Raw genomic sequence first — 57,671 nt, 5'->3', positions numbered from 1 at the left:
TTTGAGTTTTTACCTAAAGTTCGCAGCATTGCTAAGCAGCCTATCCTGTGTAAAGACTTCATGGTTGATACCTACCAAGTGTATCTAGCTCGTCATTACTCAGCTGATGCTATCTTGCTAATGCTATCGGTATTAGATGACGAAGAGTACAAAGCGCTGGCGGAAGTCGCTCACTCACTCAACATGGGTGTATTGACCGAAGTCAGCAACGAAGAAGAGCTTCACCGTGCAGTCGCTCTAAACGCTAAGGTGATCGGCATTAACAACCGTAATCTTCGTGACCTTTCGACTGATTTGAACCGTACTAAAGAGTTGGCGCCGCTGATTCGCGAACTGGCTCCAAACGCAGTTGTGATTTCAGAGTCTGGCATCTACACACATCAACAAGTTCGTGACCTTTCAACGTTTGCAGATGGCTTCCTAATCGGTAGCTCTCTAATGGCAGAGAAGAACCTCGAGCTTGCGGTACGCAAAGTAACACTGGGTGAAAACAAGGTGTGTGGTTTAACTCACTCTGACGATGCAGCAAAGGCTTATCAAGCTGGTGCGGTATTCGGTGGTCTGATATTCGTTGAAGCATCTAAGCGTCATGTGGATATCGAAGCGGCTCGTTTGACTATGAGCGGCGCACCTTTGAACTACGTGGGTGTGTTCCAAAACCACAGCGTTACTGACGTTGCGAAAACGGTTTCTGAGCTAGGCCTGTTCGCTGTGCAATTGCACGGTGATGAGTCTCAAGCGTTTGTCGATGAGCTAAAACAGTCACTACCTGAAAGCGTTGAGATTTGGAAAGCTTACGGTGTTGCTCCCGATGCTGAGAGCTCGCTACCAGAATTACTGGAAAGCAACGTGACTCGTCACCTGCTAGATACTAAAGTGGGTTCTCAAACTGGTGGCACAGGCCAAGTGTTCGATTGGAACCTAATCAACAACCAAAGCGCAATCATGTTGGCGGGTGGCCTAAACCCAGAAAATGCTAACCAAGCCGCTAAGTTGGGTTGCTTAGGATTAGACCTAAACTCTGGCGTTGAATCCGCTCCAGGAAAAAAAGACGCAGACAAACTGCAACGTGCTTTTGCAGCGATTCGCAATTACTAGTCCAAACTCGGCGCTAGAAATTAGAAAGCAGAAACTAAAAACATATTTGTGAGCTTTGCCTTTTGCGAAGCTCAAACAAGATTAAATGACTTGGTGTGAATACACATCAGTAGAATTGAAGGAATAACACAATGGCTAAACTCGATGCCTACTTTGGTGAATACGGTGGTCAATACGTACCGCAGATCCTAGTGCCAGCACTAGACCAACTTGAACAAGCATTTATCGATGCACAAGCCGATCCTGAGTTCCGCAGCGAATTCATGACGCTTCTTCAAGAGTACGCTGGTCGTCCAACGGCACTAACGTTGACTCGTAACCTAACTAAAGGCACAAAAACCAAACTGTACCTTAAGCGTGAAGATCTACTTCACGGTGGCGCCCACAAGACAAACCAAGTACTTGGTCAAGCATTGCTAGCAAAACGTATGGGTAAGCAGGAAATCATCGCTGAAACTGGGGCAGGCCAACACGGTGTGGCAACGGCTCTAGCGTGTGCTCTACTAGGTCTTAAGTGTCGTGTATACATGGGTGCAAAAGACGTTGAACGTCAAAGCCCGAACGTGTTCCGTATGAAGCTAATGGGCGCAGAGGTTATCCCTGTTCATTCTGGCTCTTCAACGCTAAAAGATGCATGTAACGAAGCGCTACGTGACTGGTCGGCAACTTATGAAGACGCGCACTACCTATTGGGTACTGCAGCGGGCCCTCACCCATTCCCAACGATTGTTCGTGATTTCCAACGCATGATTGGTGAAGAAACGAAGAACCAAATTCTAGCTCGTGAAGGTCGCCTTCCTGATGCAGTTATCGCGTGTGTCGGCGGTGGTTCAAACGCTATCGGTATGTTCGCGGATTTCATTGAAGAAGAGTCTGTACGCCTAATCGGTGTAGAGCCTGCTGGTAAAGGTATTGATACCGACCAACACGGCGCGCCGCTTAAACACGGTAAAACTGGTATCTTCTTCGGTATGAAAGCACCACTGATGCAAGATGAGAATGGTCAAGTAGAAGAGTCTTACTCTGTATCTGCGGGTCTAGACTTCCCATCAGTTGGTCCTCAACACGCGCACCTAAATGCTATTGGCCGAGCTGAATACGACAACGTGACCGACGACGAAGCGCTAGAAGCGTTCCAATTGATTGCACGTAAAGAAGGTATTATCGCAGCGCTAGAGTCATCTCATGCTTTGGCTCATGCTGTTAAAATGGCTCACGATGACCCAGAGAAAGAACAGCTATTAGTGGTTAATCTATCTGGTCGTGGTGATAAAGACATCTTCTCTGTACACGACATTCTTAAAGAGAAAGGAGCATTATAATGGATCGCTATCAATCACTCTTCACTCGCTTAGCTGAAAAGAATCAGGGCGCATTTGTACCATTCGTAACGGTTGGCGATCCTAACCCTCAGCAGTCTCTTAAGATCATGGAAACACTCGTTGAAGCGGGTGCTGATGCACTTGAACTTGGTATTCCATTCTCAGATCCGCTTGCAGATGGCCCGACAATCCAAGGTGCAAACATTCGTGCGTTAGATTCTAAAGTCACGCCAGATGTGTGTTTTGATCTTATTGGTCAAATTCGTGCTAAATACCCAGAGCTACCAATCGGCCTACTGATGTACGCAAACTTGGTGTACGCACGTGGTATCGAGAACTTCTACGAGCGTTGTGCTAATGCAGGTATCGATTCAGTATTGATTGCTGATGTACCAACCAACGAGAGTGGCGAGTTTGTTGCTGCAGCTAAGAAGTTTGGCGTTCACCCAATCTTTATTGCTCCACCAACAGCAAGTGATGAGACGCTTCAATCGGTTTCTGAGCTAGGTGGTGGTTACACTTACCTACTTTCTCGTGCTGGCGTAACGGGTGCAGAAACCAAAGCAAACATGCCTGTGACAGCCCTACTTGACCGTTTGAACAAGTTTGATGCGCCACCAGCACTGCTTGGTTTCGGTATCTCTGCTCCTGAGCAAGTAAAAGAAGCCATCGAAGCTGGCGCTGCTGGTGCTATCTCTGGCTCTGCGGTTGTGAAAATCATTGAAAACAACGTTGAACAACCAGAAGCAATGCTTAAAGCACTTGCTGAGTTTGTTACGCCAATGAAAGCGGCAACGCAAAAATAATAAATAGGCTCCCACTAGTGCGATAATTAGCGCTGTGGGAGTTTTTCTCCGAGAACACGCCCAAACCCTCTCAATTGTTAAATTTCTGATAAAAACAACACCTCATACAAACCTGTAGCACACCTATAATACCCCACCAAAACATCACCACCATTTATAAAAATAATGACAAATCAAAAAAGCAAACGTTTGCTTTAGTGTGAAAAATCATCAAATGACATTTGATTACTGCTTTTTGGTGTTCTTTCATCTCTGCTCATATTGATAAATGTAAAAGATACGTGTAAAACTTCTCGCGAAATATTAATCCAATGGTACATCGTACATTGGTGAGTAGTTCTGGGATTTTTATATTTAGTAGCACAGAGGTTATGGAAGTGTTAAAAGAAAAGAGTTTACTAAGCAACATCGGCGTTCAAGTCGTTATTGCAATGATCATCGGTACCCTAGTCGGTGCGATGATGGGTGACAGCGCAACTATGTTCGCTCCACTGGGTGCTATCTTCATCAATTTGATCAAGATGCTGGTTATCCCTCTAGTCGCGGTTGCCCTAATTTCAGGTGCTGCTGGTCTAGGCAACAGCTCATCAGCAGGTAAAGTGGGCGTGACCACTCTAGGTTACTTTGCACTAACGTCTGCACTTGCTGTAGCACTAGCGCTAGTAATGGGTGAAATATTCGAACCAGGTCGTGGTATCGATGTTTCTGGCGTTGAAGGCATGTTCTCTTCTGAATACGCTGCGAAAGGTGAACTTCCAACGTTCTGGGCAACCATCACAGGCATGATCCCGACCAACGTTTTCCAATCACTGAATGAAGCAAACATTCTGCAAATTCTAGTTTTCTGCTTATTCTTCGGTATTGCGATTTCTAAACAAGCGAAAGAGAAACGTGACCCTATCATCAATGGCGTAAACGCGATTGTTGACGCTATGGTTTGGATGATCAACAAGGTTATGATCATTGCACCACTTGGCGTATTCGGCCTAATGGCAGAAGCTGTGGGTACATTCGGCTTTGGCGCACTTATGGTTGTGTTCAAACTGTTCGTTGTCTACATCGCTGCGATTCTGATCTTCGGCTTTGTTGCTTACCCGCTAATGATTCAAATCTTCACTAAGACTTCTGCGAAGAAGTTCCTAGTGGCGATGAAGAAGCCTCAAGCGGTTGCACTATCAACAGCATCTTCAATGGCGACACTGCCAGTAACAATGGAAACGGTAGAGAAAGAACTTGGCGTTCGTAACTCTACGGCTTCATTCGTTCTGCCTCTTGGTGCGACGATCAACATGTCTGGTAACGCAATTTACTACGGCCTAGTTGCTATCTTCTTCGCACAGCTGTTCAACATCGACCTTTCTATGGGTGCTTACGTTGCTATCATCGTAACGTCGACTCTAGGCGCAGTTGGTCAAGCAGGTGTTCCAGGTCCTTCTTTCCTAGTGGTTGCGGTTCTTCTAGCAGCTGGTATCCCTATTGAAGGTCTACCTCTGTTGTTCGCTCTAGACCGTATCTTCGACATGATCCGTACTGCTCTAAACATCACTGGTGATGCAGCATGTGCAGTCATCGTTGATTCTCTAATCGAAGACGAAGCGAAAGAAGCTGAGCTACAAAAACAGCAAGCGTAATATTAAGCTTCAGTTTGATTGATAAATAAAACCGCCTTCATGAGGCGGTTTTTTTATTAGGTAATGATCGATATTGATTCGGTAAATCTTACCCTTGTCAGGCTAATTGATGAGTCCAAACGCACGAGGCAGAGCCAAACTAATTTCAGGAATAAAAGTAATGGCCAACAGTGTGACGATCAATACGGCACAAAACGGCATGATACTTCTTATAACGTTTTCAATCTTAGAGCCACTGACACTACAACCCACAAATAGCGCCGTACCAACGGGTGGCGTTGCAATGCCAATACATAAGTTGAAGATAATCATCATCGCGAAGTGAATTGGATGCATGCCTAAATGCTCAGCAATCGGCATAAAGATAGGGGTAAAGATCAATACGGCTGGCGTAAGGTCCATAAACATACCCACAATCAGTAGAATCAGGTTCATCAGAATAAAGATGATAATTGGATTGTCTGAAATAGAGAGCATCCAATCACTGATCATGGTTGGTAGACCGGTAAACGCCATTGCCCATGACATAATGGTAGAAGCACCAATCAAGAACAGCATAATGCCAGTAACCTGAACCGTTTCTCTACAAATTATCGGAAAGTGTGCCCATTTGAGGGTTCGGTAACAGAGTGACAGTATAAAAGAGTATAGAACCGCTATACATGCCCCTTCTGTTGCAGTGAATATACCACCAATAATACCGCCAATAACAACAACAATAAGCCCTAAGCTTGGTGTTGCTTGCCAAACAATATTCAGCACATCTTTCGTTGTGAAGCCGTCATTCGCACTTGTTTTGTAGCCCTTCTTTTTAGCGATGAAATAGGCGACGACCATACAACTTAAGCCCATTAGAATACCTGGGACATACCCTGCGATAAACAACGCCGCAACGGATGTTCCACCCGATACCACTGAAAATACGATCAGTGAATTACTCGGCGGTATTAATAAGCCTGCCGGGCAAGATGCAACGTTTACTGCTGTTGCTAAGTTTTTATCATAACCATCTTTTTCTAATTCTGGGCCTAAGGTTTTACCAACCGCAGCTGCTGCTGCAACGGCTGATCCTGAAACGGCGCCAAACATCATATTGGCGAAGATGTTCACGTGAAAAAGTGAGCCCGGGATCCAACCAACCAAGAGCTTTGCAAGGTTGATGAGTCGACTCGCGATGCCACCCACATTCATTATATTCCCAGCGAGGATAAAGAAAGGGATGGCTAATAAACTGAAACTATCGATACCGGTAATGATTTTTTGACCCGCAGTAATACTCGCGACTTCAAACGGTAAGATGAAATACATGATGGTTAAAGATGACATGGCAATTGCAATCGCAATCGGCATGCTTATCGCGATCATGAATAAGAATAGGCCTAGCAGCCAAACACCAATGGACAAATCCATAATATAGAGTCCTTTTAAAACTTACTTTTTGTTGGGTTCACAAAAAAGATCAAACGTATTCATGACCAAATAGATGAGGATAATAACGGCTGAAATCGGCAAGATTGAATACACCGTCGACATCGGTAATTGCAGTGCTGGAGAGAGTTGTTGTGTGGTTCTTCCCATTAAGGCGATGCCACCTTGAAGCATTGCTAGAAATACAAATGCGCCAGAAATGAAATTGATGAGCACATGTAATGCGATATGTGCTTTACCCTTAAGATAACCATCCAATAACGTTATTGCTAAGTGTCCTTTGATACCGAATAAGTAGCTTGCTCCTAATAAGCCAAGCCATACCATCGCATAACGAGCAAGTTCATCAGTCCAGTTACTTGGATCATTCAAAACATAGCGACTAAAGACCTGCCAAGTGACAGTAACGACAAGTAACATTAATGCAAAAGAAGAGACAAAAAGAATCAACCTATCAAGTAGGTTTCTGAAAGTTGCTAACATGGTGTGATACCTCAAAAAATTTTGCCTTAGCAAAGCCAAGGCAAAATTATATTTTCACTAAGACTGATTAAAGAGCTTCAATTTTTTCAATGAATGGAGCTAGTTTTGGATCTTTTTTCGCCTCATCAATCATAGGTTTAACAGCTGCACGGAAAGGGGCTTTATCAACTTCAACAAACGTGACACCTTCTTTCATTCCTTTCTCTTTGTTCATGTCATCTGTTGCATCCCAGATTTTGATCTGCTCTTCAAGAGACTCAGCAGCAGCTTCTTTTAAGATCTTTTGCTCTTCTGCCGTTAATGAACCCCATTTGTATTCTGAAATGATGATCACGTCAGGTGTCATCATGTGCTGGTCCATAGAGTAAAATTTGGCAACTTCGCTGTGTTTCATTTCAACTAAGCTAGAAATATTATTTTCAGCACCGTCAATTACGCCTTGTTGCAGCGCCGTGTATACCTCATTGAAAGGTACAGGCGTTGCTTTACCACCTAATAGGTTAACCATTTCCATCATGGTTGGAGAACCCGGAACTCGAACTTTCATACCAGCGAGATCAGCCGGTGAGTTAATGGCTTTTTTAGCGTAGAAGCTACGTGTGCCTGAGTCATAGAATGTAAGACCGATGAAGCCTTTACCTTCACTTGAAAGCAACATCTCTTGTGCAGCTTCACTTCGCATGAAGGTTCTCATATGTGGAACGTCACGGAATAAGAAAGGCAGTGCATTAACCTTAAACGTTGGTTCAAAAGATTCGGCTAACCCACCATTGATTTTGGCCATATCAATCGCGCCAGTAACAACTTGCTCCGCTTGGTCACGTTCAGAGCCTAATTGACCGTTTGGAAAGATCTTAATCGTAAGTTCACCATTCGATTTTTCTTTCACTTTATCAGCCATGATCACCATGCCTTGGTGAGCTGCGCTTTCTAATGACATTGCATGCCCTAACGTCAAAGTTTTTGCTTGAGCGCCAAATGCCATCAGAATTGAAGCCGCTGCAATCGTCAGTAGGTGTTTTTTCATGTTCTTCTCCAGAATCCATTTTGTAAGAGGTACAGTTTTATATGCAACGCTATAGCTAAGTTTGAAATCTAACGTTCAATTGCACATCGCTCATAGCAGTAACGTTTCATTACAATATTCTTACCTTCATATATTTTGTATTACAATAATATGTGTATATTTTGTGAGCTAAGGTTCATCTATTTGCCAGAGAGCTGAATTGATTGTGATACCAATCATATTTGGCACCAATTAGACCATTAAGCAGTCTAACTTCGGATTTTTGGGGAATTCCGAGCGCTTTCAACTGCTTTTAGAACAGTCTATTAGCAAAAATCACGCGCAAATTTGTGTTATTTTAAGATCTTAAAATCAGTAATTAAGCACGGACAAAGAAGGTCTCCTCGCTCGAAAACGCGAGTCGTGAACAGTGCTTTGTGAGGTGATGAAGGCAAGGTTTTCGGTTGGATTTAGGTAACAAGAATAGATAAAGGCAATAGAGAGAAGCTTGAGAGGATGAATTATTTGTAACAAAAATCCGAGAGCCTTACAGCCCTAGGATTTTTGTTTTTGGTGTTCTAATTTTTAGGCGTTAGACGAGTTACAAATCAGCGCCATAGATATCAAACGTGAAGTACTTAGCGGCGATCTTGTCGTAAGTACCGTTTGCTCTGATCTCTTCAATCGCAGCATTGAATTGTTTCGCCAATTTTGAATCCTGCTTTCTTAGTGCTAACGCCGTACCTTCGCCAATGTAGGCTTTATCGGTTACTGCTTTACCTTTGAACTCAAAGCCCTCGCCTTCTTTCTTATCTAAGAAAGCCAATGAAAGTTGATCTGAGTTGCCGAAGGTTAGATCTAGACGGCCGTTTTGCAGATCCAGATAAACTTCATCTTGGCCGGTATAACGCTTAATGTTTGCCACATCGCCAAACTTGTCGGTTACGTAGCGATCGTGAATCGTACCTTGTTGAACACCTATAGTTTTGCCCGCTAAGCCTGCCTCATCAACGCTGAATTCTGCGCTTTTAGCAGCAACAAATACGGCTGGTGTTTGGTAGTACTTATCAGTAAACAAGATCTTACGCTTACGCTCTTCGGTGATACGCATCGACGCCATAATCACATCCGACTTTCTTGCCAATAAGCTTGGAATTAGCGAGTCCCAGCTTTGTGAAACCCAAGTACAATCGAGTTTGGCTTGCTCACACAAGGCATCAGCTATCTCAATATCAAACCCGACAGGCACACCGTCGCTGTTTTTGTAGTTGAATGGCGGATACGTAAAGTCCGACGCCAAACGGATTTCTTTCGCCTGTACCGTTGTACCAAGTAAAGCGGCCGCACAAGCGAGTCCTAGTATTATCTTTTTCATCATTGCCATCCTAGATATGATCTTTATCGAGTTGAGATTGAATTTCTTTATGTTGAGCTTGTTGAATGTGTTTGCCTTGTTGACTCTGTTCTAATTCGGTTTGGTAACGTGTTAGTGACGTTATCACTTCTAGCATGCTCTCTTGGCTACCAATACTGATTCGAACACAGTTACGCAAAGCCGGTTCATGGTTTTGGTTCCTTGTCACAATGCCGTCCTTCGCCAAGACACTGAACACTTGATGCCCAGCTTTTTGACGCAGCAAAATGAAGTTTGTCGATGAAGGGTAAACAGACTCGATGAAATCAAACTGCGTTAACTCACAAGCAAACCAGTTACGCAGCTCAACCAGATTCTGCGTCGCATCTTGCATCACTGAGACTCGTTCATCAGACAACGCGTCTAATACAATTTGAGATGAGCAATCTGGCATCGGATAAGGTGGAATCAGCTTCGCGACATACTGCATCACATTTTGACTCGCTAAGATAAAACCACAACGAACTGCAGCCAGTCCAAATGCCTTAGACAAAGTGCGAATCACAACCAAGTGCGGATAACGCTCAATAAGGCTAACGGCTGACGTTTGTGGTTCAAATTCGATATACGCTTCATCGACGACCACTAGAGATTTTCCAGTCGTGCCTTCCAGTACCTGAATCAAATCCGATTTAGGAATCACATTGCCCGTTGGATTGTTTGGTGAGCAAAGAAACACGATATTCGCCAGTTTTGCCTTATTCACAATATCAGCGACGTTCAGGCTAAAGTCTTCCTGCAATGGAGAGTCCAAGGTATTAATCGCCAATGCATCAGCGCAAAACTCATACATCGCATACGTTGGAGAGCAGATAAGTATGTTGTCGCACGCCGGTTTACAGAATGTTCTGATCAGCAAATCAATCGCTTCATCTGCACCACGAACGGCAACCGTTGCAGCATCAGTTCCGCAATACGCTTGATAAGCCTTAGCAATATCTTGCGGTAAGAAGTCTGGGTATCGGTTGTGACTTGCTTCTCCTTGAAACAGCGAGCTTTCCAATTCATTGGCGTTTAGCCAGACACGTCCATCACCACCAATTCTTCTTGCCGATTGATAAGGTATTAATTTTTTTACAGCCTGAGGCACTAAGCTATCAATAAAAGATGTCAAGAAGCTATCCCTTTCACAAAATCGCAATGTCTTCATCATTGCCTTCATATTCAAAAAATGTGACTTATACACATATTGAATCACATATGATGACTAAGTATTTACATTCAAACAGAACACTATTGATAAATGAATCGAAATAATCACATAATAGCCATGATATAAAATCATAGGTAAAGATATGAATCGCACACTTCCTTCAACCAAAACCTTGCTCGCGTTTTTGTCTACTGCAAGGCATCTCAACTTTACGCGCGCGGCACATGAGCTCAATGTTACGCAGGGTGCAGTGAGTCGTCAGGTATTGTCGTTTGAAGAAAACCTTGGCTGTGATCTCTTCTATCGCCATGCTCGCGGGCTGTCTTTAACCCCGAAAGGAGAAGAACTGGTTCCCCTGATACAAGGAACGATTCATCAGCTGCAATCGGCTCTCAATCAAGTGGCTAGCTCTCCCTCTAAGATCAAACTCAACGCACCGAGCTGTATTACCTCTTGGTTGTTGCCTAAGCTGATGTCTTTTCAGCAAGCCTATCCTGAAATTGATGTCGAACTCACATCGACCATCAAGCACGTCTTCGAACCAAGCTTTGACCCGTTTGACGCCGTAATTACCTATGGTAAGAAACCAAACCAACAATCGATTGTCAGCCAATTATTGTTTAACGAGCAGCTAGCGCCCGTTTGCCAAGCACAAAGCATTACGCAGAGCCATCTTATCAACAACGCGTCGACCATCATCAAGCCACACAAGCTTGCCCAATACACTTGGCTACACGCCAACAATGAGCAAAGTGATTGGCGACTTTGGTTAGAGCACATAGGCAGCCACGACCTTTCAAGCAAGAACAACCAACAATTCGCGACACTCGATCAAGCGATGAACGCCGCCATTCAAGGGTTTGGTATTGCCATAGGCGACATCACGCTGGCCAAGCAAGATATTGATTTGGGTAGATTGGTGAAAGTGAGTGAAGGCAGTGTCTTCTCTGGAAATGGTTACTTCTTACTGCAACCCAAGAATCGACAAAATACATCCTTATCTACGCTGGTTGATTGGCTTGTCGATTAGCGGTAATCATCGTTGGTAGGCTCCACTATAAGCGGCAGTAGAGCGTCATAATGAGAATTTTACCGTTCTCAAAATGAAACTATTTGATGTCTGTTGCGTATTGATTGTCAGAGAATATAACGAGCCTTCCTTTAACTATTTGAAAAGAAGTTCAATTCTATTTAGTCGGGAATTTGTTCTGTTCCGTTGGAGAAAATGGCATTCGAATTGCTTTGTCATAGATAACCCAACCAATATACAGCAGGTTGCAACAATTTAACTGCAGCTTGTCACGGAGGATAGGCTATGACCTTACAAAGACATACGTATTACGGCTTGATTCACCATGGAATTAAAACCCTATTAATGGACAGAATTGGCCACTTCACAGAACGTGAATATCACGAGTATCTCGACTTAACGACCGGTAAATCGACGTGTTTTGCCATGAGCGAACAAGAACTCGAAAACACATTAGACAGCTTGAAAAGCGAAGGTTATCTTGAAGACATCAAGAAGCTAATACCTCGCTATCAAACCTCGTCAATGCGATAACCTGCTTAAAGTCTTTAAACACGATGAGTGGTTAGATTGAATTAATTGGCACCCAATTGTCTCGAGCTATTTAGCATCGAGACAGTTTTCGTTAGACTGTCAGCAACTCAACTAACTGGATAGTCAGTGTCTCATGAAACAAATTCTTGATTTCATTCCTCTCATTATTTTCTTTGCGCTTTATAAGATGTACGACATCTATACCGCGACCGGCGCTTTGATCGTTGCCTCTGCAGTTCAAATTATTTTGACTTATTTCATCTACAAGAAAGTCGAAAAAATGCAGGTCATCACCTTTCTAATGGTTGCCGTATTTGGTGGCATGACCATCTTCTTGCACGACGACAACTTCATTAAATGGAAAGTCACCATCGTTTACGCACTGTTTGCGATTGGCCTGACGGTCAGTCACATCATAGGCAAATCAGCGATTAAAGGTATGTTAGGCAAAGAGATCACACTGCCTGATTCGGTATGGGGCAAGATCAACTGGGCATGGACGCTGTTCTTTACCCTATGTGCCGTTCTCAACGTTTACGTTGCTTTCAGCCTACCGTTGGATGTTTGGGTCAACTTCAAAGTGTTTGGTCTACTCATCGCGACCTTGCTCTTCACCTTGCTCACTGGTGTTTATATCTATAAGCATCTACCAAAAGACCAGCAGAAAGAGTTAACGGATAAAAATACCGACGAGGAATAGCCCTTAGGGATGAGTCCTCATACCCTATTTGATACAATTATTATCAATATGCGATTGGCCAATGATACTCGTGATCATTGGCCGCTGATTATTTGTGTTCGGTGAAGACGTTAAAAATTAGACCACCACGAGTCTCGTAAACACATCTATTTTTATATAAAACAATCAATACCATTAAGAGTACGACAATGACTATTCAATCAACTTTGAACCCGATTGGTTCTTTACTTCTTCGCACATTAGCGATGCCTTCTGATACAAATGCAGCAGGCCAGATTTTCGGTGGTTGGATAATGTCACAGCTTGACCTTGCTGGCGGCATACTGGCAAAAGAGATATCTAACGGCAAGATAGTCACGGTTTCAGTATCGAGTATCGAGTTCAAACAGCCGGTTTCAGTGGGTGATGTTGTGTGTGTTTATGGTGACTGCACTAAGATTGGTCGCAGCTCGATGAATATCGACCTAGAAGTCTGGGTTAAGCCTGTACTTGATCACGGTATCGGCGACCGCTACAAGGTTTGTGGCGCGACATTCAACTACGTTGCGGTTGATGAAAGTGGTAAGCCTCGCCCAATCAACAAATAACACCTTTTATTAAGCGTGTGGCACCGATGGTCTTTAGTTTTTATAAATGAAATTACTAGGGCGTATTGACCTTTCGAGCTGACTTTTGCAGCGAATTGCTGGGTATTTATACAAGGCAGAGGCTTTGATGTGTAGCTAGCCTCCATAAGAAGCCGATAACGTAGTAGAAATGACCAGCAAACGCTGCCCGAAGGGTTCAGCTAAAAGCGTTTTACTCTTTGTTGAGGGAGATTTGCTTAGAATGACTAGGCTACTTCCCCCTCGCCGCGATTAAAACGCTTTTGACTAGGCGTCCCCACCCGAACAAAATTTAACCACGAAAGGTCAACACGCCCTAACGACCATACAACTCTCTCGCACCAATTCACAATTTATTATCATTAGCCCTTCCAATACCAATTAGTTCGCGTAAATTAGCAAGATAGCGAATTTAAACGCCCCAAATTTAGTGAAGTAAAATAAGGATATCTCAATATGTGGTACGTGATTTTTTCTCAAGACGTCGAAAATTCATTAGAAAAACGCCTAAGTGTTCGCCCACAACATCTAGAACGCCTACAAACACTTCACGATGAAGGCCGACTGTTAACAGCAGGTCCAATGCCAGCGATTGATTCAGATAACCCTGGCGAAGCAGGCTTTACAGGTTCAACTGTGATTGCTGAATTTAACTCTTTGGAAGATGCACAAGCATGGGCAGACGCTGACCCGTACATTGATGCTGGCGTTTACCAAAATGTGATTGTAAAACCATTCAAGAAAGTATTTTAACGTGAAAAAATGGATTATTGGCTCACTGGCTTTAGCTCTGCTTGCAGGCTGTGCTTCAAGTGAGCAAGACGAACAAAGACAGCTAGAGATGATGGCGCAGCACCGAGCTGGCGTTTTATCTGCAGGCCTGCCGATTGAGTATGGCCCACTGTCGGTCATGCGCGTGCTAGCAAAAAACACGGTTATCGAAATCATGATGATCTACAACCAAGATGCAAAAGGTGCTAAGCCTTTAAACCAAGTTGTAGACATGAGTGTGAATAGCTACTGCACCAACTCTGAAGTGAGAGCAAACCTTGATATGGGCTTGGCTTACAACATCAAGATTCGCAACACTCGCGGACAACTGATGGTTGAGAAGTTGATCAGCAAAGAGACGTGTCAGAGCAGCAGCTAGATTCTAGCTCGAGATTCGAACAAGTATAAAACCAGAAGGCCTCGCAAATGCGAGGCCTTTGTTTTATGAAGCAATCAAAATCCTAAGCTGAATTATGCCTCGGTTGATTCCCACTCTTTACGCAGTGCTTTAGTTGCCGAAACTAAGTTAGTCAGCGCCGCTTCCGTCTCTGCCCAGTTCCGTGTCTTCAGCCCACAATCAGGGTTTGCCCACAAACGTTCCGCTGGAATTTTCTCTGCCGCTTTCTTAAGTAAATCAACAATCCACTCTTCTGACGGGATGTTTGGTGAGTGAATGTCATAAACGCCAGGTCCAATCGCATTCGGGTAGTTGAACTCTTCAAATGCTTTCAGCAGTTCCATGTTCGAGCGAGAAGTCTCAATGGTAATCACATCGGCATCTAGCGCGGCTACTGAATCAATGATCTCGTTGAACTCGCTGTAACACATGTGGGTATGAATCTGAGTTTCTGGTTTAGCACTTGCCGCTGAGATCTTAAAGGCATCGACCGCCCACTCTAGGTATTCTGCGTGGTCGCGCTTTTTCAATGGCAGACCTTCACGAATCGCTGGTTCATCGATTTGGATAATGTTGATGCCCGCGTCTTGCAAATCAGACACTTCATCTCGCAGCGCAAATGCCAATTGATTAGTGATCTCTTTGCGTGAAATGTCTTCACGTGGGAATGTCCAACATAAGATAGTGACTGGGCCTGTCAGCATCCCTTTCATCTGCTTCGAGGTCAGAGATTGGGCATAGGTCGACCATTCTACGGTCATCGGCTTCTCACGCTCTATATCCGCGACCACAATCGCCGGCTTCACGCAGCGTGAGCCATAGCTTTGTACCCAACCAAACTTAGTGGTTTGAAAGCCTGCTAGGTTTTCTGCAAAGTACTCCACCATGTCGTTACGTTCAGCTTCGCCATGAACAAGCACATCCAAATCCAGTGCTTCTTGACGTTTAACGGCATCCGCAATATGGCCTTTCAATGCAGTGTTATATTCCGCTTCACTCAGTTTGCCAGTGCGGTAAGCGCTACGTTGAACACGGATCTCGCCTGTCTGTGGGAATGAACCAATGGTTGTGGTTGGTAACAGCGGTAAGCCTAACACCTCAGACTGGTGTACGGCACGTTCTGCGTATGGAGCAGTGCGCTCTGCTAGCGCTTTAGTTATCGTGTTAATACGAGCTTGAACTTGCGGCTTATTCACATGAGTTGCACTCTTGCGTGCAACAATCGGGTGGCTATACGTCTCACACGCTAAAATGGCATTTTGGTCGCCGTCTAACGCCGCACCCAATAAGCTCACCTCAGTGACTTTCTGTTTTGCAAAGGCAAACCAACTCTTCACTTCTTCGCTAAGCGTCTCTTCTAACTCAAGGTCGACTGGGCTATGCAGCAATGAACATGAACTTGCGACCCATAGTTTATCGCCTAGCTTTTCTTTCACTGGTTGCAGCAACTCAAGCTGCGCGGCTAAGTCTGCTCGCCAAACATTGCGTCCATTGATTGATCCTGCAGAAAGTACCCAATCTTCCGGTAACTTATTCACCACTTCATCGAGTTGCTGCGGTGCGGCAGCCAAATCGATGTGTAAGCCGTTGACGGGCAACTCCGCGATCTTGCCCAACGTATCAGTCACAGAATCAAAGTAAGTGGTCAGCAATAGTTTCACATCGCCTTGAATCACTTGATAAGCCAACTTGAATGAATCTGCCCACTTAGTCTCAAGTTCCAGAGATAGAATGGGCTCATCGATTTGCACCCACTCAACGCCCAACTTGGAGAGTTTTGCCAGAATCGCTTGATAGGCAGTAAGAAGGCGAGGCAATAGAGTTAAGCGATCAAAGCCCTCTTCCACTTCTTTGCCTAAGTACAAATATGACAGTGGGCCGAGAAGTACAGGCTTAACTTTGTGTCCTGCTTTTATCGCTTCGTTCACTTCGTCAAACAGCTGCGGCCAGCTTACTTCAAAGGTGTCGTCTTTACTGAACTCAGGAACAATGTAGTGGTAGTTAGTGTTGAACCATTTCGTCATATCTGATGCTGCTGCACCATCTTTAGCGCTTTCAGAGCCGTGCTTAGCGCCACAACAAGTTGGCTGCCTTTGAGATTGTATTTGAGTTTGAGATTGACCGCGACCAACGCGGAACAAGGTATCTAAATCTGGGAAGGCTTTTTCACCTTCTGATCCACCAGCGTGACGCTCAGGTACATGACCTAGAAGTAACGTCGTTGTTAGAACATGGTCGTACCATGCGAAGTCACCCGCAGTTGCAAAGCTTAGATTCGCCTTAGCTTGTACATTCCAGTTACGATTTCTTAGTTCGCTACCGAGTTGCTTTAAATCTGATTGGTTAATCTCACCGCGCCAGTATTTTTCTAAAGTGAATTTGAGTTCGCGTTTTTCGCCGATACGTGGGTAGCCTAAAATATGCGTTGTCGTAGTCATGAACCTGTTCCTTATTCAATAATTTTTAGTGTTCGATCAAACTGCCTAGCTTATGGTTTAAGTTCTTTACAAGGCGTCTAGATGGCTAAACTATCTCCCTAATCTGAACGATGAACAACGTCCAAATATTCATCTTGTTTATTAAAAATATTCATCTTGAATAATCTAAAGCTGAAAAATTAAATCCATCTGGACATCTAGACGTTTACAAATGAAAGAAAACCCCGTAGGGTGATTATTAAGAAATATTGAATTGGCTTAGGGAATATGAGGAAAACTCATGATAGAGCTTAAACACCTTCGAACATTGACTACCTTAAGAGACAGCGGCTCGCTAACAGCGACGGCAACTTCTCTTCACTTGACTCAGTCGGCGCTTTCTCACCAACTGAAAGACCTTGAGGCGCGTATCGGTGGTCAGCTTTTCCTACGTAAAACTAGACCAGTTAAGTTCACCTCTGAAGGTGAGATTTTGCTTAGGCTTGCCGATGAGATACAGCCAAGAATAGCTAAAGCGGAGAACGAACTCGCGAGCCTGAAAGAGGATGTGAATGGTCGTTTGCACATGGCGATTGAATGTCACTCATGCTTCCAATGGTTAATGCCTGCTTTGAAGGAATATCAAGTGGCTTGGCCAAGCGTAACGCTAGATTTCTCGTCAGGCTTTGGGTTTGAGCCGCTACCCGCGCTAATGGCAGGCGAGCTAGATTTGGTGATCACCTCTGATATACAGCCTCGCTCTGAGGTTCACTACGAACCACTCTTTGATTTTGAGATGCGTCTCATCACTGCGATCAACTCGCCTTTGGCAGATCAAGCGAGCATTGACCCGCAAGATCTTAGCGATCTCACGATGCTCTCCTATCCTGTTCAAAAACAGCGTTTAGACGTCGTGAAACACTTTTTGCAACCTGCAGGCGTTGAACCAAAGAAATGGAAACAAGCAGACAACACCTTGATGTTGGTGCAAATGGTATCGGCAGGATTAGGTGTCGCGGCATTACCAAACTGGGCGATCAGTGAGTTCTCAAGACAAGGTTTGATAGCCAGCAAACCGCTAGGTAAAGGGCTTTCAAGAAGACTGTTTGCAGCGGTAAGAAACTCAGAAAAAGACAAACGTTACCTGCAGGCTTTCTTTAGCACAGCAAGGCAGCAAAGTAAGAGTCACTTAGATGGTATTGAGGTCGTTTAAGAGGTTCATTATTGGGCTAGCTTAAACCTGTGTTAAATCGGATAGGCAAACGCCAGAAACAAAAAAGTCACAGATAATCTGTGACTTTTTAGTTTCAGTACCGATGATTTTCGATATCTGTTGATTCGCGAAAATAGCCTATCTTGGATAAGACTTAAACTGGTTAGTCAATGGGTCGTATTGATAGCCAAGCATATCGAGCTTACCCACGACACTTTCTATATCCATTTCATACATACTGATCAGCTCTTCAAAGCTATCGCACTCTAGGCGAAGTTTTTCATTCACGATTCCCAGCAAGATAATGCTATCGAAACCTTTGACGTTGCTTAAATCCATCTCGTACTCCTTACGAACACACCGACTAGAATTAAGTTTAGAACGCTTACCAACGCCATGCTAAAAAACTGATCACACTTCTTAAAGAGAATGCGTGATTAATGAGCGTACGTAATTAATGAAAGTGCGTGATTAAAGTGCCCAAACAGGCGTTAAACCCACAGCCGCCGCCAATAACATCAGTAACGAAATCGTCAGTTGCAGTTTTTCTGGGGTTTTAACGAATAGTAAATGCCAACACCAAACCACGATAGCCGAGATTAGCAAAGCAAAGCTGAACAGTAGCGTTGAAATCACAGGCTCTAATTGAGCTTCAGACAAAGAATAGACACTCACGACTGTCGCCAAAACCACTAACATACCCGTCAACACACCAACAACGGGCAGAACTCGGTGAAATGCCTGTAAGCGTGTTCTTGCAATTGTCAGTAGTAAATGGCCAAACGCTGAGCCTAACAGTGCCACTAGCAATACAGTAGTGATAATGCCAACAGTAGTTGCTTGTTCCGTCGCTTGAATAGCCACGTAAGACAGCGCTAAACCACAAGCTAAGTACATAACCCAAATAGGGCCGGAATCACGTGTCTTCTTGGTTTGGACTTGAGAATAGAAATAAAAGATCGCAAACACGACCAGAAAGGCTTCAATTTTTACTGAGGCAACGGCAAGCCACAGCACGCCAATCGCAGGTAACATCTTGTGGATACGACCACGCTGCCCCGGACAAATATCCCCTTTCACCAAGATGAGGGTTAAGATCAGTTGGGCTCCTAAAAGCATCGGAGCAAATTGTACTAATAACGTTTCGACCATTGTGGATCTACTTCTTCAGACTTATTTTCGCGAATAATATCAAAAACTGCTGCGAACACTAATCAAAATCACAAATTAGCGACGTTATTCAAGGCTTCAACTATGCTGTTGTATGGTTCTTTTGTCGCCATTTACCGTAAAAAGACGAAAGACACCAGAACTAACAGGGGCATGTTCTACTGGCTAGTCTAGGCTCATGCCGCTATAATTCCCGCCTCAAAAATCAGAGGTTGAAATATGTACAGCGATATCACTCCTATTCACGAACACAAAAAATACTGGGCCGAGTGCTACGGAACTGCACCCTTTTTGCCTACCAGTAGAAAGGAGATGGATGCTCTTGGATGGGATAGCTGTGACATTATTATTGTAACTGGTGACGCTTATGTCGATCACCCGAGCTTTGGTATGGCTATCATCGGCCGTCTGCTTGAAGCTCAAGGTTTCCGCGTGGGCATTATTGCTCAACCAAAGTGGGACAATAAAGATGCCTTCATGAAGCTAGGTAAACCTAACCTATTCTTCGGCATCACAGCGGGTAACATGGACTCCATGATCAACCGCTACACCTCTGATCGCAAATTACGTCACGATGATGCTTATACTCCGAACAATGAAGGTGGCAAGCGTCCTGATCGTGCAACTCTGGTTTATTCTCAACGTTGTCGTGAAGCTTACAAAGGCACGCCAATCGTGCTTGGTGGTATTGAAGCGAGCTTACGTCGTGTAGCTCACTACGACTACTGGTCAGATAAAGTTCGCCGCTCTGTATTGTTTGATGCAAAAGCTGACATTCTTCTTTTTGGTAACGCTGAGCGTGCACTGGTTGAAGTAGCACACCGCATTGCCGATGGTGAAGACATGTCTACGCTGACCAATATCCGCGGTACTGCTATCAATCTTCCTGCGGCCCCTGAAGGCTTCAAGATCATTGACTCTTCTCGTATCGAAAAGCCGAACAAAGCGTATGTTCCGGTTAACCCGTACGAAGTTGAAACTCAGTGTGATACCAAGAAAGACGAAAAAGAAGAAGTAAAAGCGCAACCTATTACTATTCGCCCTTCTCGTCACGATGCAAAAACTACAGCGGTTCGTATCCCAGGTTACGAAAAGCTAAACAATGACCGTATTCTTTACGCTCACGCTAGTCGTATTCTGCACCTTGAGACAAACCCGTACTCAGGTCGTGCTCTGATTCAACGTCACGGTGATCGCGAGCTTTGGATTAACCAAGCGCCTATTCCATTGACCACAGAAGAGATGGACTACGTGTTTGGCCTTGCGTACAAGCGTGTTCCGCACCCGATGTACGGCAAAGCGAAAATCCCAGCATACGACATGATCAAAACCTCGGTTAACATCATGCGTGGTTGTTTTGGTGGTTGTTCTTTCTGTTCAATCACAGAGCACGAAGGTCGCATCATTCAGAACCGTTCGAAAGAATCTATCTTGGATGAGATCGAAGACATTAAAGATAAAGTACCGGGCTTCACAGGTACTATTTCTGACTTGGGCGGCCCAACGGCGAACATGTACCGTTTAGGTTGTTCAGATCCAAAAGCTGAAATTAACTGTCGTCGTCCATCATGTGTGTTCCCGAAAATCTGTGAAAAGCTAAACACAGACCATCAACACACTATCGACCTGTACCGCTCTGCGAGAAAAGTACCGGGTGTTAAGAAGATCATGATCGCTTCTGGTGTACGTTACGACTTAGCGATTGAATCTCCAGAATACGTTCGTGAGCTTGTGACTCACCACGTTGGTGGTTACTTGAAGATTGCTCCAGAGCATACTGAAAAAGGCCCACTGGATCTGATGATGAAGCCGGGCATGGGCACTTACGATCGTTTCAAAGAGATGTTCGAGAAGTACAGCGCTGAAGCCGGTAAGAAACAGTACTTAATTCCTTACTTTATCTCTGCTCACCCGGGCACAGAAGATGAAGACATGCTTAACCTAGCAATGTGGCTGAAAAAGCACAACTACGAGTGTGACCAAGTACAGAACTTCTACCCATCGCCAATGTGTAATGCAACGTCGATGTACTACTCAGAGACTAACCCTCTGAAACGCGTGAAATATAAGAAGCGTGAAGATGTTCCTGTGCCGAAAGGTGATCGTCAACGTCGTCTGCATAAAGCACTGCTTCGTTACCACGATCCTGAAAACTGGAAAATCATCCGTGAAGCACTGATCAGCATGGGTAAACAGCACCTAATTGGTGACAAAGCAAACTGCCTAGTACCAGCAGAAGACTTTGATGCACAAACACCGGCACAACGTCGTAAGTCTGGTCGTCACGGTTCACAACGCTTTGCGACTAAGCACAGTAAATCTCAGCCAGGTCTTGGTGGCGAAAGCCCACGTAACCACTCTGGTAAGAAACCGGGTGGCAAGAAGCCGAATGGTAACGGCAACGGTAGCCAAGGTAATGCTAACCAAGGTGGCGGTAATGGCAATGCTCGTAAACCAGCGACTGGCTTCATTAAGAAAGGTCCTGGTGGTCAGCAATCACAAGGTAATGGCGGCGGAAATGGCAAACCAAACCGTAACAAAGCGGGCAATGGTCAAGGTGGCAAACCTGCAAGTAACGGCAAGAACCGCCAGCGCGCAGCACAACGCTAATATCGCGAACCGATTGACTTCGCTATCGTAAAAACACAAAGCGCAGCTATTTAGCTGCGCTTTTTTGTGTCTGTTACAAGATAGCCTAACGAGCAAACACCCAATACTGACTAAGCAAATAGTTACTGACCATGCCCACCAAGATGCCAACCGCCATTGCGATAAACACTGCCCCAGTAAATGCAGGCAGCAATTCAGTCATCAACTTAAAGCACAGCAAATTAGGTATCGCCGATATTGATGCAGAGAACATGAACTTTTGCCATTGAATCAGCTTTTCGGACCAATTCCCCTGCCCTTTGAATTCAAAGGTCAACACTCGATTTCCAAACCAGGTTGTCGTTGCTGCAACGATGAAAGAGCCAATTCGAGCACTCATTAACGGCAGCCCAATAACGTAATGCAGCAACGCAAACACGGCACAATCGACAACAAAGCCACCCGACCCCACCATAGCGAATTTAATCATCTTATGATGAGGTTGTAGTTTTTGGTTTAGCACGTCGAACTTGTGGCTAAACAGTCTCGATGACGAGTTAAAATTGAACATCGCCATCACTTCGAATATGGCTCAACGATAGATTTGGTTTGATGTTTTGGCTATGACAACTAAATAGAGCGCGCTTGATCTTCACCGTCGGCTCTAAAATACAGGTCAACGCATTGTCTTTAATCTTGGTTTCCACTTCCGCTCTTTTACCAATCAGATAGAACTTGTCGATACCATCTAACTGTTTAACATCAAGTAGCTTTTTCGCTTGTCCATGACTGTAAAATTGCCCAGAGAACGGTCGTTTACCGATGTAAAAGCTCGGCGCTTCATCCGTGATCTGCTCGAAGATAATACGGTCACTTTTCTCGTTCGCTTTGCCTAGGTTGAGGTAGACCATCGCAATCATTAGCAACACAGGTAGCACTAAAGCCACACTCGAGAACCACTTCTTATCTTTTTCTACTACAAGCATTGCCACCAACAAGCCAAGGGCAGGAATGCCTGGCAACACATAGGCAGGAAGAATATTACCCGCCATGGTAAAAAGAATCAGAGGAGAGACCAACCAACACACGAGGAATGAAAACAATCCACTATGTTCAGCGTTAACTTCTGCGATTTTCTTACGACGGGCGAAAGTCAAAATAGGCAACACAATCGACCACGGTGCAGCCGCTTGAAGCCAAAACAACCAGATCATGCCTCTTGCTTGGTCATGGGCAGAACCGTATAAATCGCCCTCCCAGCCACTCACAACAAAACGCTTAAAGTGCTCGCCAACAATAAAGTAATCAATAAAACCCGGTGTTGCCATTTCAGCCATGATGTACCAAGGCAAGGCAATCGCCAGCATCACACCTAAGCCAGACAACAGTGGAAAGCGTTGCCATAACACTTTGAAAGCGCCAAAGAAGCCATGTTGCAATACTAACCAAGGGAAAACAGCGATACCCATGATCACAATCGCTACCGGCCCTTTTGCAAGCAAGCCTAGTGCTAAACCAATGAAACCAACATAACCCCAAGACCGATTAGTCTCAGCATTGCCCTCTCCCTTACAACTCTCTCCTCCTAACCAACATAGGTAAAAACCTAACATGGCAATGGTCATCGCTAACGTTAACGCCATGTCGGTCATCACAGCACCCGCCGCAATAGAGAAAATCCCACATGTCGCCAATACCACAGCCGCCACCAAGGCACTTTGTCCGGTACGCTTAGCCATGTATGCAACCAACAGAATCGTCGCAAAACCTGCTAGCCAGTGTGGTGCACGCACAGCAAACTCACTCAAACCAAACAGCTCAATCCCAGCCGCACTCATCCATGTGAACAACGGTGGTTTACCCCAGAAAGGGATGCCGTAATCAAATTGAGGGGTTAACCAATTGCCGGTTTCTACCATCAAGCGAGCCATTTCTCCATAGCGCGCTTCCGTAGTATCCATTAAAGGGTATGTCGCCAGAGATAAGAGCCTTAGAACCAATGCAAAAGCCAACAAATACCATAGGTGCGTTCGGTTCAGGCTCATGCTGACTCCTCTAATTTAAAATGTGTTTTTAATGCTGGGGTATCGACCACCGATTGAATCAGATACAAAGGGCGGTTCTTGGTTTCAATGAAAATACGACCTATGTATTCCCCCATTAAACCAATACTCAGAAGTTGAATGCCGCCAAGGGCAAGTTGAACCACCATCATGGATGGGTAGCCAGTAATAGGCTCACCAAACATCATGGTTTTGAACACGATGAAGACGCCATACACAAAAGCGGTAAGCGCCACTAATCCACCAACGGCCGTCGCAATACGCAGTGGGCGGATAGAAAATGATGTGATGCCATCCATCGCCAATCCGATGAGTTTCAGGTAGTTCCATTTCGTCTCGCCACAGAAGCGAGCATCGCGCTTAAACTGAATCGTTGCTTGTCTAAAACCTGGCCATGAAAAGATGCCTTTCATGTAACGGTTACGTTCAGGCAGTTGGTTGATATGGTCGACAACCTCTCGGCTTAACAGTCGGAAATCACCGACATTTTCAGGAACATCGATTTTCGCAGCCACATTCATGACTTTGTAAAAGCTCGCCGCTGAAAACTTCTTAAACCACGTTTCACCATCACGCTGGCTGCGCTGCATATTCACAACGTCATAGCCTTCGCGCCACTTGGCAACCATTTGTGGGATCAGCTCCGGCGGATCTTGCAGGTCTGCGTCTAACAAGATCACCGCTTGTCCTCGGCAATGCTCAAGGCCAGCACTCATGGCTGACTCTTTACCAAAGTTACGGCTTAAACCAATCACCGAGATTGAGCTGTTGATTGAAGTGAATGAACTCACCAAGTCCAAGCTGTTGTCTTTGCTGCCATCGTCGACATAAACAATCTCACTCGTGATCGGTAAGCTATCAAGCACCTTGGTAAGGCGAGAGTGGAACTCTTCCAATACCTCTTGTTCATCGTAAAAAGGCACAATGATAGACAAAGAGACCGCAGGATTGATCTGCGATGTAGATATCTTAGGGCGGCTAATATGAAGTTCAGACATAATACGTTCTTCTATTTTTTAATCTGAAGCCAATCTACCCTCCCATAAGTGAAAGTTATGTTATTGACATATTTTTCACGCTCACTCAGGATAATGTTACTGTCTATTTCTGTATGAGAATCAAAATGAAACGAGTTCTATTAGTCGAAGATAACCGTGAAATTGCAGGTGTCTTGTTTGATTATTTTGAGTGTATTGGCATGGAACTCGATTACGCAGACAACGGTGAACTTGGCCTACAACTCGCGTTGGAAAACTCATTTGATATCATCATATTGGATCTAATGTTACCGAGAATGGACGGCCTAACGGTTTGTAATAAACTGCGAGACCAAGGTAACGCGACACCTATTTTGATGCTGACCGCCTTAGATAGCCGAGAAGATATGCTGAAAGGCTTTGAACACGGTGCCGATGATTACCTCACCAAGCCATTTGATTTGGATATTCTAGAAGCAAGAATGAACGCGTTAGTCCGTCGTTACCGCGGAAAAGTCGCCTCTTCAAAACTTCAGTTCGATGAACTCACCATCGACCAAAAAACCCGTAAAGCTTACCGCCAAGATAAACTACTAGCGCTCAACCCAACCACTTACACCATACTTGAGATGCTGTGCCAAAGCGCACCTGAAGTAGTCACTCGTGAAGCTATTTCCTACAAGTTATGGGAAGAAAACGAACCCAACAATGACGTGTTGCGCAGTCACATCTATCAATTACGTAACCAACTCGACAAGCCGTTTGATACTCAGATGTTGATTACCGTCCCTAAAGTTGGATTCCGTCTGGAGTCATCGAATTGATTTTAAATGTTCTCACGAGCACCAAAACCCTAACCGGCCGCTTAGCGGTTTTCTTTGGGTTAATGGCCGTGATTGTATCGGCCTTTGTCTATTTGGTCTTTGTTGCCGCACTCTACATGTCAGAAGATCGCGTCGGTGAAAGACGCATCCTGATCGACCGTAACTATGCGGTTGGTTTATTCCAAGCAGGGGAAAGCGGTACGTTAAGAATTGATGACCTGACAATCGCCTACAATGATCTTTCCTATCTACCGAAAAAGTATTTAAAGTATATTGAAGGCAAAGAAAATTTCATTGGTGAGGTCGGTGAAGATCCAGAATCTCGCATGGTCTATGTAGGCGAGTATACTCATGAAGGTAGAACTCACCCTATTGTTCTGCTTTCTGAAATAGACCGTGTCGAGCTTAGTGTCTTTGAGCTCGTTTATGCCACCACATTTGTATTAGCCCTTCTCTCTATTCTAATATTCAGCTTCGGAGCTCTGCTCTATCGGTTGTCTAAACGGCTGATTGAGCCCTTCAACTCCCTGTCTGAACAGCTTGAATCCAATAAGCTCAATCTAAACGAAGAATTTGGAGTGAATGACGATGCGGCGGTGGAGTTTCGTCAGTTGACGGATCAACTCAATCAATACAGAAGAGAAATCAATTCTCTAGTAAAACGCGAGCAAGCTTTCGCACGCTACTCAAGTCATGAACTAAGAACTCCGTTGACTGTTGCTCGTGGTGCCAACAAACTGTTACTGAGAAGCGAAACAACCGAATTTCAATCTCGTCAGGTTGAACGTATTGATGAAGCCATTGTTCAAATGTCTGAAATGGTCGATGCACTGCTTGGTTTAGTTCGTTATGAAAGAAACAGTGACGATGCACCGCTGCGCTTGTTTAGTCAGCAAGAGTTAGAAGCTATCGTTTCCAAGAATTCATTACAGGCGGATGAGAAGCAAGTCGAGATATCCTTACACATTCAATCAGAGCCGACCATTCAAGCCACCAGCGCGATCATGAATATGTTGGTCGGCAATTTATTGAGGAATGCCATTGCAGCGACCAATAGTGGCACTGTCACGGTTACCCTGTCCGAACAGAGTATTGTGATTGAAGACCAAGGTGAAGGCCTTCAGGAACAATACAATCCGAATGGTCATGGATTAGGTTTATTGATTGTCGAGGACTTGTGTCAACGCTTCCAGTGGGGCTTTGAATTGGTCAATCGCAGCTGTGGTGGATGTACCGCTAAAATCACCTTTCAAACCGATATATCCGCATCAATCTCAGAGCAAATGAATTCATAGTTCGAGGCTCAATATCGAACGAAAACTTGATTTAGTTGGTTTACAGCACTTGCAGGCTACTAGATACTTGTTAGTCCTATTTGAACTAAAAATGCTGGCTTCTTAGTCAGCGTTTTGTCTAAGTGCGATGAAACTAAATAATAGCCCTATAACTCAACATCAATACAACGACCACACCTTTTTCTTGAAGCGTGACGATCAGCTCCACTCTCACTTTTGTGGCAATAAAGCGCGAAAGTTCATGAAGCTACTGGAAGACGATCACCCAAACATCACCACTCTAATAAGCTACGGTTCTGCGCAAGCTAACTCTCTATTCTCGCTCGCTGCACTTGCAAAAATTAAAGGCTGGACGCTTGAGTTTTACGTTGATCACCTTCCTCAATGGCTAAAAGAACGTCCAATCGGCAATTACCGTGGCGCTGTAGACTTAGGCGCTAAGGTGATTTCAGTCAAAGAGACGGGCTCTGAGCTTCACCCTCAGGAGTATATTGAGCAAATAAGACAGCCAGATTCTCAGTGCATTGTATTGCCTGAAGGTGGACGCTCTCAGCTTTCTGAATATGGCGTGAAGCAACTGGCGATGGAGATACTCAGCTGGACGCGTTTCGAAAACCAACACGATTTCTTGGTTGCACTACCAGCAGGCACCGGCAGTACGGCTCTGTATCTGCATAAGCATTTAAAAGTGCACAACATCCCGGTGTTAACCTGTGCGTGTGTTGGCGGTAATGACTATTTAACGCAACAATTCAATGAACTTGGCGAATCCGATCACCCACAGATCTTACCGCTCAAAACCAAGCACCATTTCGGTAAGCTGTATCAGCAGGATTATCAAACCTGGTTGGATCTACAAGAGCAAACCGACATTGAATTTGACCTGCTCTATGACCCTTTGATGTGGCAATGCTTGGAACAATGGCAAGAAGAGAACCCAACCAAAACCGTCATCTATATCCATCAAGGTGGCATCTTAGGCAATGAATCGATGTTGCCACGCTATCAGCGTAAGTATCCAGAGATGAGCATTAGCAAAACCAACGCATCTTGGTAGTTGTTTTCCTTTATTCCCCAGCTTAGCTATTCAAGTTTTGGTAAGCTGAAAACATCACAAAACAGCCATCGCACTCCCTCTCGATGGCTATTCATCAGCAATAGCCACCGGCTATCCCTGCCATACATTTCAAGTTAGAGACAGAAATATGGCGAGAATCATCGCGTTATCTATACTTTCGATTGGAACGTCAATTGTCATCGAAAGGAATAACGCATGCGAACACTCACCACGCTAGGCTTGTTTTCAGTTTTACTGCCCTTCTCTGCGATTTCAGGAGAAAACATCACTTACCAAGTCGATGGTATGGATTACGAAGGTTATTGGAGTGAGGCCAGTGACCAAGCACCTTTAGTACTGCTAATACACGATTGGGATGGCTTAACCGATTACGAAAAGAAACGTTCTGAGATGCTCAACGAACTCGGTTACAACGTGTTCGCTATCGACCTGTTTGGTAAAGGCATTCGCCCAACCGAAGTGAAAGACAAAAAACAACACACAGGTGAACTGTACAAAGACAGAGAGAAAATGCGTGCGCTACTCAACGCAGGAACCATGGAAGCGAAAAGACTTGGCGGCAACTTAGATAACAACGTAATAATGGGATACTGCTTTGGTGGAGCTGCTGTATTGGAAGCCGCTCGTGCGGGAATTCCTTCGAAGGCTTACGTAACCTTCCATGGCGGTTTATCAACACCAAAAGGCCAAGACTACTCGCAGACTAAAGCTCCCGTAGTCGTGTTCCACGGCACGGCTGATGCCATGATTTCAATGCACGACTTTGGAAGCCTCGCCGCTCAACTTGAATCAACCAAAGTTCCGCATGAGATGATCACTTATAGTGGTGCGCCACACGCCTTCACAGTATTCGGATCGAATAACTATCAACATGAAGCTGACCAAAAATCTTGGGATAGATTTACCCATGTGCTAGAAACCACGACCAGATAATCTTCTCCCTCAGAACCCACAACCCCATTCGAAAACTTAAGAATGGGGTTGTTTAATTATCACTGCATCATCTCGCTACAAATAGCGGTGGATACTTAAGTCATCAGTTTTAATATCACTAGCTGAGCCACTGACCACGCTTGCCAAGATCTTTCCTGAGCCACATGCCATTGTCCAACCTAATGTCCCATGTCCAGTATTTGTAAATAGGTTCTTGATAGGCGTCTTACCGATAATAGGCGTACCATCCGGCGTCATTGGTCTTAACCCAGTCCAGTATTCAGCCTTAGAAAAGTCACCCGCTTGTGGGAAAAGATCTTTAATCACCATATCAATCGTGGCTTTGCGTTTTTCAGGGATAAGGTAATTAAACCCCGCAAGTTCTGCCGTCCCTGCAATGCGAATACGATCATCAAATCGCGTCATCGCTACCTTGTAAGTTTCATCCATCACAGTCGAGGTTGGTGACTTATCTGCATTCACGATCGGCAGTGTTAGCGAATAGCCTTTCACTGGATAAACCGGGATCGACAAATCGACTTGCTTCAACAGTTCTCGAGAATAGCTTCCTGAAGCGACCACGTAAGCATCCGCTTTGAACTCGCCTTGAGTCGTTGTAATACTCTCAATGGTTTGATTCTGATGATTGAGCCTAACCACTTCGGTATTAAACACGAACTGAACGCCGAGTTGCTTGGCTTTTTCGGTCAAGGTTAAACAGAACTGATGACAATCACCGGTTTCATCGTGTGGTAAATACAGGCCGCCCACCAGCTTGTCTTTAACGTCTGCTAAGCCCGACTCCACTGACAGACACTGTTCAACATCAAACAACGAGTGTTCGATTCCACTCTCTGTTAACAGCTTCATATCCTGCTGAATAGCATCGAGTTGCTTCTCGCTTCGAAACACTTGTAGTGTCCCTTTTTGCCTACCTTCGTAAGCCAGTTGTTCACTGGTTCTTAGATGAGTGAGACACTCTCGGCTGTAGTTAGCGACTCGCAACATGCGCGATTTATTCTGTGCGTACTTGGCTTCATTACAGTTGGCGAGCATCTTAGTCGCCCAAGACATTAACTCTGGAGAAAGAGAAGGCTTCACTTTAAGTGGCGCATGTTCTTGGGTAAGCCATTTCATCGCTTTCAAAGGGATGCCCGGTGCCGCCCATGGTGATGAATAACCGTAAGAAATTTGCCCGGCATTCGCAAAACTGGTTTCTTTGCCACTGCTATCTTGACGATCAATAACCGTGACCGAGTGACCTTCTTTTGCCAAGTACCATGCGCTGGTCAATCCAATAACACCACTGCCAATTACAATAACTTCCATTCTCTTCCCCTAATGCCTGACAAAGCCAAATCTGTCGAACACAGCTGTCAGTCTAAAACTCGTTTCGTTAATAATTTGTAACTTATTCCGCATGTGTTGACTTAACAATAGAGGTGGCATTGACAAAACATCAATTCGACTCGAAAACAAATCCAGCAGTTTGGAAGTGTGATATTGGCGGTATTTGAAAGCTTAGGTAGGAGTCGCTAAGTAAACTGATTAAGCCTAGATATTGTAAGCGTCATGACTCAAGAAAGTGGCGTTCTCGAGTAAGAAATCTAACAAGGTTTCCGCTTGTAGCGTTAGTGCACGGCCTTTCAAAGATTGAACCTTAACCGTCGCCTTCGATAGCATCTCCAACTCGGTCGCAACCACTTCTATCTGCCCTGACTTTATCTCATCGATCACAGTGAGCTTAGGCATAAAGGTGACGCCCAACCCTGCTGAAACGAAGTTAGTCAGTGCCGTGACTGAGTTAGTTTGAAGTTTTGGCTGCAAGGTAAGATGGGAAATTTGTTCAGCCTGCTTTACTAGCCTCCCCATACCGGTCGAGTTATCGATCAAGGCGAGAGAAGCGTCTTGAATATCTTGCATTACCACTGGTGCTTCTTTCATCGTAAGGAAGTGCCCCTTCGGAGCAATCAATTCGAGCGGATGGCTGCGTTCAACGTGGGAGTGCAGTTTAGGGTGCGGTGCAGACGCATAGGTTATCGCAAAGTCTATCTGTTGATCTTCCAACATCTTGACTGCATCCAATGCCCCAGCGATCTCAATAGAAAGATTGATATCAGGATAACGAGTCATGAAGGTTTGCATCGGTTTAGAGACCAAGTTAGTAATAAATCCTTCTCCAATCGCGATGCTAACATTACCGCCCTTGAGGTTTTTAAGCTTGGTTAGTCGAGCAAGCACTGCCGCCTCTCCACGAACAATGGAACGGTAGTAATTCAGCAGTTCATTACCCGCTTCGGTTAACAGTGATTGGCGGTTGTTGCGCTCCCATACTTTCATTTCCGCTTGCGCTTCTAACTGTGTCAACATCCGACTCATCGCGGCAGGGTCAACGTTCATCATCTTAGATGCCTTACGTAACGACCCATATTTTGACAACGCATTTAAATACTCAAGAGCACGGATATTAAAGTGGTGCATTCAACTTCCTTGTAATTCAACTGACACTTAATCAAGCGTCTCACAAATTTGCTGCGAACATATATCCCAATTTATCAAGATCGTAATTGCTCTTACTAACTTGTGCACCGAGTCACTTCAAGGCATTACATCAAAGGTTGATATACGTGTATTTTTTGCTGTAGATAACACAAAGGCGACAACTTTCGTCATCGCCTTTGTGGTCATTATCCCGATGTAAACCTCAAGCAGTCAATAACCGGTCACTTCACTACAGACCAACAAAGAAACTGATCACCAATGCGTTGATCAAATCAACAAAGAAACCACACACTAATGGCACCACAATGAACGCTTGTGGGCTTGCGCCATAGCGGTGAGTTACTGCGGTCATGTTCACAATTGCTGTTGCGGTCGAGCCTAGAGTGATACCACCGAAGCCTGAACATATCACCACAGAATCGTAGTTTCTTCCCATCAAGTAATAAACGACAAACACAGTAAACAACAGGGAAAGCAAGATCTGGATACTCATGACAACAGAGATATAGCCAAACAGTCCATCGAGATCCCAGATACGCAACCCCATCAATGCCATGGTCAAGAACATGCCTAAACAAATATCAGAGATCATCGCTAAGCCTTTGCGGCCTTGAGCGATTTTCTCTTGTGTACGACGTTTCTTAAACAGTGCGCGACCAACGTTTCCGATTAGGATACCTGCGATCAAACAGCTAACGAATAACGGCAGTTTTAGGCCCATCGAGTCGATAACTTCACTCAAGCTGTAACCCAGCATTAGTGTTAAGTTAAGAATCAACCACGCCCACAGAACGCCGTAGTGGCTAAGCTCTGTTTTTGTTTCACTCTCTTGGAATGCACCAACCGTAACCTCTTCTTCATTAGAAGGGCTTACTTTGTGTTTATTGAGCAGGTAGTTGGCAATCGGACCACCAATCACACACGCTGCAATTAAACCAACCGTGTTTGAAGCGACACCAAGTTCGAGCGCGTTAGCAATACCAAACTCTTCCACAAACATTGGCGCCCAAGCTAACGTTGTGCCTACGCCGCCTATCAAGCTAACAGACCCAGATAGCAAGCCTGCTTTCGCATCCATTCCAAAGCCAGAAGCGACTGCCATTCCGACTACGTTTTGCAACACGATAAAAATGGCAGCAAGACACAGTAGGATGAACAACGGTCGCCCGCCTTTAATCAGTGTTTTAATATCCGCTTGGAGCCCGATGCCAGCAAAAAAGTAGAGAAGCAAAAAGTCTCTGACATCTAGGCTAAAAGTGATTTGGATTTCAAAAATATAGTAAAGCGCCGCTACGGTCGCTGCGCAGACAAAGCCACCAATCACAGGCTCTGGCAGTGAATACTTTCTTAATACTTCAGATCGCTCGATCAAACCTTTACCGATAAACAGTAATGAAATCGCGATCGTAAAAGAGAGCATTGGAGAAACTAGGGTTTCTGTCATGAGGTTATGGATTCCTAATAGTTAGATTATTCATAATATTGCGTACTATTAATAATCTAGGTTCACGCCAAAAAATCAAGCGATTATCTATGATAAAAACACCTAATATGGTTAATTCTGCGACGGTATTAATAGAGATTATAACTATAAAGCAATGATTAAAGGAACGGATATTAAGGAGGTATACAGATGAGGTGGGATATAGAGGCTCTAAAACGAGAAAACCCCAGCATTTCTGCTAGGGTTTTGAATAGTGGTGGAAGGATGGGGATTTGAACCCCAGATACGCTATAAACGTATACTCGCTTTCCAGGCGAGCGCCTTAAGCCACTCAGCCATCCTTCCACAAATTGTGTGTTGAGCATGTCACTCAACGAGGCGCTACTTTATTGATTCTGCTTGCTTTGGTCAAGGGGCATTCTCAAAAAAAGTGCCTTTTTCGGTTTGTTCGATTACAAATTAACTCATTAGATCAAAAACAAACCAAATTTCATTCTTTCGCTGCACTTACGCTTGTTGCTTTTCTTAAGCTTGTTGATAGTAGCCAGGAACTCGAAACCATTTACGACACATATCGAGGAAGTAGCCGTAAAGTACGCCCATACCGCACGAGATAACTGCATTACTGGTGACAGCCGTAACGATCTGGTCGCCTGAAGCACCCACTGCCAACAAAATACCCGCATACACTGGAGACTGGAATAACACGTATGCCATCAAATCAGACAAGTTTTTCATCAATGAGCTTTCTGAAAGTTTTGCACCATTGCGTAAGAACCAATCACGAAAAACGCCATAAGGCCAAGCGATAGCAATGTTTACAGGAATAGATAACGTTCGAGAAGCAAGAGATTGCTCAAACGTCATACCAGAAATAAACACTTCTACGATCATGCCAGAAATAAAACAGAAAACGACCATAGCAAATGTATCCGCAACTGCGTTTCGAATACAAAATGGACCACGAGACTTCATTGACGACAAACCTAAAATATATCACTGCTTAATTAGTGATTTAGTAACATATAAACAAGGCACATTTGCACCTCACCAGATAATGTCGCTATTAAATCACAAGATTAGTAGTCATACACTCCAAATTAAAAATCAAGTTGTAAATTAACAACCAAAAACCACTTTAAAAGCAGTCACTTTCACCAAAAAATTCAACCAAGGTCAAATATTGGACAGTTCGTCATTTACTTACCGTAATTAAACAACATTTAAGCCATAGGTAGATTTACAGTAATGATATTAATGACATTAATGACATCTTGTGTAGGTGGTGATCCTAAAGCAACCTGCTCTAACGCTTTATCGACTTGTTCAGTAAGTTCCGCGTTGTTCATAGCTTCAACGTGGACACGTAGGCTCTCTAGTGCAAATTGAATCAGTTCTAGGTTGTTGTCTTCTAGCGCCACATACAACGTCACTAACAGCTCTTCAGTGTTATCTTTGTTGCGAAGATCAGGTTTAGGCAGTGACTCGCTTTTACTTTTCGAATCGTGTGGTTTTACGTCTTGGCTTTCGAGCTCATCCGCTTTTACTTCATGGTATTGATAAAGCTTATTTGAATAGCGGAACAAGGCATCATCCAGTTCACGCTCGTCAATCGGCTTAGCAATAATATAATCCACACCTGCCCCCAACATACGCTCACGAGTCTCTTTAAAGACATCAGCCGTACAACCAAACACCAATACCGATGACACATCGCCTATCAAAGCACGAATAGCAGTGGTTGATTCAACGCCATCCATCACAGGCATATGGTTATCCATGAGCACCAAATCAAAGCGCTCAGCAACCACGGCTTGTATCGCAAGTTCACCGTTTTCGACGCTCTTACAGGTAAAGCCTTTACTGCTCATGAAGGCTTCAATGATCACCGTGTTAGTTCGGTTGTCCTCGACGATCAGTACCTTTAAGCCAGAGTAGTCCAACTTCTTATGTGGCAAACTCTCGATTTCTCCTGGCTGACATGGCTGAATCTTCAAGCGAACATCAAAACTCGTGCCTATCCCTTCTTCACTGGTGACGGTAATACTGCCATCCATCAACTGGGCAATTTTCTTCACAATCGCGAGGCCAAGGCCAGTACCGCCAAAACGCCTTGTGGTCGAAGACTCCGCTTGTTCAAACGGTTTAAAAATACGCTTCTGAGCTTCTTTAGAAATACCAATTCCGGTATCACGAACTCGAATGCTCAGATAGGTGTCACTCCCCTCTACAACTTCTTTCAGGTACACCTCAACAAAGCCTCTGGAGGTGAACTTCACCGCGTTGTTCAATAGATTAAACAAAATTTGGCGAAGGCGAGCTTTATCTGAGAAGTACCAACGACCCGAAGTCACCTCAGAGTACACTTTGAATTGAAGCCCTTTCTCGGAAGACAATGTGTAGTAAACACTGTTAATACTGCCGATGATCGAATCAAGCGGGAAACGCGTTTCATCAAGATCCAACCTGCCCTGCTCGATCTTCGAGAAGTCTAAGATCTCGTTGAGTAGAGTCATCATATGATCGCCGGACTCATACAAGCTCTTAAGATGCTTCTCTTGTTCAGAATTTAGAGGCGTTTTTAATAGGATTTGAGCGGTACCCAATACCCCATTCATCGGAGTGCGAATTTCATGTGACAAGGTCGCAAGGAAAGCGGTTTTTGCATTGGTGGATGCCTGAGCTTTAACCTTTTCCGCTTCGAGATAAATGGTCTTTTCGTTGAAGGTTTTAATCAAATGGCCGATTTCGTCATCACTCGAGTAATCCACATCAATGATTTCGCCGGCTTTCGAACTATCAACCTGTGCTGCAATCTTTGTGATTGGACTAATCAAATAACGGTTCAATAAGTAATACCCCGCCATGACACAAAGTAGCAATAGCGGAACAATACCGCCTTCAATGCTCATCACCTGACGAAACACTTCGTCTTCTACTCGTGATTTGGAGTTCACCACATCCACTTGCCAGCCGAAATCACCAAATTGATTGCTACTGATGTAAATGCCTTCAACGAGATTAAAGTTATGCGAAACCAACACTTGGTTAAGCTTATCTCTGAGCGTAATGCCAAGGTTGTATTCTTCTGCGTGGTTCTTGATAAAACCAAGCAGCTCTTCGAGCGAGAGATCCACCGTGGCAACACCGGCAAAAGTACCGTCGTAATAATAAGGGGAAGACGCCGTAATCATTCGAACGTGTGTGTATGGATCGATATACACATCGCTCCAAGAGATCGTGCCTTGTTTTTGGTTGACGACAGAGGTGTACCAATACTCTTCTTGATAAGGGGCATTTTGGGGGTTATTGTAAGAATATATCTGGTCGATTATTCCATCGTCGGCTTTATTAAAAAAGTAACTGTTGAGAAGCTTTTTAGAATCAAGCGCATAAGGTTCGGGCCAAATACCGGCACTGACAATCGTATCGTCGCTCGCCGCCAACATGGACTTAAAGAGCGGAATAACATCATCACCGTTACGATGCGCTTGAGCAAACCCAACGAGACTGTCTACGAAGCCTCGAGAACTACTGAGTGGCTCTGTAATCAATGCGGATAACAGTTGCGTACGCAAGTCGAGGTTTTGTTGTAATTTGGCGCGCACAGGGGATTCTACGACGTAATACGTCACACTACCGACAATGGCAATAAACATCGCAAGGTATAATCCAAGCGCTACCATGCTTTTTTTCTTTAAAGACGACCGTATCTGCATAATTCTTTTATTGTTTTCTTTTCTGTTAAACCTAGTGTTTATCATCCATGACATCAAGCCTTTTTAGATTGAAGCTTGATTGGCACAAGTTCATTGGTACTATAAGCGCAAATATGTTCCCTTTTACGGTACCTCACTTTGACTTTACAAGATATTCTTGCGCTTCCAGAGTTGGAAGGAAAGCTAATCACAGAACACAAAACAATGGGCTTTGTCACTGCAATGGCAGCGGCACCGAATGTGTTAACCCCGCATGAGTGGCTACCGTTCTTATGGGGTGGCGAAGAAGTCGCACCTTTTACGGATGGTGAACAGCTAGAAAGCTACATTGAAGTTATCATCGAGCTTTGGAATAAAACCCGCCCAGAACTGATTGAAGGGACTTGGGTTTGGCCTGAAGCTTGTCAATTAGACGACGAAGAAGTGGTGAACACTGCCGCTCGTGATTTTTGTGAAGGCTTGCTTCAAGGCTGGCAGATTGCTCGCGACGATTGGGAAACACTAATGCCTGAAGAGAGCGAAGATAACGCACTCGTTGGCGGTGTCCTGCTGTCACTGAGCATGCTTTACGATCCAGAAACGTCAATTGCTACGCTTGCAGAGCAAGGCATCGAAGGCCTAGAGCAGTTCGAAGAGATCTTTAACGCTGTTCCTGTGATGCTTTGCGGACTAACGCAGCGTGGCATTGCACTGGCTGAAGCTCAATAACAGTTAGCTTTATACAAGCCAAAAGGCCTCATTATGAGGCCTTTTTTAGTTTTCAGACGAAATAAAATAGTCGCTTTAGAAGCCTTTCCAATCGAAGTCATCAATTCGCTCATCAGCAATATAAAACAGCTTAGTGCCACTGCTGACCACTTGATCTAACTCTGGGTTGAGTTCAATACCGATCCCCGTATCAATGGCGATCAGAGTTGCTTGATACTTCTCTTTAAACACTGAGAAAATAGGCGCGACGGTGACAGACTCAGCGTCTTCAGGGAAATACGTTGAATACTGTGTCATGCCTCTTGTTGAGCTCAATAATTCTTGGTGAAGCGCACTGGAACCTGGGTCTACCGCAGCCTTTGCTAGCATCTCAGCACCCACCGCTGGAATACATTCTGAGTTAGGGCAATGCTTGTGTAACAAATCGCTCAGCGCTTCATCTTTAAAGTAAACAAGAAGGTGCGCTTTAGGGTTTCGATTGGCACAGTAAAGCGCCGCAGATAACGTAATGTCGTCTTCTGGGTTATCAATCAGGATGCAACTTGCAGACTCAATGCCCGTTTTCTCCATCTCTTTGCCATCGGTGTAGCTGTTTACTTTGACGAAATTGATTTCACCGGGTAACGGGTTCTCGATATCTGAACGCGTACATAGCACGATTGGTCGTTTACCCGTTTCTTCGTGTTGTAGCATGCGGATGAGATGAATGGTTCTTTGCTCATTCCACCCCAACATCAAAATGTGGTTGTCCACTCTAACTCTCCTTTTTCCTAGCAAGCCCGCTCGCCAATATTCAACACCTTCTGTCGCCACTTTACCGAGCAACGCGGCAAAAAGGCTCAACCCGCCTGGAATCACAAATAGAATAACGATCCACTGCCCCGCTACCGTGGTCGGTGATAAATCACCATAACCAACCGTAGAAGCCGTCACCACCAAGTAGTAAGCGAATACGGTAACCGAACTGGTTAAATCTGTTTCACCCGCCAAATACAGCATCGACCACGATAAAGCGATGTAGCCAAGAAAAGTGAACAGTAAGTTTTTGCCATTCAAAACAAAGATGTTTGCTTTGATCCAGCGTTTGAGTTGTAACCAGATTATCATTCGAGCCTCTAATCTTTTCCTCTTACTTACATGCTAGAAAAAATACGCGATATCAACAAGATGTATCATCAGAAAAAGATACATGACCACAAGATTGATATTGGCGGCCTATACGCAGATACAAAAAAACCAGCACTATTGGCTGGTTTTTTTATTGGTTAGATAAAAGAACGACTTACGCGTTACCTTTTACCTGCACATTTAACTGCTCTGCAAAATCTAGCATGCGGTTCAATGGAATAAGAGACTTCACGCGTAATTCGTCAGAAACGAAGATTTCGTGTTGCTCACCACCATTCTCAAGCGCGTTTTCAATCGCTTCAAGGCCGTTCATTGCCATCCAAGGACAGTGTGCGCAGCTACGACACGTTGCACCAACACCCGCTGTCGGCGCTTCAATCAGCTCTTTTTCAGGAACCAATTGCTGCATCTTGAAGAAGATGCCTTTGTCTGTCGCAACAATCATCTGTGGATGAGGCAGCTCTTTTGCTTTCTTGATCAGTTGGCTTGTTGAGCCTACAGCATCAGCCAGTTCAACCACGCTTGCTGGTGATTCTGGGTGAACCAAGATAGCCGCTTCTGGGTATACCGATTTCATTTTCTTCAAAGCATCAGCTGAGAACTCATCATGAACGATACACTCACCTTGCCAAAGCAACATGTCAGCGCCAGTTTGATTTGCGATGTAAGAACCTAGGTGACGGTCTGGCCCCCAAATAATGGGTTTGCCTTCAGCGTCTAGGCTTTCAACGATTTCTAAAGCGATGCTCGACGTAACTACCCAGTCTGCACGAGCTTTAACAGCTGCAGAGGTGTTCGCGTATACAACCACAGTGTGGTCAGGGTGAGCATCACAAAATTCTGTAAATTTGTCAGCTGGGCAGCCAAGATCAAGCGAACATTCAGCTTCAAGTGTTGGCATTAAAATGCGTTTTTCAGGAGTAAGAATCTTTGCAGACTCACCCATGAAACGAACACCAGCGATGATCAAAGTGCTTGCTGAGTGACGGTTACCGAACTTAGCCATCTCTAATGAATCGCCAACGAAACCACCAGTTTCTTCTGCCAGAGCCTGAATTTCAGGATCGGTGTAGTAGTGTGCAATTAGAACTGCATCTTTTTCTTGAAGTAGTTTTTTGATGTTTGCGATGTGGGCCTGTTTCTGAGCGTCGCTCAATGGAACTGGCTTAGGCGGAAACGGGTAAACTGTATCGATTTTATCTAGTATATGACTCATTGCTCTTGCTCTACGCAACTTCTTCCGAGAATCCGAGTATTCTACACAGGACAGCGATTGGGATCAAAAAGGATTGGTTGCAAGCGGTGACTAGCTAATGCTTAAAACGCATAAACAAGGCGATGTGTTGTCATCACTAGCAAGAGAAGTAAACACTAAACGGAAGTGAACAAGTATAAAAAAGAGGCGCCTAAGCACCCCTATTTTGGTTATAAGTGGGTTTTGGCCACTTTAGCCGAAGCACTGTTTGGGTGCTCGGTTACGACTTGTTGGTAATATTTCTTAGCTTGCGTCGCGTTGTTGTTGCGCGCTGCTATGTCACCAAGCTTAACCAGTGCATCTGCTCGCTTGTTTGAGTCTTTGTACGACACAACAGCAGCGAAGCTCTTCACGGCTTCTTTATCTTGCTTCTTAGCGAAATAAAGCTGACCTAACCAGTAATGTGAGTTAGGTGTGAAGGTAGAATCTGGGAAGTCTTTTTGAAACTTTTGGAATGCAGCGATAGCACCCGTGTAGTCTCGTTGCTTTAGAATCATATCTACAGCATTTTGATAAGCAGTTTGCTCATCCACATCAGTACTGAACGTACCAGAAGCGTCTTTAGAGCCTTCGCTCGCCGCCACTGCTACCGTTGCTGTTCCTGCTGCTTTCACCTCGCCTCTTACGCGATCCAGTTCAATGAACAGTTCACGCTGACGCTCTAGCATTTGCTTCATATCGTAGCTGTTTCGTTCCAGCTCACCACGAAGTTCACTGATCTCCAGTGCCATGTCGTCGATTTGCTGTTGCATTTGAAGCTGAACGAGATTGCGATTTTGAAGCAGGCGCTCTAAACGCTCAATATCTGATTCGTTAGATGCTGATCGAGAGGAAGATGATGAATTGGTTGCGGTGCTATTGAGATCGGATACTGGAGCTGGTGCAGCAAACGCGGTGTTCGCTGCACTTGCCAGTAACGAAAGCAAAATGACTCGCTTTGTGTTACTGAACATGAGGCAATTCCTCAATTATATAGTCTACTAAAATTAGTAAACTAGTACTGCGCGACGGTTTTTAGCGTACACATCTTCAGATTGACCTAGAAGAAGTGGCTTCTCTTCACCGTAGCTTACGATAGAGATTTGGTCAGCTTGAACACCTAGAGCTTGTAGGTATTTCGCTACAGCTTGTGCACGACGCTCGCCAAGTGCGATGTTGTACTCAGGAGTACCGCGCTCATCAGCGTGACCTTCGATAGTAACGTTCATGTCAACGTTCTTAACTAGGTATGCTGCGTGAGCTGCTAGCATTTCTTCGTAATCGCCAGCGATAGTAGAGTTATCGAATGCGAAGTAGATTGTTTGAGTTTCACGTAGCGCTTGCTCTTTAAGCTCTTGCTCAGACAGTTGACCGTTAGCGTCAATTGGCGTTACAACAGTTGTGTCTACATTGCCTTCTGAACCTGAAGTTGTTTGGTTGCTTTCAGTACCAGATGTTGCAGATGTTGCTTCATCAGTTGAGCTACATGCCGTTACTGCCATCACTGGTAGTGCAATCATCAAGCCTTTAAGAACTTTGTTAAGTTGCATCTTTTTTTCCTTACGTTATCAAACTTAGTTTCTACAGCGACTAAGAGTGCTATAGATAGTTAAATGCCACAATAGTTAACACTATCAATAGCTAAAAGAATATGTAATTTTCCCTAGAGGAACGGTGACCATGCAGGCGCTCTTACGCGTCCGTTAGTTGCCGGTAATCTAGCTTTAAAACGTCCATCGATAGAAACCATCGATAGTACATTTGTTTTGTTGTAAATAGAGCTATAGATAACCATACCTCCATTCGGTGCAATACTTGGAGACTCATCTAACAATGTTTTTGTTAGTACCTGAACCGCACCGGTTTCCAAATCTTGCTTAGCCAAGTTAAAACCTGAGTTGCTGCGATTCACCATGATCATGAATCGACCATCGGGAGTGATCTGGCCACCTAAGTTTTGGCTACCTTGCCAAGTAATACGAGAAGTCGAATTATTGGACAAATTTACATTATAAATCTGTGGTTTGCCACCACGATCCGATGTGAAAATAAGAGACTTGCCATCTGGGTGCCAGAATGGTTCAGTATTATTCGAACGGCCGCGGGTAATTTGAGTCAGCTTACGGCTAGCAAGGTCAAGTGTGTACACCTGAAGGCTGCCCGTTTTCGACAATACCAATGCCAATGTTTTACCATCTGGCGAGAATCTTGGCGCACCATTGTGACGAGGGTATGACGTCACTTTCTCACGTTCACCCGTGTAAATATTCATGATGAATATTTCAGCTTGGCCATTCTGGAAGCTCACATAAGCTAGCTTTTTGCCGTCTGGTGACCATGCTGGAGACATGAGAGGCTGCTTAGAACGAAGTACTAAACGCTCGTTAAAGCCATCGTAGTCAGCAACACGAAGTTGATACGGGTACTTGTCTTTATCGTTCACTACCACGTAAGAGATACGAGTTAAGAACGCGCCTTTCTCACCAGTTAGCTCTTCATACACTAGGTCTGAGATACGGTGTGCGTACTCTCTCAAGCGATTACCAGGAACCGTAGCCTTCTTATTGAATAGAACGTGATCTTTAGAAAGCACTAATTGGCCTTCATCACTCAGCGCACGACTTTGTCCTTTGGTCAGTTGACCACGAACAATGTCGATCAATTGGTAATTCACCACATACTGCCCTTCGGCATTTTTAGTGATACTACCGGTAAGCAATGAGTCAACACCTAGGTTAGTCCAAGCATCAAAGTTAACCTCAGTTTCGCTGTAAGGCGTTTGAGGCATTTTGCTTGTCGCAACTGGGCTGAATTTACCACTGCGCTGTAAGTCAGAAGCGATAACCGCTGATACATCGTGTGGCAATGGCTCTGAGCCTTCCCAACGGAAAGGTACAATAGCGATAGGTCTTGCAGAGTTAATACCGTCTGTAATAACCAGCTCCAGCGCTGCATGTGCAAACTGGCTGCTTGTAGCTATTAAGAAAACAAAACTCAGTAATAGTTTCTTTAACACAAGTTCGTCCTTTTACTCTGGTGATACAGTTAAGTTAATGTCTTTCAGTGAGTTCACAATGTCTGGGTCTTTAGGCAACGGGTAAGATTGTACTTGTGCCACCGCACGCTTGGTTGCTGCACATAAACGGCTATCGCCATCTAAGATACTCAAACTACCCAATATCGCGTTAGAGCCCGTTGGAATCAGCTTAAGGTTCACTCGACATGAGCGTCCTAGATAGCTGTCTTCTAACAACAGGTTCTGTTGAATCAGTTGGGTATAGATAGCCCCGTAACGTTGCGCTTCATCAGTGATAAATTGTTGTCTTGCTGAAGAGTTTTGAGTCGCTTCCGTTTCAAGCCCAGCAAAGATATCGTTCAATGCGGCTTCTTGTTGTTTACGCTCTTTTTCTGCTTTTGCTGCAGCTTCTTTTGCCTTACGGGCTTTCTCTGCTGCGGCTGCCGCTTCTTTCTCTTTCGCTATGCGTTGCTTTTCCGCGAGTTCAGCGGCTTCTTTCTCTTTACGAGCTTTGTCTGCTGCCTCTTTCGCTGCTTTTTCTTTTGCCACGCGTTCTTGTTCAGCTTTTGCGATTGCCGCTTCTTTGGCTTTACGCTCGTTCTCGGCTTTCACTAACGCAGCTTCTTTTAGCTTACGGTCAGCTTCGGCTTTAGCGGCTTTCTTTTGCTCTTGCTGTAAACGCGCTTCTTCAGCTTTGCGTTGTTTCTCTTTCTCAACTCGACGCTTTTCAGCTTCACGAGTTGCTTTAGCTTCTTTCGCTTGCTGTTCTTTTAGCTTGCGAATATTTTCTTCTTCAGCTTTACGATTCTTTTCAAGTCGTTCGCTTTCACGTCTTAGTTTGTCAAGACGCTCTTGCTCTTTCTTGCTTGCCGCTTCTCTTTGTTGACGAATCTGTTGAGCTTGCTGGCGAACCAACTGAGGATCAATCACCACTGCTTGAACCATCTGCCCTGTAGGCTTTGGCTCTGACATCGTGAAATCCGCCCCCCAAATGAGCGCAACGAATAAAATGACGTGCAGCCCAAGAGAAATAAGAAGCGGTGATCTGAAATTATTGGATTTTTTATTATTCGCTTTCATGAATGCTACGGAGCTATTCCCTTATATCCGTTAAAAGGCCAACCTTTGGCACACCTGCACGGCTTAATTCATCAAGTAATAAAACCACTTCAGCGTATGGCGTTGCGGCATCACCACCAACCGCCACTGGAGAGTTTGGCTTCAGAGACAACTCGGCTTTCACACGGACGATAATATCTTCCATTGATAAGCCACGCTGTACTTCTTCGTCATTAACGCTCAAGCCAAGTTCACCGTCTTTGTTCACTTCAACGATGATGAAACTTGCATTGTCGTCACCCAGTAGGTCTTGTGCCGATTTAGCCGTTGAAGCCTGAGGCAATTCAACGTCAACGCCTTGAGTAACAAACGGCGAAGTCACCATAAAAATGATCAGCAAAACAAGCATAACGTCGATGTAAGGTACAACGTTAATCTCTGCTGTCATTTTGCGTTTTTTAGGTTGGTATCCAGCCATCTATTATTCCCTGCCAGCCATCGCTTGACGGTGAAGAATACTGTGAAACTCTTCAGAGAAAGTCGCGTAGTTGTGTTCTAGCTTGCCTACTCGGCTGCTGAAGCGGTTGTACGCCATTACCGCTGGAATCGCAGCGAATAGACCCATTGCTGTTGCGATCAGTGCTTCTGCAATACCAGGAGCAACCATTGCGAGCGTCGCTTGCTTCACTTCACCTAATGCGATGAATGAGTGCATGATGCCCCAAACCGTACCAAATAGGCCGATGTATGGGCTGATAGAGCCAACGGTCGCCAAGAAAGGTAAGTTAGTTTCTAGTTCATCAACCTCACGAGCAACGGCAACGCGCATCGCACGGCCAGTGCCTTCCATAATGAAGTCAGGTGATGTTGCATTCGATTTACGAAGGCGAGCGAACTCAGTAAAGCCTGCGTAGAAAATTTCTTCAGTACCAGAAAGCTCGTCTTTGCGTTTGTTGCTCTCTTGGTACAGTTTTGCAAGATCAACGCCTGACCAAAATTTGTCTTCAAACACTTCTGTTTGTTTAGAAGCTTGAGATAACACTTTACTTCTTTTTATGATCATCGCCCAAGAAACAACAGACATGCCCATAAGAGTCAGCATGACCATCTTAACTAGTAAACTAGCTTCTAAAATTAGGCCTAAGATTGAGATTTCAGCAGTCACTATTCGTTAGCTCCGTGAGAATAAATGTTGGCATTGCTTTGGGTTTCATTTTTTGATTATCGATACATGCTACCTTAACCATTGCTTTACACAATGCCTTGCCATCAGGATTTACGATCTCTTGACAGAAGACCAAGGTAGCTCGCTTCAACTCGTAAATATTTGTAATGACTTGTAAAGAATCATCAAGACGCGCGCCTTGAATAAAATCAATGTCCATATGTCGGACTACAAAACCGATGTTTTGTTCTAACAATACTTGCTGAGAAACGCCAATTGAGCGCAACATCTCAGTTCGAGCGCGTTCGAAAAACTTAAGATAGTTTGAATGGTATACAACGCCACCCGCATCGGTGTCTTCGTAATACACAGTCACTGGCCACGTAAATAGCTTAGATAATCCCTGCAATTTGCTACCACAATCCAAAACGATAAAGATCTCACTATAACCTAACTCCTTATCATTAATAGTATATCGCTGTGAATTTTTTGATTTGAGAGACGAAAAAAAAGGCCATCTGTATAAGATGACCTCTTTTTGGCTAAAAACCCAACAAGTATAAAGGCTCACGTTGTTATGAACCTAAATCCTTTGCCTTTTATAGAAGGCGCAGCACCGTTAGGTAGAGCAAAATTGTGAGTGAAACATATGGGCTAAACAGTAGCTGCCACATCCAAGCTCTTGGCTTAAATCCGATACCGTAAACCATGCTTGAGCATACTGCCCAAATAAACATTGGTCCGATGATCGCGTTAAAGCCACCGATGCTTGTCGCATACGCTTCAGGATCCCACATCACTAAACCCACATGCATGAAACCCAATACTAGGGCTAAGGCTCTAAGCAGAGTCTTATCCATTGGTTGATGCAGCTTAGCGATTTGCTCTGCGAGATTACTCACTGTCTTTGTCCATCATTTCTGAATGCTCTAGCCATAGAGCATTGATGATGCCGAATGCACATGCTAGAAGTACACCCAAAATCCATGCGAAATACCACATAAAATTTCTCCTAAGTTATTTAACTTCTAGCTTAGTAAGCTGAAACGTCGTTATCTTCGATGTGTTTCTTATCTAGACGACCGAACATTTTGTAGTATGTCCAAGTTGTGTAGCCAAGAATCACAGGAACCATTACCGCCGCAACGACAGTCATAAGACCAAGCGTTAGCTCACTCGCTGTTGAATCCCACATAGTCAAGCTTTGGTTAGGGTTCAGGCTTGATGGCATTACGAATGGGAACATTGCAAAACCAGCCGTTAGAATAACACCAGCGTTCGATAGGCTTGAGAACAAGAATGCGAAACCACCACGCTCAAAGCGAGATGCAATCACAGCAAGCAGTGGCATTGCTACACCAAGGATCGGTGCAGCCCACATTGCTGGATAAGTTTCGAAGTTTGTCATCCAAGCACCCACTTGAAGTGATACTTCTTTGTTTAGTGGGTTTGAGTCAGCAAACGTATCGATAGTGCTCGTAATTACATAGCCTTCGATAGATTGAACCCAGAAACCACCAATAACGAATAGAGCAATAGCAATTAGGCCAGTGATCTGAGCAACGTTACGAGCACGAGCGTGCAGCGCTTCTGTTGTCTTCATTTGAAGCCATGTTGCACCTTGCATCACGAACAACATCAGAGCCAACACACCACAAAGCAATGCAAATGGGTTAAGCAGAGCGAAGAACGTACCATGGTACTTAGACATCATAAATTCGTTCAGTTCAAATGGAACACCTTGTAGTAGGTTACCAAATGCCACACCGAAAATGATTGGTGGTACTGCGCCACTAAAGCAAAGTGCGTAGTCCCAAGTTTTGCGCCATTTTGGATCTTCGATCTTTGAACGGTAGTCAAGAGCAAGTGGACGTAACCAAAGTGCAGCTAGCGTTACGTACATTGCGAAGTAAAAACCAGAGAAAGACGTCGCGTAAACCAGTGGCCATGCAGCAAACAATGCACCACCCGCAGTGATAAGCCAAACTTGGTTACCATCCCAGTGAGGGGCAATCGTGTTTAGCATAATACGACGTTCAGTGTCGCTCTTACCGATAACAGGTGACAGAGCGGCAACACCCATATCAAAGCCATCAGTTACGGCGAAACCAACCAGTAGAACACCGATCAATACCCACCAAATAAGTCGTAAGCTTTCGTAATCAAACATAATATTCCCTCACTTATACTTCAACTGAACGGCTAACTTTGTCTTCAACAGAGTTATCGTTTTGTTCGAAGTGGTAACGGCCTGTCTTCAAGCTACTTGGACCTTTACGTGCGAATTTCAGCATTAGGTAAACTTCAGCAATCAAGAACACTGTGTAAAGTGCCAGGATAGCGAATAGAGAAGTCCAAAGCTGTTCAATAGTCAGTGCTGATGCAGCAACGTTAACCGGTAGGATTTCACCAACCGCCCATGGTTGACGACCAAACTCAGCAACGAACCAACCTGCTTCAATCGCAATCCAAGGAAGTGGGATTGAGAATAGCGCAGCTTTAAGTACCCATGGTTTCTGTTCGATTTTCTGACGACACGTTTGAACAAACGCAGCACCGAATACAAACAGCATGATGAAGCCACAAGCAACCATCAGACGGAATGACCAGAATAGAGGCCAAACTGTTGGGATAGAATCATCCGCAGCCATTTGGATTTGGTCTTCAGTTGCATCAACAACGTCGTCTGTGTAGCGCTTAAGAAGCAAGCCGTAACCTAGGTCACCTTTCACTTCGTCGAACGCAGCCATGTTTTCTTCAGACTTATCGCCTGCACGTAGCTTTTCAAGCAGCTCGTACGCGTACATACCAGTACGGATACGATCAACGTGGTCATCACGTAGGTCACGTAGGCCCGTTACTTCAGTATCAAGCGAACGCGTTGCGATAATACCCATTACGTAAGGAATTTTAATTGCGTAGTCAGTATTCATTGTCTCTTGGTTCGGAATACCAAAAACAGTAAATGCTGCTGGTGCTTCTTCAGTGTGCCATTCCGCTTCTACAGCAGCGAGCTTCACTTTTTGAACTTCACCAAGCTCGTAACCAGATTCATCACCTAGTACGATTACTGACAAGATCGCCGCCATACCGAAAGACGCTGCAATCGCGAAAGAACGACGAGCAAAGGCAAGGTCACGACCTTTAAGAATGTAGTATGAGCTGATACCAAGGATGAACATTGCACCCGTTGTGTAACCAGACGCTACTGTGTGTACGAATTTAACTTGTGCTACTGGGTTTAGTACAACTTCAGCGAAGCTCACCATTTCCATACGCATAGTTTCAAAGTTAAATTCCGCACCCACTGGGTTTTGCATCCAGCCGTTTGCTACCAAGATCCAAAGCGCAGAGAAGTTAGAGCCAAGTGCTACTAACCAAGTTACCGCTAAGTGCTGACGCTTTGACAGTCTGTCCCAACCGAAGAAGAATAGGCCAACAAAAGTAGACTCTAGGAAGAATGCAACAAGCGCTTCGATAGCTAGCGGAGCACCAAAAATGTCGCCAACATAGTGAGAATAGTAAGACCAGTTAGTACCAAACTGGAACTCCATGGTTAAGCCTGTCGCTACACCAAGAGCAAAGTTAATACCAAACAATTTACCCCAGAACTTGGTCATGTCCTTGTAAATTTGCTTGCCAGTCATTACATAAACTGACTCCATAATGGCAAGTAGAAATGCCATACCTAAAGTCAGTGGAACAAATAGGAAGTGATACATCGCTGTAAATGCAAACTGCAATCGCGACAGATCAACAACATCAATCATGGTAACTCCTTTGTGTCGGCTGAATGACACTTGTGTGATTATTCACCGCAAAAATCCATGTTAAAACAATTTATGCAATTGTTATTACAAGTTGAAATTTGTAGCAAAAACGTACCGTTATAGTTAGATTATTGTTAAGCATGAGCTAATATAGCTGGCGCTAATATTACTGGTAAAATCAGTATGTTTCAAAAGGTTTATGGGAGAACCCTGCGTTGATTTGTATCAAATTTATTCGAGCAAATTAGAGTTATTTTTGTACAATTATGATTAAAATCACACCAATTATGCTTGTCTTAATAACAGCGCATGATATCTGTGACAAATGCTCAGCACCGCCTCAACATCCGAATTACAACTACCTATAAAGTATTAACAAAAAATATGACAACTTATTTCATTTCCTGTTATCTAAATCAAACCTGAAATCAAAGTTTCCATTTTTGAAGCTCCCTTTTCGATCTTTTTATCGACTCGCTCAAAGAGTTGTTATTCAGTAAAAAGCAAAAAAAACCAGCGCTTATGCAACTGGGATCTTTAAAAATGAATAATTTAACGATTGGAGGGTTTATCTATTCCAAAGTGTAAATACGCTCTGTCGGTCGCGATTCGACCTCTTGGCGTCCTTTGTAGGTAACCTTGTTGAATCAAGTAAGGTTCTAACACATCTTCAATAGTGTCTCTCTCTTCACCAATCGCGGCAGCCATGTTGTCGATACCTACCGGACCACCACCAAACTTCTCCATAATCGCCAGCAGAAGCTTTCTATCCATGTAGTCGAAACCTTTAGCATCGACATCCAACATGTTTAGCGCTTTGTCAGCAACCTCCGGACAAATATGCCCGTCGCCTTTTACTTCCGCATAATCACGAACACGGCGCAGTAGACGGTTAGCAATACGTGGCGTACCACGAGCTCGGCGAGCAACTTCTAGCGCCCCTTCGGACTCCATAGAAAGACCAAGGCAATCTGCACTGCGCTGAACGATGTTTTGTAGATCTTCAACCTTGTAGTACTCAAGACGCTGAGTAATACCAAAACGGTCACGTAACGGCGATGTCAGTGAGCCAGCACGAGTGGTTGCGCCAATCAAAGTAAAAGGAGGAAGGTCAATCTTGATAGAGCGTGCCGCTGGGCCTTCACCAATCATGATATCTAATTGGTAGTCTTCCATTGCAGGGTACAACACCTCTTCAACCACAGGGCTTAAACGGTGAATCTCATCAATGAACAGGACATCATTTTCTTCGAGATTGGTCAGTAACGCCGCTAGGTCGCCTGCTTTTTCTAGAACAGGGCCTGAAGTCGTACGAATGTTGACATCCATCTCATTGGCAACAATGTTCGCCAACGTGGTTTTACCCAAGCCTGGAGGGCCAAATATCAACAGATGGTCGAGCGCCTCGTTACGCAGTTGTGCCGCTTTGATGAAAATCTCCATCTGGCCACGAACGTGATCCTGACCTTGATAGTCAGCCAGTGCTTTAGGGCGTATTGCACGATCAATGACATCTTCATCTTTGAATACTGGGTTATCCGGTGCAATAAGGCGATCGGCTTCAATCATAAATTCTGCTATTCCTAACTATGCTCTTGTTGACTCTGCGCTTCTTGACTCTGTGTAAAGGCAAAGTGAATGAGTCTATTTTGTCGAACACGTATATTGGGTATTAAACCATCGATTTCAGAGCTTCGCGAATCAACTGTTCACTGGTCATGCCATCTTTAGCCACTTGAGAAACCACCTTGGAAGCTTGAGTCGGCTTGTAGCCTAATGCAAGTAGCGCACTTACCGCTTCTTCTTCCGCGTCGTGAACGGTTGGCATAGAATCAATCGGAGCTGCATCTGTCGCTGGAGTAAACAAGTCACCCGCGCCCCACCCTTTCAGGCGGTCTTTCATTTCAACAACCAGACGTTCAGCGGTTTTCTTACCCACACCCGGAAGTTTAACCAGCGTCGAGATGTCTTCACGTTCAACACTTTGAACAAACTGGCTAGCCGTCATGCCTGAAAGAATGCCAAGGCCTAGCTTAGGGCCCACACCGTTCGCTTTGATCACTTCACGGAACAGCGCACGCTCTTTAACCGTGTTAAAACCATAAAGTAGCTGCGCATCTTCACGTACAACAAAGTGCGTGTAGATGATTGCCTCTTCGCCCACGTTTGGTAATTCGTAAAAACAGCTCATTGGCATTTGAACTTCATAGCCAACGCCACTCACTTCGATTAGTAATTCTGGTGGCTGTTTTTCTATTAATGTACCGCGTAGACGTCCGATCACAATTCACTCTCTTGATGGAATATAATTTGAGGGACAGAATATAAAAGAACTGGATGCTTATCCAGTTCTTTGTGTTTATTAGGATGATTTATTTAAGCTTGCTTAGCTTGGGAAACCACGCTGTTTAAGCTTTCGACCAGTTCTTTTACTGAGGTGACATGCCCGGTCAGTTCAGAACCATAATTAGCGACTAAACTTGACACGGATTTGGTTTCTGCAACGCTCTGCGCCACTTCTGAACTGGCGAGATCGAGTTCTTTCAATGAGCTCATCTGCATCGCCATAATATTGGTGAGCTGATTAACATCGGTCGAGATGGTTTGCACCTCAGAGATAATGCCGTTCATTTCATTGGCCGTAGTTTCAATGATGGCTCTGCCATGTTCCACTTCTTCTTTACTTCGGTCTAATAAGGTTCGAATTTCTATCGCGGAATGGCTGCTTTTCGCCGATAGCTCTCTCACTTGGTCTGCAACTACCGCAAAACCTCGTCCTTGCTCACCGGCACGAGCCGCTTCTATAGCTGCATTGAGTGCTAATAGGTTGGTTTGCTCGGCAACCGAGGTAATCAAATCAGCGACTTTCATGATTTCTTGATTACTTTGAATGATCTGGCTGATTGCACTGGTTGAGGCTTCTAGTGATTCTGAGCTCTTTTGCGCTTTCATTCCGACCGCTTCGCTGCGCTCTTTTAGCTCACCCACAAATGAATTAGATTCTTCGATGCCTTGAGTCATTTGATGCAGTTGTTGGCTCATCTGTTCTGCTGCACTCGCCTGAGATTCGCAATTGATGTTCAACACTTCAACTTGAGCATGCAGGTCTTGAGACTGCTGATCTAAATGGACAGATACGCCCTGTAAGCTTTCAGAGTTTGAGTTAGCTTGGTCTAGGACAATAGAAAGTCGACCTTCACTTTGCGTCGCTTGATTGGCAATCTGTTGGCTTTCCGAGATCACATCTTCTGCCATTTCAATCGCCACCTCTTTTTGCTTAGCGGTAAACGCTTGAGCAATGCAAATCACCACCAGCGGCATGATCACACCAGACCATGTTTCAACCACCACCGCTTCCGGAGTAAGTACTAACTGCGGAAATTCAAAGCCATCAAGATGAGCTGAAGTCATCACCAAAGAAACGCCAATCACTAACCCACTCCATACAAGGGCGACAATTCGAGTTCCCGACAAGAAAAAAGCGACCACTAACAAAGGCACCCAATAAGCCTGTGTTGACGCCACCACACCACCGCTTTGGTAGATGATGTTCAACGCGTGTACTGCCATCCCGACAAAACCAAAGCTAAGTGCAAGGCTGGGTTTACTGGTAACACGCAACAGCAGTGCGGAGATCAGTTCAAACACGATAAGGAATACAGATGTGGTGATCAGAAGTTGCTCTTCGTGCTTTGTCCATTTAATTAAGCTGTAGACACCCACAAAGAAGGCGATAAAGGTAAAGAGTAATATGATATCGGCTTGTCTGACTTGGTTGTTACTCCACCCATTACTTTTGGGTAGAAACAACGCGCGCCACAGCTTGATAGGGTTCATCAGTGATCATCCTTGATTAACTTGTTAGACCTCTGATTAATGTTAATGACATGTTAAATGATGCGCAATGTTATTATTTGGTTTGTGTTCGAAAGATCTCATTTCATCAAGGATTTAGGGGCGTATTGTTTTGAACTGAGCCAAACGAGGCGTAAGGCTCATGTAATGCAAGCTATTAGAAAATAGAGGGATGGGATTAACGGTAGCGCCCTTTTCTCGCGCCTGTTGCTTTACCCGCAAGCGCTATCAAAGTTTTATTGGTGTTGGCGTGAGTGATCGCTACGCCTAGAGCATCGGCAGCATCGGCCTGTGGTTTAGCGGGTAACTTAAGCATGCTCATCACCATGTTCTGAACCATCGACTTATCTGCACCACCATTACCCGTCACCGCTTGCTTAATTAAACGAGCCGCGTATTCATGAACAGGCAAATCCGCATTTACAGCCGCTACGATCGCGCTGCCCCTAGCTTGCCCAAGCTTAAGCGCTGAGTCTGCATTCTTCGCCATGAAGACCTGCTCTATCGCAAACACATCCGGTTGGAACTGAGTAATAATTTCGCTCACACCTGCATAGATCTGCTTGAGTCGACCCGGCAACTCTTTTTCTGAGGTGCGAATGCAACCACTCCCTAAGTAATATAGGTGGCGGCCATTTTGACGAATAACACCGTAACCGGTAATGCGTGAGCCAGGGTCAACCCCTAAGATAATAGACATAACTTCAAATACTGATTATTTATACATGCTTTATGAGCTTAGTATATCGAACGCAAAAAAAAATGCCCGTCAAATTAACGGGCATTTTATTGTTCTACTACAAAATTTAGCTCTATCGAAAACTCAAAGCTTCAGTAGAAAGTTAGGCTAATCGCTTGATTAGTCTTCTTTCTTCGCTAGTTTAACTGCGATTGCTAGCTCTTCCAGTGATGCTGGGTTCGCTAGGCTTGGCGCGTCTGTCAGTAGACATGCTGCAGCTGTTGTTTTCGGAAATGCGATAACGTCACGGATGTTCTCAGTACCACAAAGCAGCATTGCTAGACGGTCAAGACCGAATGCTAGACCAGCGTGCGGTGGCGTGCCGTACTTAAGCGCTTCAAGTAGGAAGCCGAACTTCTCTTGTTGCTCTTGTGCTTCGATACCTAGGATACCAAATACCGCTGTTTGCATTTCTGCGTTGTGGATACGTACAGAACCGCCGCCTACTTCGTAGCCGTTGATTACCATGTCGTATGCATCAGAATTTGCTGCTGCTGGGTTCGCTTTTAGCTCTTCCGCGTTCACACCTAGTGGTGATGTGAATGGGTGGTGCATTGCGTGTAGGTTACCTTCGCCGTCTTCTTCGAACATTGGGAAGTCAACAACCCACAGTGGAGCCCATGCAGATGTGTCTGTTAGCTCTAGATCCGTACCTAGTTTAAGACGAAGTGCGCCCATTGCTTCAGCAACGATGCCCGCTTTGTCTGCGCCGAACAGAATGATATCGCCAGATTCAGCTTGAGTACGATCTAGAATACCGTTGATTACGTCTTCGCTTAGGAATTTAGCAACTGGAGATTGAATACCTTCCATGCCTGCAGCACGGTCGTTAACCTTCATCCAAGCTAGGCCTTTCGCGCCGTAGATGTTTACATGTTCAGCGTAGCCGTCGATTTGCTTACGAGTTAGCTTAGCACCACCTGGAACACGGATAACTGCTACGCGACCTTTTTCGTCGTTAGCTGGGCCAGAGAATACCTTGAATTCAACATCTTTAACCAAGTCAGCAACGTCAACTAGCTCTAGTGGGTTACGTAGATCTGGCTTATCAGAACCGAAACGACGAATCGCTTCAGAGAAAGGCATTACTGGGAATTGACCTAGTTCAACATCTAGAAGTTCTTTCCACATATCGTGAACAAGCTTCTCAGTCACGTTACGTACTTCTTGAGAAGTCATGAAAGATGTTTCGATATCGATTTGAGTAAATTCAGGCTGACGGTCAGCACGTAAATCTTCATCACGGAAACATTTAACGATTTGGTAGTAACGGTCAAAACCAGACATCATCAGCAGTTGCTTGAAAAGCTGAGGAGATTGAGGAAGTGCGTAGAAGCTACCTTTGTGAACACGGCTTGGTACTAGGTAGTCACGAGCACCTTCTGGTGTCGCTTTCGTTAGTACTGGCGTTTCGATGTCTAGGAATAAGTTCTCATCTAGGAAACGACGAACGAAGCTAGAAGCACGTGCACGAAGCTTAATACGGTCGCTCATTTCTGGACGACGAAGATCGATGTAACGGTACTTAAGACGCTGCTCTTCAGAGTTCGTTTGGTTGAAGTCTAGTGGAAGCGCTTCTGAACGGTTAATGATCTCTAGACCCGTCGCGTAAAGTTCTACTTCACCAGTAGCCATGTCTTTATTTACTTGGCTGTCCGGACGAACTCGTACTTCACCAGTAAACTTGATACAGAATTCATTACGCAGTTGGTTAGCGATCGGGAAGATATCTTTCATATCTGGATCGACAACAACCTGAACGATGCCTTCACGATCACGCATATCAATAAAGATAAGACCGCCTAAATCACGGCGACGGTTTACCCAGCCGCACAATTCTACAGTTTGTCCCGCCAGGGACTTGTTCAGGTTACCACAGTAATGGGTACGCATAATGAATTTCCCAATCTCTTAATTATTTACTAATTTCCAAGCTGTCAGTGGTCATTCCACACAACAGAGCAAAGGAACATTTATACGCGGAAACTCGCTTAAAATCGACCTTCCACATTCGAATTTATTGTGTTTTATCTGGCTTTGCTGCTTTTTAGCCCATCAAGTGCGCAAAGATTCATCAAAACCGAAAAAATTGCGATAATTATATCTCGAAAGTACCTTAATCAGCAAAACTCTCGTAAAGTAGATTTTCGTTTCAACCCAAAAACTTTTTGTAATGACTGATGGCGTGATGGATAACGGTGTAATAGATGGATAATCGTGTAATAACAACAGAAACTTTACCTCTAAGACTTGGATTAACTATGTGGTCTCATTCTGAGTGGCAAAGTCAGTTCTACGGTAAAGGCACCAAGCCTGCCGAACGCTTGGAAAAATACACCCAAGTTTTCCATACCGTTGAGGGCAACACCACCTTTTACGCTACGCCAAGTATGTCTACCGTTCACAATTGGAAAGCCGCCAGTCACGATGATTTCAAGTTCACCTTCAAATTGCCCAAATTCATCACCCACCAGCAACAACTGAGACACTGCCAAGCCGAACTCAAAGAGTTCTTGATGACGATGTCGCCACTGCATGACCGTATTGGTCAATGGACGATTCAGCTGCCGCACAGTTTTGAGCCCAGCATGCTGCCTGCCCTACAAAAGTTTTGCACCTTATTCCCAAAAGATATGTAGCTTGGCGTCGAAGTTCGACACTTAGGTTTCTTTGATAAGGGCGATGCGGAAAAACGCTTCAACCAATGGCTGGTTGAGGAAGGCATCAATCGCATCATTATGGACAGCCGCCCCGTTTTCTCTGCGCCACCCACCACAGAAGCGGTGATCGATGCGCATCAGAAAAAACCGCGTGTTCCTGTTCATGCAATTGCTACCGCCAATAACCCGATGATTCGATTTATTGGTCACCCAGACCAAGAACCTAATATTGAGTTTTTTAAGCCTTGGTTTGCCAAAATCCCAAACTGGCTTAATGAAGGCAAGCAGCCCTATTTAATGATCCACACCCCAGACAATAACCACGCACCTGAACTTGCGATTGCTATTTATAAGAGGCTACAAAAGCAAGTCTCTGAAAATACATCATTATTACTGCCCGAACTGGCTCAGTTTCCAGCTCAAAAAGGCAATCACCAAATCTCGATGTTTTAACCTCTCACTTGTAAGTAGCTTCGAACCTTGAGCTAAATCTCAGTTTTCGTGACAGTGGCGTTTTTTTTACGTAAAATACGCCCCCTTTTATTTGGTACGAATTTTGTGCCAATTACGCTGACTGTCGAGAGAAAATGCTATGAGCAACACAGACAATATCTTTTCCGCTCCTATTGATAAAATTGGAGACTTCACCTTTGATGCAAGGGTTGCTGAAGTATTTCCGGATATGATTCAACGTTCGGTGCCTGGCTATAGCAATATCATCTCTGCAATCGGCATGCTGGCTGAGCGCTTTGTAAAGCCACACTCAAATATTTACGACCTTGGCTGCTCGCTTGGTGCTGCGACACTTTCTATGCGTCGTCACATTCAGCAAGAAGGCTGCACGATTTTCGCGATCGATAATTCAGAAGCCATGGTTGAGCGCTGCAAATTGCACGTTAATGCTTACCGCAGTGACACACCGGTAGAAGTGATTGAAGCCGACATCCGTGAAGTGGAAATCAAAGACGCTTCTGTTGTGGTGCTTAACTTTACGCTGCAATTTCTTTCTCCAGACGATCGATACGCTCTGCTTGAGAAAATTCATGCTGGCCTGCGCCCAGGCGGGATCTTAATCCTGTCAGAAAAATACGTATTCGAAGATGAAAGCTCAAATGAACTGCTTATCGACCTGCACCATGATTTCAAACGTGCTAACGGGTACAGCGAGCTAGAAGTAAGTCAGAAACGTAGCGCAATTGAAAACGTGATGCGCCCGGATTCGATCCCTGTTCACAGAGAGCGATTTGATAAGATTGGCTTCTCAAGCAGCGAAGTCTGGTTCCAATGTTTCAACTTTGGTTCAATGTTCGCGATAAAGTAAACATTTTAGATTACGTAACCGTCGCGACACCGTTAGCACGTACTAAAATGTCATCCTCAAGAGCGAGGAACAAACGAATTGGGGATCTCTTATCAAACACGATAAACGAGATTCCCTAGCATGTTTGTCCACACTCTTAATGGAGTGACAAATTTAATTTCTACACCACCAACTCAGTGAAAACCTATGTTTAATTTTGCCAATTTTTATCAACTTATTGCCCAAGATACTCGCCTTCAGCCGTGGCTAAATGTCCTGCCACAGCAACTGACCGATTGGCAAAATGCAGAGCACGGTGACTTTGACCGCTGGCTACGTGCACTAAACAAGATTCCACAAGACGTGCCAGATCAAGTTGACCTGAAAAATTCAGTGACGATTGGTAGTTCTACGCCATACCACACAGGCGAACTG

53 protein-coding genes, 1 tRNA gene and 1 pseudogene (2 of these 55 cut by a window edge) are annotated in these 57,671 nt (G+C 44.6%); 20 read left to right on the top strand and 35 right to left on the bottom strand.

The features are described 5' to 3' along the window. The 4 genes from trpCF to AB4161_RS02680 all read left to right on the top strand — a co-directional run. A protein-coding gene (gene trpCF / locus AB4161_RS02695) for a bifunctional indole-3-glycerol-phosphate synthase TrpC/phosphoribosylanthranilate isomerase TrpF (protein WP_017061499.1) crosses the window boundary here: on the top strand, positions 1–1,098 show its 3' portion. It extends 342 nt beyond the left edge of the window; only the last 1,098 of its 1,440 coding nucleotides appear in the window; its start codon lies off the left edge, out of view; its stop codon occupies positions 1,096–1,098. Positions 1,099–1,229: 131 nt separating this feature from the next. Beyond that, positions 1,230–2,420 carry a tryptophan synthase subunit beta gene (gene trpB / locus AB4161_RS02690; protein WP_009848758.1) on the top strand — a complete coding sequence of 397 codons (1,191 nt, stop codon included), beginning with the start codon at positions 1,230–1,232 and terminating at the stop codon, positions 2,418–2,420. Beyond that, positions 2,420–3,226 carry a tryptophan synthase subunit alpha gene (gene trpA / locus AB4161_RS02685; protein WP_372073297.1) on the top strand — a complete coding sequence of 269 codons (807 nt, stop codon included), beginning with the start codon at positions 2,420–2,422 and terminating at the stop codon, positions 3,224–3,226. Before trpB ends, trpA begins: the two co-directional genes overlap by 1 nt. A gap of 311 nt (positions 3,227–3,537) precedes the next feature. Then, a complete protein-coding gene (locus tag AB4161_RS02680; RefSeq protein ID WP_321163247.1) occupies positions 3,538–4,857 on the top strand; it encodes a dicarboxylate/amino acid:cation symporter in 1,320 nt (439 codons plus the stop codon). Between the two features lie 102 nt (positions 4,858–4,959). Here the strand turns inward: AB4161_RS02680 and AB4161_RS02675 are convergent, their stop codons facing one another. From AB4161_RS02675 to hisC, 5 genes are all read right to left on the bottom strand, one after another. Next, on the bottom strand, positions 4,960–6,267 hold the full coding sequence (locus tag AB4161_RS02675) for a TRAP transporter large permease (protein ID WP_010438025.1): 1,308 nt from the start codon (positions 6,265–6,267) through the stop codon (positions 4,960–4,962). A gap of 21 nt (positions 6,268–6,288) precedes the next feature. Further along, positions 6,289–6,768: a TRAP transporter small permease gene (locus AB4161_RS02670; RefSeq protein ID WP_017094468.1), complete on the bottom strand. Its 480-nt coding sequence runs from the start codon at positions 6,766–6,768 to the stop codon at positions 6,289–6,291. A gap of 67 nt (positions 6,769–6,835) precedes the next feature. Next, on the bottom strand, positions 6,836–7,795 hold the full coding sequence (locus AB4161_RS02665; protein WP_017063537.1) for a TRAP transporter substrate-binding protein: 960 nt from the start codon (positions 7,793–7,795) through the stop codon (positions 6,836–6,838). Between the two features lie 580 nt (positions 7,796–8,375). Continuing rightward, positions 8,376–9,149, bottom strand: coding sequence for an ABC transporter substrate-binding protein (locus AB4161_RS02660; protein WP_017085617.1), 774 nt, complete (start codon positions 9,147–9,149; stop codon positions 8,376–8,378). 10 nt (positions 9,150–9,159) lie between these two features. Then, entirely contained in the window at positions 9,160–10,302 is a 1,143-nt protein-coding gene (gene hisC, locus AB4161_RS02655; protein ID WP_372082723.1) for a histidinol-phosphate transaminase, read from the bottom strand. A 181-nt stretch (positions 10,303–10,483) separates the two neighbouring features. Here hisC and AB4161_RS02650 point away from each other — a divergent pair, with 181 nt between their 5' ends. From AB4161_RS02650 to AB4161_RS02625, 6 genes are all read left to right on the top strand, one after another. Then, on the top strand, positions 10,484–11,371 hold the full coding sequence (locus AB4161_RS02650; RefSeq protein ID WP_371720722.1) for a LysR substrate-binding domain-containing protein: 888 nt from the start codon (positions 10,484–10,486) through the stop codon (positions 11,369–11,371). Positions 11,372–11,656: 285 nt separating this feature from the next. Beyond that, positions 11,657–11,905, top strand: a complete 249-nt coding sequence (locus AB4161_RS02645) for a hypothetical protein (protein ID WP_017069991.1) — start codon at positions 11,657–11,659, stop codon at positions 11,903–11,905. Positions 11,906–12,038: 133 nt separating this feature from the next. Further along, on the top strand, positions 12,039–12,605 hold the full coding sequence (locus AB4161_RS02640) for a septation protein A (RefSeq protein ID WP_372082722.1): 567 nt from the start codon (positions 12,039–12,041) through the stop codon (positions 12,603–12,605). Positions 12,606–12,793: 188 nt separating this feature from the next. Beyond that, positions 12,794–13,192 (top strand): acyl-CoA thioester hydrolase YciA, encoded by a 399-nt coding sequence (gene yciA, locus AB4161_RS02635; RefSeq protein WP_017061510.1) that lies wholly within the window; start codon positions 12,794–12,796, stop codon positions 13,190–13,192. Positions 13,193–13,666: 474 nt separating this feature from the next. Continuing rightward, positions 13,667–13,963: a YciI family protein gene (locus tag AB4161_RS02630; protein ID WP_004741234.1), complete on the top strand. Its 297-nt coding sequence runs from the start codon at positions 13,667–13,669 to the stop codon at positions 13,961–13,963. Between the two features lies 1 nt (position 13,964). Beyond that, the gene (locus AB4161_RS02625) at positions 13,965–14,360 is read left to right on the top strand and encodes a GspS/AspS pilotin family protein (RefSeq protein WP_017062026.1); all 396 of its coding nucleotides are present in this window, start codon (positions 13,965–13,967) and stop codon (positions 14,358–14,360) included. Positions 14,361–14,452: 92 nt separating this feature from the next. Here the strand turns inward: AB4161_RS02625 and metE are convergent, their stop codons facing one another. After that, positions 14,453–16,816 (bottom strand): 5-methyltetrahydropteroyltriglutamate--homocysteine S-methyltransferase, encoded by a 2,364-nt coding sequence (gene metE, locus AB4161_RS02620; RefSeq protein WP_372082720.1) that lies wholly within the window; start codon positions 16,814–16,816, stop codon positions 14,453–14,455. Positions 16,817–17,096: 280 nt separating this feature from the next. On the opposite strand from metE, the gene AB4161_RS02615 reads away from it, so the two are divergent. Next, positions 17,097–18,008, top strand: a complete 912-nt coding sequence (locus tag AB4161_RS02615; RefSeq protein ID WP_137001119.1) for a LysR substrate-binding domain-containing protein — start codon at positions 17,097–17,099, stop codon at positions 18,006–18,008. A 138-nt stretch (positions 18,009–18,146) separates the two neighbouring features. Here AB4161_RS02615 and AB4161_RS02610 read toward each other — a convergent pair whose 3' ends face one another. Then, entirely contained in the window at positions 18,147–18,347 is a 201-nt protein-coding gene (locus AB4161_RS02610; protein WP_004736508.1) for a DUF4250 domain-containing protein, read from the bottom strand. A gap of 132 nt (positions 18,348–18,479) precedes the next feature. After that, on the bottom strand, positions 18,480–19,160 hold the full coding sequence (locus AB4161_RS02605; RefSeq protein WP_017069996.1) for a hypothetical protein: 681 nt from the start codon (positions 19,158–19,160) through the stop codon (positions 18,480–18,482). A gap of 330 nt (positions 19,161–19,490) precedes the next feature. On the opposite strand from AB4161_RS02605, the gene AB4161_RS02600 reads away from it, so the two are divergent. After that, on the top strand, positions 19,491–21,788 hold the full coding sequence (locus AB4161_RS02600) for a YgiQ family radical SAM protein (protein WP_017067347.1): 2,298 nt from the start codon (positions 19,491–19,493) through the stop codon (positions 21,786–21,788). An 85-nt stretch (positions 21,789–21,873) separates the two neighbouring features. Here AB4161_RS02600 and AB4161_RS02595 read toward each other — a convergent pair whose 3' ends face one another. Genes AB4161_RS02595 through AB4161_RS02585 form a run of 3 tightly spaced genes read right to left on the bottom strand, consistent with a single transcriptional unit; the run spans position 21,874 to position 24,828 of the window. Then, positions 21,874–22,338: a GtrA family protein gene (locus tag AB4161_RS02595; RefSeq protein WP_017062031.1), complete on the bottom strand. Its 465-nt coding sequence runs from the start codon at positions 22,336–22,338 to the stop codon at positions 21,874–21,876. After that, on the bottom strand, positions 22,325–23,812 hold the full coding sequence (locus AB4161_RS02590; RefSeq protein WP_137001121.1) for a glycosyltransferase family 39 protein: 1,488 nt from the start codon (positions 23,810–23,812) through the stop codon (positions 22,325–22,327). The genes AB4161_RS02595 and AB4161_RS02590 overlap by 14 nt, the downstream gene beginning before the upstream one ends. After that, positions 23,809–24,828, bottom strand: a complete 1,020-nt coding sequence (locus AB4161_RS02585; RefSeq protein WP_017062033.1) for a glycosyltransferase family 2 protein — start codon at positions 24,826–24,828, stop codon at positions 23,809–23,811. Before AB4161_RS02585 ends, AB4161_RS02590 begins: the two co-directional genes overlap by 4 nt. A 125-nt stretch (positions 24,829–24,953) precedes the next feature. On the opposite strand from AB4161_RS02585, the gene AB4161_RS02580 reads away from it, so the two are divergent. The 4 genes from AB4161_RS02580 to AB4161_RS02565 all read left to right on the top strand — a co-directional run bounded on the left by AB4161_RS02580 (position 24,954) and on the right by AB4161_RS02565 (position 28,937). Next, complete coding sequence (locus AB4161_RS02580; protein WP_372082718.1) at positions 24,954–25,631, top strand: response regulator transcription factor; 678 nt, start codon at positions 24,954–24,956, stop codon at positions 25,629–25,631. After that, the gene (locus AB4161_RS02575; RefSeq protein WP_372082716.1) at positions 25,628–26,926 is read left to right on the top strand and encodes a sensor histidine kinase; all 1,299 of its coding nucleotides are present in this window, start codon (positions 25,628–25,630) and stop codon (positions 26,924–26,926) included. Before AB4161_RS02580 ends, AB4161_RS02575 begins: the two co-directional genes overlap by 4 nt. Before the next feature lie 127 nt (positions 26,927–27,053). Beyond that, the gene (locus AB4161_RS02570; RefSeq protein WP_372082714.1) at positions 27,054–27,983 is read left to right on the top strand and encodes a 1-aminocyclopropane-1-carboxylate deaminase/D-cysteine desulfhydrase; all 930 of its coding nucleotides are present in this window, start codon (positions 27,054–27,056) and stop codon (positions 27,981–27,983) included. A gap of 216 nt (positions 27,984–28,199) precedes the next feature. Beyond that, a complete protein-coding gene (locus AB4161_RS02565) occupies positions 28,200–28,937 on the top strand; it encodes a dienelactone hydrolase family protein (RefSeq protein WP_372082712.1) in 738 nt (245 codons plus the stop codon). Positions 28,938–29,012: 75 nt separating this feature from the next. Here AB4161_RS02565 and AB4161_RS02560 read toward each other — a convergent pair whose 3' ends face one another. The 6 genes from AB4161_RS02560 to AB4161_RS02535 all read right to left on the bottom strand — a co-directional run bounded on the left by AB4161_RS02560 (position 29,013) and on the right by AB4161_RS02535 (position 36,569). Further along, positions 29,013–30,266: a D-amino acid dehydrogenase gene (locus tag AB4161_RS02560; protein WP_137001125.1), complete on the bottom strand. Its 1,254-nt coding sequence runs from the start codon at positions 30,264–30,266 to the stop codon at positions 29,013–29,015. A 225-nt stretch (positions 30,267–30,491) separates the two neighbouring features. After that, the gene (locus tag AB4161_RS02555) at positions 30,492–31,418 is read right to left on the bottom strand and encodes a LysR family transcriptional regulator (RefSeq protein ID WP_017062039.1); all 927 of its coding nucleotides are present in this window, start codon (positions 31,416–31,418) and stop codon (positions 30,492–30,494) included. Between the two features lie 250 nt (positions 31,419–31,668). After that, positions 31,669–32,883: a sodium/glutamate symporter gene (gene gltS / locus AB4161_RS02550; RefSeq protein ID WP_017062061.1), complete on the bottom strand. Its 1,215-nt coding sequence runs from the start codon at positions 32,881–32,883 to the stop codon at positions 31,669–31,671. Between the two features lie 254 nt (positions 32,884–33,137). Continuing rightward, positions 33,138–33,228, bottom strand: a tRNA-Ser gene (locus AB4161_RS02545). A 180-nt stretch (positions 33,229–33,408) separates the two neighbouring features. Further along, entirely contained in the window at positions 33,409–33,858 is a 450-nt protein-coding gene (locus AB4161_RS02540) for an L-alanine exporter AlaE (RefSeq protein ID WP_372082711.1), read from the bottom strand. A 248-nt stretch (positions 33,859–34,106) separates the two neighbouring features. Then, entirely contained in the window at positions 34,107–36,569 is a 2,463-nt protein-coding gene (locus AB4161_RS02535; protein ID WP_372082710.1) for an ATP-binding protein, read from the bottom strand. A 171-nt stretch (positions 36,570–36,740) separates the two neighbouring features. Between AB4161_RS02535 and AB4161_RS02530 the strand changes: the two genes are divergently transcribed. Next, positions 36,741–37,310, top strand: a complete 570-nt coding sequence (locus AB4161_RS02530; protein ID WP_017062064.1) for a UPF0149 family protein — start codon at positions 36,741–36,743, stop codon at positions 37,308–37,310. A 75-nt stretch (positions 37,311–37,385) separates the two neighbouring features. Here the strand turns inward: AB4161_RS02530 and AB4161_RS02525 are convergent, their stop codons facing one another. The 18 genes from AB4161_RS02525 to aspS form a co-directional block, all read right to left on the bottom strand. Next, the gene (locus tag AB4161_RS02525; protein WP_137001126.1) at positions 37,386–38,417 is read right to left on the bottom strand and encodes a potassium channel family protein; all 1,032 of its coding nucleotides are present in this window, start codon (positions 38,415–38,417) and stop codon (positions 37,386–37,388) included. Between the two features lie 175 nt (positions 38,418–38,592). After that, complete coding sequence (gene nadA / locus AB4161_RS02520; protein WP_136973580.1) at positions 38,593–39,654, bottom strand: quinolinate synthase NadA; 1,062 nt, start codon at positions 39,652–39,654, stop codon at positions 38,593–38,595. A 209-nt stretch (positions 39,655–39,863) separates the two neighbouring features. Then, positions 39,864–40,646 carry a tol-pal system protein YbgF gene (ybgF, locus tag AB4161_RS02515; RefSeq protein ID WP_017072257.1) on the bottom strand — a complete coding sequence of 261 codons (783 nt, stop codon included), beginning with the start codon at positions 40,644–40,646 and terminating at the stop codon, positions 39,864–39,866. Between the two features lie 33 nt (positions 40,647–40,679). Beyond that, positions 40,680–41,222, bottom strand: a complete 543-nt coding sequence (gene pal / locus AB4161_RS02510) for a peptidoglycan-associated lipoprotein Pal (protein WP_017062069.1) — start codon at positions 41,220–41,222, stop codon at positions 40,680–40,682. Positions 41,223–41,335: 113 nt separating this feature from the next. Then, positions 41,336–42,688, bottom strand: coding sequence for a Tol-Pal system beta propeller repeat protein TolB (gene tolB / locus AB4161_RS02505; RefSeq protein WP_017062070.1), 1,353 nt, complete (start codon positions 42,686–42,688; stop codon positions 41,336–41,338). A 12-nt stretch (positions 42,689–42,700) separates the two neighbouring features. Beyond that, positions 42,701–43,768, bottom strand: coding sequence for a cell envelope integrity protein TolA (gene tolA, locus AB4161_RS02500; RefSeq protein ID WP_137001127.1), 1,068 nt, complete (start codon positions 43,766–43,768; stop codon positions 42,701–42,703). A gap of 13 nt (positions 43,769–43,781) precedes the next feature. Next, positions 43,782–44,225 carry a protein TolR gene (gene tolR / locus AB4161_RS02495; protein WP_017062072.1) on the bottom strand — a complete coding sequence of 148 codons (444 nt, stop codon included), beginning with the start codon at positions 44,223–44,225 and terminating at the stop codon, positions 43,782–43,784. A gap of 3 nt (positions 44,226–44,228) precedes the next feature. Next, the gene (gene tolQ, locus AB4161_RS02490; protein ID WP_017062073.1) at positions 44,229–44,912 is read right to left on the bottom strand and encodes a protein TolQ; all 684 of its coding nucleotides are present in this window, start codon (positions 44,910–44,912) and stop codon (positions 44,229–44,231) included. Further along, complete coding sequence (gene ybgC / locus AB4161_RS02485) at positions 44,902–45,339, bottom strand: tol-pal system-associated acyl-CoA thioesterase (protein WP_017062074.1); 438 nt, start codon at positions 45,337–45,339, stop codon at positions 44,902–44,904. The genes tolQ and ybgC overlap by 11 nt, the downstream gene beginning before the upstream one ends. Positions 45,340–45,511: 172 nt before the next feature. Further along, positions 45,512–45,814: a cyd operon protein YbgE gene (gene ybgE, locus AB4161_RS02480; RefSeq protein WP_017062075.1), complete on the bottom strand. Its 303-nt coding sequence runs from the start codon at positions 45,812–45,814 to the stop codon at positions 45,512–45,514. Beyond that, positions 45,807–45,914, bottom strand: coding sequence for a cytochrome bd-I oxidase subunit CydX (gene cydX / locus AB4161_RS02475; RefSeq protein WP_000270284.1), 108 nt, complete (start codon positions 45,912–45,914; stop codon positions 45,807–45,809). The genes ybgE and cydX overlap by 8 nt, the downstream gene beginning before the upstream one ends. Positions 45,915–45,945: 31 nt before the next feature. Next, the gene (gene cydB, locus AB4161_RS02470; RefSeq protein ID WP_017062076.1) at positions 45,946–47,082 is read right to left on the bottom strand and encodes a cytochrome d ubiquinol oxidase subunit II; all 1,137 of its coding nucleotides are present in this window, start codon (positions 47,080–47,082) and stop codon (positions 45,946–45,948) included. A gap of 13 nt (positions 47,083–47,095) precedes the next feature. Next, a complete protein-coding gene (gene cydA / locus AB4161_RS02465; protein WP_017062077.1) occupies positions 47,096–48,682 on the bottom strand; it encodes a cytochrome ubiquinol oxidase subunit I in 1,587 nt (528 codons plus the stop codon). Positions 48,683–49,234: 552 nt separating this feature from the next. Continuing rightward, positions 49,235–50,251, bottom strand: a complete 1,017-nt coding sequence (gene ruvB / locus AB4161_RS02460; protein ID WP_017062078.1) for a Holliday junction branch migration DNA helicase RuvB — start codon at positions 50,249–50,251, stop codon at positions 49,235–49,237. Positions 50,252–50,354: 103 nt separating this feature from the next. Continuing rightward, complete coding sequence (gene ruvA, locus AB4161_RS02455; protein WP_017062079.1) at positions 50,355–50,966, bottom strand: Holliday junction branch migration protein RuvA; 612 nt, start codon at positions 50,964–50,966, stop codon at positions 50,355–50,357. 92 nt (positions 50,967–51,058) lie between these two features. Further along, the gene (locus tag AB4161_RS02450; protein ID WP_137001128.1) at positions 51,059–52,519 is read right to left on the bottom strand and encodes a methyl-accepting chemotaxis protein; all 1,461 of its coding nucleotides are present in this window, start codon (positions 52,517–52,519) and stop codon (positions 51,059–51,061) included. A gap of 196 nt (positions 52,520–52,715) precedes the next feature. Then, positions 52,716–53,237 carry a crossover junction endodeoxyribonuclease RuvC gene (gene ruvC / locus AB4161_RS02445; protein WP_137001129.1) on the bottom strand — a complete coding sequence of 174 codons (522 nt, stop codon included), beginning with the start codon at positions 53,235–53,237 and terminating at the stop codon, positions 52,716–52,718. 159 nt (positions 53,238–53,396) lie between these two features. Further along, a complete protein-coding gene (aspS, locus tag AB4161_RS02440) occupies positions 53,397–55,169 on the bottom strand; it encodes an aspartate--tRNA ligase (protein ID WP_065585130.1) in 1,773 nt (590 codons plus the stop codon). Positions 55,170–55,483: 314 nt separating this feature from the next. On the opposite strand from aspS, the pseudogene AB4161_RS02435 reads away from it, so the two are divergent. The 3 genes and pseudogenes from AB4161_RS02435 to cmoB form a co-directional block, all read left to right on the top strand. Next, positions 55,484–56,389, top strand: a pseudogene (locus AB4161_RS02435) (DUF72 domain-containing protein). A 139-nt stretch (positions 56,390–56,528) separates the two neighbouring features. Beyond that, the gene (gene cmoA, locus AB4161_RS02430) at positions 56,529–57,257 is read left to right on the top strand and encodes a carboxy-S-adenosyl-L-methionine synthase CmoA (protein WP_017062083.1); all 729 of its coding nucleotides are present in this window, start codon (positions 56,529–56,531) and stop codon (positions 57,255–57,257) included. Positions 57,258–57,443: 186 nt separating this feature from the next. Continuing rightward, positions 57,444–57,671: the 5' end (the start) of a tRNA 5-methoxyuridine(34)/uridine 5-oxyacetic acid(34) synthase CmoB gene (gene cmoB, locus AB4161_RS02425; protein ID WP_017062084.1), read on the top strand. It continues 744 nt past the right edge of the window; the window shows 228 of its 972 coding nt (coding positions 1–228); the start codon lies at positions 57,444–57,446; its stop codon lies off the right edge, out of view.

The sequence above is a fragment of the Vibrio sp. 10N.286.51.E5 genome (assembly GCF_041469125.1).
GTDB lineage: Bacteria > Pseudomonadota > Gammaproteobacteria > Enterobacterales > Vibrionaceae > Vibrio > Vibrio crassostreae_C.
Note: the sequence above shows the minus strand (reverse complement) of the source record. Positions and strands in the feature narration are given on the sequence as shown.

Coding starts and splice junctions, on each gene's coding strand:
- yciA (WP_017061510.1), top strand. CDS start 12,794: ATGACTATTCAATCAACTTTGAACCCGATTGGTTCTTTACTTCTTCGC.
- pal (WP_017062069.1), bottom strand. CDS start 41,222: ATGCAACTTAACAAAGTTCTTAAAGGCTTGATGATTGCACTACCAGTG.
- AB4161_RS02450 (WP_137001128.1), bottom strand. CDS start 52,519: ATGAACCCTATCAAGCTGTGGCGCGCGTTGTTTCTACCCAAAAGTAAT.
- AB4161_RS02585 (WP_017062033.1), bottom strand. CDS start 24,828: ATGTCTGAACTTCATATTAGCCGCCCTAAGATATCTACATCGCAGATC.
- cmoA (WP_017062083.1), top strand. CDS start 56,529: ATGAGCAACACAGACAATATCTTTTCCGCTCCTATTGATAAAATTGGA.
- AB4161_RS02650 (WP_371720722.1), top strand. CDS start 10,484: ATGAATCGCACACTTCCTTCAACCAAAACCTTGCTCGCGTTTTTGTCT.
- AB4161_RS02555 (WP_017062039.1), bottom strand. CDS start 31,418: ATGCACCACTTTAATATCCGTGCTCTTGAGTATTTAAATGCGTTGTCA.
- AB4161_RS02680 (WP_321163247.1), top strand. CDS start 3,538: ATGGTACATCGTACATTGGTGAGTAGTTCTGGGATTTTTATATTTAGT.
- trpB (WP_009848758.1), top strand. CDS start 1,230: ATGGCTAAACTCGATGCCTACTTTGGTGAATACGGTGGTCAATACGTA.
- ybgF (WP_017072257.1), bottom strand. CDS start 40,646: ATGTTCAGTAACACAAAGCGAGTCATTTTGCTTTCGTTACTGGCAAGT.
- gltS (WP_017062061.1), bottom strand. CDS start 32,883: ATGACAGAAACCCTAGTTTCTCCAATGCTCTCTTTTACGATCGCGATT.
- cydX (WP_000270284.1), bottom strand. CDS start 45,914: ATGTGGTATTTCGCATGGATTTTGGGTGTACTTCTAGCATGTGCATTC.
- metE (WP_372082720.1), bottom strand. CDS start 16,816: ATGACTACGACAACGCATATTTTAGGCTACCCACGTATCGGCGAAAAA.
- AB4161_RS02675 (WP_010438025.1), bottom strand. CDS start 6,267: ATGGATTTGTCCATTGGTGTTTGGCTGCTAGGCCTATTCTTATTCATG.
- AB4161_RS02580 (WP_372082718.1), top strand. CDS start 24,954: ATGAAACGAGTTCTATTAGTCGAAGATAACCGTGAAATTGCAGGTGTC.
- tolA (WP_137001127.1), bottom strand. CDS start 43,768: ATGAAAGCGAATAATAAAAAATCCAATAATTTCAGATCACCGCTTCTT.
- AB4161_RS02605 (WP_017069996.1), bottom strand. CDS start 19,160: ATGGTCGAAACGTTATTAGTACAATTTGCTCCGATGCTTTTAGGAGCC.
- AB4161_RS02630 (WP_004741234.1), top strand. CDS start 13,667: ATGTGGTACGTGATTTTTTCTCAAGACGTCGAAAATTCATTAGAAAAA.
- cydB (WP_017062076.1), bottom strand. CDS start 47,082: ATGTTTGATTACGAAAGCTTACGACTTATTTGGTGGGTATTGATCGGT.
- aspS (WP_065585130.1), bottom strand. CDS start 55,169: ATGCGTACCCATTACTGTGGTAACCTGAACAAGTCCCTGGCGGGACAA.
- AB4161_RS02535 (WP_372082710.1), bottom strand. CDS start 36,569: ATGGTAGCGCTTGGATTATACCTTGCGATGTTTATTGCCATTGTCGGT.
- AB4161_RS02610 (WP_004736508.1), bottom strand. CDS start 18,347: ATGGATTTAAGCAACGTCAAAGGTTTCGATAGCATTATCTTGCTGGGA.
- trpA (WP_372073297.1), top strand. CDS start 2,420: ATGGATCGCTATCAATCACTCTTCACTCGCTTAGCTGAAAAGAATCAG.
- ruvB (WP_017062078.1), bottom strand. CDS start 50,251: ATGATTGAAGCCGATCGCCTTATTGCACCGGATAACCCAGTATTCAAA.
- AB4161_RS02670 (WP_017094468.1), bottom strand. CDS start 6,768: ATGTTAGCAACTTTCAGAAACCTACTTGATAGGTTGATTCTTTTTGTC.
- AB4161_RS02665 (WP_017063537.1), bottom strand. CDS start 7,795: ATGAAAAAACACCTACTGACGATTGCAGCGGCTTCAATTCTGATGGCA.
- ruvC (WP_137001129.1), bottom strand. CDS start 53,237: ATGTCTATTATCTTAGGGGTTGACCCTGGCTCACGCATTACCGGTTAC.
- AB4161_RS02525 (WP_137001126.1), bottom strand. CDS start 38,417: ATGATAATCTGGTTACAACTCAAACGCTGGATCAAAGCAAACATCTTT.
- AB4161_RS02640 (WP_372082722.1), top strand. CDS start 12,039: ATGAAACAAATTCTTGATTTCATTCCTCTCATTATTTTCTTTGCGCTT.
- nadA (WP_136973580.1), bottom strand. CDS start 39,654: ATGAGTCATATACTAGATAAAATCGATACAGTTTACCCGTTTCCGCCT.
- AB4161_RS02660 (WP_017085617.1), bottom strand. CDS start 9,149: ATGAAAAAGATAATACTAGGACTCGCTTGTGCGGCCGCTTTACTTGGT.
- AB4161_RS02595 (WP_017062031.1), bottom strand. CDS start 22,338: ATGTTCAATTTTAACTCGTCATCGAGACTGTTTAGCCACAAGTTCGAC.
- tolR (WP_017062072.1), bottom strand. CDS start 44,225: ATGGCTGGATACCAACCTAAAAAACGCAAAATGACAGCAGAGATTAAC.
- AB4161_RS02540 (WP_372082711.1), bottom strand. CDS start 33,858: ATGAAGTCTCGTGGTCCATTTTGTATTCGAAACGCAGTTGCGGATACA.
- cydA (WP_017062077.1), bottom strand. CDS start 48,682: ATGATTGATGTTGTTGATCTGTCGCGATTGCAGTTTGCATTTACAGCG.
- AB4161_RS02570 (WP_372082714.1), top strand. CDS start 27,054: ATGAAACTAAATAATAGCCCTATAACTCAACATCAATACAACGACCAC.
- AB4161_RS02565 (WP_372082712.1), top strand. CDS start 28,200: ATGCGAACACTCACCACGCTAGGCTTGTTTTCAGTTTTACTGCCCTTC.
- AB4161_RS02590 (WP_137001121.1), bottom strand. CDS start 23,812: ATGAGCCTGAACCGAACGCACCTATGGTATTTGTTGGCTTTTGCATTG.
- AB4161_RS02560 (WP_137001125.1), bottom strand. CDS start 30,266: ATGGAAGTTATTGTAATTGGCAGTGGTGTTATTGGATTGACCAGCGCA.
- AB4161_RS02600 (WP_017067347.1), top strand. CDS start 19,491: ATGGATGCTCTTGGATGGGATAGCTGTGACATTATTATTGTAACTGGT.
- AB4161_RS02615 (WP_137001119.1), top strand. CDS start 17,097: ATGATAGAGCTTAAACACCTTCGAACATTGACTACCTTAAGAGACAGC.
- AB4161_RS02645 (WP_017069991.1), top strand. CDS start 11,657: ATGACCTTACAAAGACATACGTATTACGGCTTGATTCACCATGGAATT.